This window comes from Salibaculum griseiflavum (assembly GCF_003129565.1).
Taxonomy (GTDB): domain Bacteria; phylum Pseudomonadota; class Alphaproteobacteria; order Rhodobacterales; family Rhodobacteraceae; genus Salibaculum; species Salibaculum griseiflavum.
In genome coordinates this window covers 112,353-166,195 of the sequence record NZ_QETF01000006.1, presented here as the reverse complement: position 1 = coordinate 166,195, position 53,843 = coordinate 112,353, and the positions used below count along the sequence as shown (strand labels likewise).

General features: G+C 66.6%; 60 protein-coding genes, 1 tRNA gene and 1 riboswitch (2 of these 62 cut by a window edge). Of the genes, 23 read left to right on the top strand and 38 right to left on the bottom strand.

What is annotated here, in order from left to right; translation table 11 throughout:
• The 17 genes from recN to ftsW form a co-directional block, all read right to left on the bottom strand.
• Positions 1-265, bottom strand: partial view of a DNA repair protein RecN gene (gene recN / locus DFK10_RS07885; protein ID WP_109388364.1) — the start only. It extends 1,388 nt beyond the left edge of the window; only the first 265 of its 1,653 coding nucleotides appear in the window; its start codon is at positions 263-265; its stop codon lies beyond the left edge, outside the window.
• A 9-nt stretch (positions 266-274) separates the two neighbouring features.
• Positions 275-1,129, bottom strand: a complete 855-nt coding sequence (locus DFK10_RS07880; RefSeq protein ID WP_109388362.1) for an outer membrane protein assembly factor BamD — start codon at positions 1,127-1,129, stop codon at positions 275-277.
• A 95-nt stretch (positions 1,130-1,224) separates the two neighbouring features.
• Positions 1,225-2,142 (bottom strand): UDP-3-O-acyl-N-acetylglucosamine deacetylase, encoded by a 918-nt coding sequence (gene lpxC, locus DFK10_RS07875; RefSeq protein WP_109388360.1) that lies wholly within the window; start codon positions 2,140-2,142, stop codon positions 1,225-1,227.
• Between the two features lie 214 nt (positions 2,143-2,356).
• The gene (ftsZ, locus tag DFK10_RS07870) at positions 2,357-3,976 is read right to left on the bottom strand and encodes a cell division protein FtsZ (RefSeq protein WP_109388357.1); all 1,620 of its coding nucleotides are present in this window, start codon (positions 3,974-3,976) and stop codon (positions 2,357-2,359) included.
• A 50-nt stretch (positions 3,977-4,026) separates the two neighbouring features.
• A complete protein-coding gene (locus DFK10_RS16685) occupies positions 4,027-4,158 on the bottom strand; it encodes a hypothetical protein (RefSeq protein WP_268952212.1) in 132 nt (43 codons plus the stop codon).
• Entirely contained in the window at positions 4,155-5,489 is a 1,335-nt protein-coding gene (gene ftsA / locus DFK10_RS07865) for a cell division protein FtsA (protein WP_109388355.1), read from the bottom strand. Before ftsA ends, DFK10_RS16685 begins: the two co-directional genes overlap by 4 nt.
• On the bottom strand, positions 5,486-6,382 hold the full coding sequence (locus DFK10_RS07860; protein ID WP_109388353.1) for a cell division protein FtsQ/DivIB: 897 nt from the start codon (positions 6,380-6,382) through the stop codon (positions 5,486-5,488). The genes ftsA and DFK10_RS07860 overlap by 4 nt, the downstream gene beginning before the upstream one ends.
• Complete coding sequence (locus tag DFK10_RS07855) at positions 6,370-7,248, bottom strand: D-alanine--D-alanine ligase (RefSeq protein WP_235866797.1); 879 nt, start codon at positions 7,246-7,248, stop codon at positions 6,370-6,372. Before DFK10_RS07855 ends, DFK10_RS07860 begins: the two co-directional genes overlap by 13 nt.
• Positions 7,249-7,376: 128 nt before the next feature.
• Entirely contained in the window at positions 7,377-8,315 is a 939-nt protein-coding gene (murB, locus tag DFK10_RS07850) for a UDP-N-acetylmuramate dehydrogenase (protein ID WP_109388351.1), read from the bottom strand.
• A 9-nt stretch (positions 8,316-8,324) separates the two neighbouring features.
• Positions 8,325-8,624, bottom strand: a complete 300-nt coding sequence (locus DFK10_RS07845) for a hypothetical protein (RefSeq protein ID WP_109388349.1) — start codon at positions 8,622-8,624, stop codon at positions 8,325-8,327.
• Positions 8,617-8,874: a DUF2484 family protein gene (locus tag DFK10_RS07840; protein WP_109388347.1), complete on the bottom strand. Its 258-nt coding sequence runs from the start codon at positions 8,872-8,874 to the stop codon at positions 8,617-8,619. The genes DFK10_RS07845 and DFK10_RS07840 overlap by 8 nt, the downstream gene beginning before the upstream one ends.
• The gene (locus tag DFK10_RS07835) at positions 8,871-9,125 is read right to left on the bottom strand and encodes a DUF2484 family protein (protein WP_109388345.1); all 255 of its coding nucleotides are present in this window, start codon (positions 9,123-9,125) and stop codon (positions 8,871-8,873) included. Before DFK10_RS07835 ends, DFK10_RS07840 begins: the two co-directional genes overlap by 4 nt.
• On the bottom strand, positions 9,122-10,315 hold the full coding sequence (locus tag DFK10_RS07830) for an APC family permease (RefSeq protein ID WP_328589354.1): 1,194 nt from the start codon (positions 10,313-10,315) through the stop codon (positions 9,122-9,124). Before DFK10_RS07830 ends, DFK10_RS07835 begins: the two co-directional genes overlap by 4 nt.
• On the bottom strand, positions 10,306-10,533 hold the full coding sequence (locus DFK10_RS07825; protein ID WP_109388343.1) for a hypothetical protein: 228 nt from the start codon (positions 10,531-10,533) through the stop codon (positions 10,306-10,308). The genes DFK10_RS07830 and DFK10_RS07825 overlap by 10 nt, the downstream gene beginning before the upstream one ends.
• A complete protein-coding gene (murC, locus tag DFK10_RS07820) occupies positions 10,533-11,927 on the bottom strand; it encodes a UDP-N-acetylmuramate--L-alanine ligase (RefSeq protein WP_109388445.1) in 1,395 nt (464 codons plus the stop codon). The genes DFK10_RS07825 and murC overlap by 1 nt, the downstream gene beginning before the upstream one ends.
• Positions 11,928-11,944: 17 nt before the next feature.
• On the bottom strand, positions 11,945-13,045 hold the full coding sequence (locus DFK10_RS07815; RefSeq protein WP_109388340.1) for a UDP-N-acetylglucosamine--N-acetylmuramyl-(pentapeptide) pyrophosphoryl-undecaprenol N-acetylglucosamine transferase: 1,101 nt from the start codon (positions 13,043-13,045) through the stop codon (positions 11,945-11,947).
• Positions 13,046-13,047: 2 nt separating this feature from the next.
• Entirely contained in the window at positions 13,048-14,214 is a 1,167-nt protein-coding gene (gene ftsW, locus DFK10_RS07810) for a putative lipid II flippase FtsW (protein ID WP_109388338.1), read from the bottom strand.
• Between the two features lie 164 nt (positions 14,215-14,378).
• On the opposite strand from ftsW, the gene DFK10_RS07805 reads away from it, so the two are divergent.
• Both DFK10_RS07805 and DFK10_RS07800 read left to right on the top strand, forming a co-directional pair.
• Positions 14,379-15,560, top strand: a complete 1,182-nt coding sequence (locus DFK10_RS07805; RefSeq protein ID WP_109388336.1) for a BaiN/RdsA family NAD(P)/FAD-dependent oxidoreductase — start codon at positions 14,379-14,381, stop codon at positions 15,558-15,560.
• A 120-nt stretch (positions 15,561-15,680) separates the two neighbouring features.
• Entirely contained in the window at positions 15,681-15,956 is a 276-nt protein-coding gene (locus DFK10_RS07800; RefSeq protein ID WP_109388334.1) for a hypothetical protein, read from the top strand.
• 1 nt (position 15,957) lies between these two features.
• Here the strand turns inward: DFK10_RS07800 and murD are convergent, their stop codons facing one another.
• The 8 genes from murD to mraZ all read right to left on the bottom strand — a co-directional run bounded on the left by murD (position 15,958) and on the right by mraZ (position 25,225).
• Positions 15,958-17,355: a UDP-N-acetylmuramoyl-L-alanine--D-glutamate ligase gene (murD, locus tag DFK10_RS07795; RefSeq protein ID WP_109388332.1), complete on the bottom strand. Its 1,398-nt coding sequence runs from the start codon at positions 17,353-17,355 to the stop codon at positions 15,958-15,960.
• Positions 17,356-17,551: 196 nt separating this feature from the next.
• The gene (mraY, locus tag DFK10_RS07790; protein WP_109388330.1) at positions 17,552-18,634 is read right to left on the bottom strand and encodes a phospho-N-acetylmuramoyl-pentapeptide-transferase; all 1,083 of its coding nucleotides are present in this window, start codon (positions 18,632-18,634) and stop codon (positions 17,552-17,554) included.
• Positions 18,635-18,661: 27 nt separating this feature from the next.
• Positions 18,662-20,095 carry a UDP-N-acetylmuramoyl-tripeptide--D-alanyl-D-alanine ligase gene (locus tag DFK10_RS07785; RefSeq protein WP_109388328.1) on the bottom strand — a complete coding sequence of 478 codons (1,434 nt, stop codon included), beginning with the start codon at positions 20,093-20,095 and terminating at the stop codon, positions 18,662-18,664.
• On the bottom strand, positions 20,095-21,585 hold the full coding sequence (locus DFK10_RS07780; protein ID WP_109388326.1) for a UDP-N-acetylmuramoyl-L-alanyl-D-glutamate--2,6-diaminopimelate ligase: 1,491 nt from the start codon (positions 21,583-21,585) through the stop codon (positions 20,095-20,097). Before DFK10_RS07780 ends, DFK10_RS07785 begins: the two co-directional genes overlap by 1 nt.
• 15 nt (positions 21,586-21,600) lie before the next feature.
• Positions 21,601-23,382: a peptidoglycan D,D-transpeptidase FtsI family protein gene (locus tag DFK10_RS07775; RefSeq protein WP_109388324.1), complete on the bottom strand. Its 1,782-nt coding sequence runs from the start codon at positions 23,380-23,382 to the stop codon at positions 21,601-21,603.
• Complete coding sequence (gene ftsL / locus DFK10_RS07770) at positions 23,379-23,738, bottom strand: cell division protein FtsL (protein ID WP_109388322.1); 360 nt, start codon at positions 23,736-23,738, stop codon at positions 23,379-23,381. The genes DFK10_RS07775 and ftsL overlap by 4 nt, the downstream gene beginning before the upstream one ends.
• Positions 23,738-24,715 carry a 16S rRNA (cytosine(1402)-N(4))-methyltransferase RsmH gene (rsmH, locus tag DFK10_RS07765; RefSeq protein ID WP_109388320.1) on the bottom strand — a complete coding sequence of 326 codons (978 nt, stop codon included), beginning with the start codon at positions 24,713-24,715 and terminating at the stop codon, positions 23,738-23,740. The genes ftsL and rsmH overlap by 1 nt, the downstream gene beginning before the upstream one ends.
• Before the next feature lie 3 nt (positions 24,716-24,718).
• Positions 24,719-25,225 carry a division/cell wall cluster transcriptional repressor MraZ gene (gene mraZ, locus DFK10_RS07760; RefSeq protein ID WP_109388318.1) on the bottom strand — a complete coding sequence of 169 codons (507 nt, stop codon included), beginning with the start codon at positions 25,223-25,225 and terminating at the stop codon, positions 24,719-24,721.
• Positions 25,226-25,535: 310 nt separating this feature from the next.
• Between mraZ and DFK10_RS16225 the strand changes: the two genes are divergently transcribed.
• Positions 25,536-25,766, top strand: a complete 231-nt coding sequence (locus tag DFK10_RS16225; protein ID WP_146193245.1) for a hypothetical protein — start codon at positions 25,536-25,538, stop codon at positions 25,764-25,766.
• 37 nt (positions 25,767-25,803) lie between these two features.
• Here DFK10_RS16225 and DFK10_RS07755 read toward each other — a convergent pair whose 3' ends face one another.
• Together DFK10_RS07755 and DFK10_RS07750 are read right to left on the bottom strand one after the other, a co-directional pair.
• Entirely contained in the window at positions 25,804-26,283 is a 480-nt protein-coding gene (locus tag DFK10_RS07755) for a GNAT family N-acetyltransferase (RefSeq protein WP_109388316.1), read from the bottom strand.
• A complete protein-coding gene (locus DFK10_RS07750; protein WP_109388314.1) occupies positions 26,280-27,368 on the bottom strand; it encodes an Mrp/NBP35 family ATP-binding protein in 1,089 nt (362 codons plus the stop codon). Before DFK10_RS07750 ends, DFK10_RS07755 begins: the two co-directional genes overlap by 4 nt.
• Positions 27,369-27,632: 264 nt before the next feature.
• On the opposite strand from DFK10_RS07750, the gene DFK10_RS07745 reads away from it, so the two are divergent.
• Complete coding sequence (locus tag DFK10_RS07745) at positions 27,633-27,848, top strand: DUF1127 domain-containing protein (protein WP_109388312.1); 216 nt, start codon at positions 27,633-27,635, stop codon at positions 27,846-27,848.
• A gap of 309 nt (positions 27,849-28,157) precedes the next feature.
• Here DFK10_RS07745 and DFK10_RS07740 read toward each other — a convergent pair whose 3' ends face one another.
• Positions 28,158-28,544, bottom strand: coding sequence for a DUF2147 domain-containing protein (locus tag DFK10_RS07740; protein WP_109388310.1), 387 nt, complete (start codon positions 28,542-28,544; stop codon positions 28,158-28,160).
• A gap of 131 nt (positions 28,545-28,675) precedes the next feature.
• Between DFK10_RS07740 and hisA the strand changes: the two genes are divergently transcribed.
• The 5 genes from hisA to DFK10_RS07715 are packed head-to-tail and all read left to right on the top strand — an operon-like array spanning position 28,676 to position 31,068.
• Complete coding sequence (gene hisA, locus DFK10_RS07735; protein WP_109388308.1) at positions 28,676-29,395, top strand: 1-(5-phosphoribosyl)-5-[(5-phosphoribosylamino)methylideneamino]imidazole-4-carboxamide isomerase; 720 nt, start codon at positions 28,676-28,678, stop codon at positions 29,393-29,395.
• 4 nt (positions 29,396-29,399) lie between these two features.
• Positions 29,400-29,696: a hypothetical protein gene (locus tag DFK10_RS07730; protein WP_109388306.1), complete on the top strand. Its 297-nt coding sequence runs from the start codon at positions 29,400-29,402 to the stop codon at positions 29,694-29,696.
• Between the two features lie 3 nt (positions 29,697-29,699).
• On the top strand, positions 29,700-30,485 hold the full coding sequence (gene hisF, locus DFK10_RS07725) for an imidazole glycerol phosphate synthase subunit HisF (RefSeq protein WP_109388304.1): 786 nt from the start codon (positions 29,700-29,702) through the stop codon (positions 30,483-30,485).
• Entirely contained in the window at positions 30,482-30,784 is a 303-nt protein-coding gene (locus DFK10_RS07720; protein WP_109388302.1) for a phosphoribosyl-ATP diphosphatase, read from the top strand. The genes hisF and DFK10_RS07720 overlap by 4 nt, the downstream gene beginning before the upstream one ends.
• Entirely contained in the window at positions 30,781-31,068 is a 288-nt protein-coding gene (locus tag DFK10_RS07715) for a Dabb family protein (RefSeq protein WP_109388300.1), read from the top strand. Before DFK10_RS07720 ends, DFK10_RS07715 begins: the two co-directional genes overlap by 4 nt.
• Before the next feature lie 64 nt (positions 31,069-31,132).
• Here DFK10_RS07715 and DFK10_RS07710 read toward each other — a convergent pair whose 3' ends face one another.
• The 4 genes from DFK10_RS07710 to rlmB all read right to left on the bottom strand — a co-directional run bounded on the left by DFK10_RS07710 (position 31,133) and on the right by rlmB (position 33,440).
• Positions 31,133-31,600 carry a CoA-binding protein gene (locus DFK10_RS07710; RefSeq protein ID WP_109388298.1) on the bottom strand — a complete coding sequence of 156 codons (468 nt, stop codon included), beginning with the start codon at positions 31,598-31,600 and terminating at the stop codon, positions 31,133-31,135.
• A gap of 173 nt (positions 31,601-31,773) precedes the next feature.
• Positions 31,774-32,229, bottom strand: a complete 456-nt coding sequence (locus DFK10_RS07705; protein ID WP_109388296.1) for a YHS domain-containing (seleno)protein — start codon at positions 32,227-32,229, stop codon at positions 31,774-31,776.
• 104 nt (positions 32,230-32,333) lie between these two features.
• Positions 32,334-32,660 (bottom strand): hypothetical protein, encoded by a 327-nt coding sequence (locus DFK10_RS07700; protein WP_109388294.1) that lies wholly within the window; start codon positions 32,658-32,660, stop codon positions 32,334-32,336.
• Positions 32,661-32,669: 9 nt separating this feature from the next.
• Entirely contained in the window at positions 32,670-33,440 is a 771-nt protein-coding gene (gene rlmB / locus DFK10_RS07695) for a 23S rRNA (guanosine(2251)-2'-O)-methyltransferase RlmB (protein ID WP_109388292.1), read from the bottom strand.
• A 107-nt stretch (positions 33,441-33,547) separates the two neighbouring features.
• Between rlmB and DFK10_RS16460 the strand changes: the two genes are divergently transcribed.
• The 10 genes from DFK10_RS16460 (at position 33,548) to DFK10_RS07650 (ending at position 42,361) form a co-directional block, all read left to right on the top strand.
• Positions 33,548-33,631: transfer RNA gene (locus DFK10_RS16460), tRNA-Tyr, on the top strand.
• Between the two features lie 200 nt (positions 33,632-33,831).
• Positions 33,832-35,097, top strand: a complete 1,266-nt coding sequence (locus tag DFK10_RS07690; RefSeq protein WP_109388443.1) for a glycerate kinase type-2 family protein — start codon at positions 33,832-33,834, stop codon at positions 35,095-35,097.
• Positions 35,098-35,130: 33 nt separating this feature from the next.
• Positions 35,131-35,343, top strand: a riboswitch (cobalamin riboswitch).
• Between the two features lie 135 nt (positions 35,344-35,478).
• Positions 35,479-37,383: a TonB-dependent receptor plug domain-containing protein gene (locus DFK10_RS07685; protein ID WP_109388290.1), complete on the top strand. Its 1,905-nt coding sequence runs from the start codon at positions 35,479-35,481 to the stop codon at positions 37,381-37,383.
• Positions 37,383-38,243, top strand: a complete 861-nt coding sequence (locus DFK10_RS07680; protein WP_109388288.1) for an ABC transporter substrate-binding protein — start codon at positions 37,383-37,385, stop codon at positions 38,241-38,243. The genes DFK10_RS07685 and DFK10_RS07680 overlap by 1 nt, the downstream gene beginning before the upstream one ends.
• Positions 38,240-39,223 (top strand): FecCD family ABC transporter permease, encoded by a 984-nt coding sequence (locus DFK10_RS07675; RefSeq protein WP_109388286.1) that lies wholly within the window; start codon positions 38,240-38,242, stop codon positions 39,221-39,223. Before DFK10_RS07680 ends, DFK10_RS07675 begins: the two co-directional genes overlap by 4 nt.
• Positions 39,220-39,984 carry an ABC transporter ATP-binding protein gene (locus DFK10_RS07670; protein ID WP_109388284.1) on the top strand — a complete coding sequence of 255 codons (765 nt, stop codon included), beginning with the start codon at positions 39,220-39,222 and terminating at the stop codon, positions 39,982-39,984. Before DFK10_RS07675 ends, DFK10_RS07670 begins: the two co-directional genes overlap by 4 nt.
• Before the next feature lie 21 nt (positions 39,985-40,005).
• On the top strand, positions 40,006-40,641 hold the full coding sequence (locus DFK10_RS07665) for a MotA/TolQ/ExbB proton channel family protein (protein WP_109388282.1): 636 nt from the start codon (positions 40,006-40,008) through the stop codon (positions 40,639-40,641).
• Positions 40,641-41,024: an ExbD/TolR family protein gene (locus tag DFK10_RS07660; RefSeq protein WP_109388280.1), complete on the top strand. Its 384-nt coding sequence runs from the start codon at positions 40,641-40,643 to the stop codon at positions 41,022-41,024. Before DFK10_RS07665 ends, DFK10_RS07660 begins: the two co-directional genes overlap by 1 nt.
• 3 nt (positions 41,025-41,027) lie before the next feature.
• On the top strand, positions 41,028-41,399 hold the full coding sequence (locus tag DFK10_RS07655; protein WP_109388278.1) for an ExbD/TolR family protein: 372 nt from the start codon (positions 41,028-41,030) through the stop codon (positions 41,397-41,399).
• Positions 41,396-42,361, top strand: coding sequence for an energy transducer TonB family protein (locus tag DFK10_RS07650; protein WP_109388276.1), 966 nt, complete (start codon positions 41,396-41,398; stop codon positions 42,359-42,361). Before DFK10_RS07655 ends, DFK10_RS07650 begins: the two co-directional genes overlap by 4 nt.
• A gap of 9 nt (positions 42,362-42,370) precedes the next feature.
• Here the strand turns inward: DFK10_RS07650 and DFK10_RS07645 are convergent, their stop codons facing one another.
• On the bottom strand, positions 42,371-42,898 hold the full coding sequence (locus DFK10_RS07645; protein WP_109388274.1) for a hypothetical protein: 528 nt from the start codon (positions 42,896-42,898) through the stop codon (positions 42,371-42,373).
• A gap of 84 nt (positions 42,899-42,982) precedes the next feature.
• Here DFK10_RS07645 and DFK10_RS07640 point away from each other — a divergent pair, with 84 nt between their 5' ends.
• Both DFK10_RS07640 and DFK10_RS07635 read left to right on the top strand, forming a co-directional pair.
• Positions 42,983-43,987, top strand: a complete 1,005-nt coding sequence (locus tag DFK10_RS07640; protein WP_109388272.1) for a hypothetical protein — start codon at positions 42,983-42,985, stop codon at positions 43,985-43,987.
• A gap of 491 nt (positions 43,988-44,478) precedes the next feature.
• Positions 44,479-45,771 carry an O-acetylhomoserine aminocarboxypropyltransferase/cysteine synthase family protein gene (locus DFK10_RS07635; RefSeq protein WP_109388270.1) on the top strand — a complete coding sequence of 431 codons (1,293 nt, stop codon included), beginning with the start codon at positions 44,479-44,481 and terminating at the stop codon, positions 45,769-45,771.
• Between the two features lie 38 nt (positions 45,772-45,809).
• Here the strand turns inward: DFK10_RS07635 and DFK10_RS07630 are convergent, their stop codons facing one another.
• Positions 45,810-46,532: an SIMPL domain-containing protein gene (locus tag DFK10_RS07630; protein ID WP_109388268.1), complete on the bottom strand. Its 723-nt coding sequence runs from the start codon at positions 46,530-46,532 to the stop codon at positions 45,810-45,812.
• Between the two features lie 169 nt (positions 46,533-46,701).
• On the opposite strand from DFK10_RS07630, the gene DFK10_RS07625 reads away from it, so the two are divergent.
• Positions 46,702-49,701 (top strand): hypothetical protein, encoded by a 3,000-nt coding sequence (locus DFK10_RS07625; RefSeq protein ID WP_109388266.1) that lies wholly within the window; start codon positions 46,702-46,704, stop codon positions 49,699-49,701.
• An 8-nt stretch (positions 49,702-49,709) separates the two neighbouring features.
• Here DFK10_RS07625 and DFK10_RS07620 read toward each other — a convergent pair whose 3' ends face one another.
• Together DFK10_RS07620 and DFK10_RS07615 are read right to left on the bottom strand one after the other, a co-directional pair.
• On the bottom strand, positions 49,710-50,402 hold the full coding sequence (locus DFK10_RS07620) for an FG-GAP repeat domain-containing protein (RefSeq protein ID WP_109388264.1): 693 nt from the start codon (positions 50,400-50,402) through the stop codon (positions 49,710-49,712).
• Entirely contained in the window at positions 50,402-50,725 is a 324-nt protein-coding gene (locus tag DFK10_RS07615) for a 2Fe-2S iron-sulfur cluster-binding protein (protein ID WP_109388262.1), read from the bottom strand. Before DFK10_RS07615 ends, DFK10_RS07620 begins: the two co-directional genes overlap by 1 nt.
• A gap of 207 nt (positions 50,726-50,932) precedes the next feature.
• On the opposite strand from DFK10_RS07615, the gene DFK10_RS07610 reads away from it, so the two are divergent.
• Positions 50,933-51,451 (top strand): peptidoglycan-binding domain-containing protein, encoded by a 519-nt coding sequence (locus DFK10_RS07610; RefSeq protein WP_109388260.1) that lies wholly within the window; start codon positions 50,933-50,935, stop codon positions 51,449-51,451.
• Between the two features lie 78 nt (positions 51,452-51,529).
• Here DFK10_RS07610 and DFK10_RS07605 read toward each other — a convergent pair whose 3' ends face one another.
• Complete coding sequence (locus tag DFK10_RS07605) at positions 51,530-52,981, bottom strand: Do family serine endopeptidase (RefSeq protein ID WP_109388258.1); 1,452 nt, start codon at positions 52,979-52,981, stop codon at positions 51,530-51,532.
• A gap of 238 nt (positions 52,982-53,219) precedes the next feature.
• On the bottom strand, positions 53,220-53,843 hold the 3' portion of the coding sequence (hflC, locus tag DFK10_RS07600; RefSeq protein ID WP_109388256.1) for a protease modulator HflC. It continues 267 nt past the right edge of the window; 624 of the gene's 891 nt are visible here — the last part of the coding sequence; its start codon lies beyond the right edge, outside the window; the stop codon is at positions 53,220-53,222.

Genomic DNA, 53,843 nt, shown 5'->3' with positions numbered 1-53,843 from the left:
CTTCATGGGCGATGCCGGCTTCGTCCAGAATCGCCGCGGCCGGATGCCCCGTCGGCAGGTCGAACACCGCCGTGACCTCGCCCTGGCCTGCCCCCTGGCGCACCAGTTCGGCCCGCCCGCGCCAGCCCAGAACGAATCCCAGACTGTCCAACAGGATGGATTTGCCCGCCCCGGTTTCGCCGGTCAGCACGTTCAGACCCGGCTGAAACTCAAGTGCCAGCCGGTCGATGATCAAGATGTCTCGAATATCGAGATGCCGGAGCATGCGTGGCCCCTAGAGCCACTCGCCGCGGATCATCTGGCGGTAGATGGCCGAAAGCCAGTTATTCCCGATCGAGCGCGGTTCCAGGCCCTGCCCGGTCAGCAAGGCGTAACTGTCCTCATACCACTCGGTCGACCGGTAGTTATGGCCCAGGATCGCGCCCGCCGTTTGCGCCTCTTCGGTAAGGCCAAGCGACAGGTAGGATTCGACCAGCCGATGCAGCGCCTCCGGCGTGTGGCTGGTGGTCTGGAAATCCTCGACCACCACGCGGAAGCGGTTGATGGCGGCCGAGAAATGGTCCCGCTTGAGATAATAGCGCCCCACTTCCATCTCCTTGGCGGCCAGATGGTCGAAGGCGAGGTCGAATTTCAGGATGGCCGAGCGCGCGTAGTCACTGTCAGGATAGCGTTCAATCACGACGCGCAACGCCTGCAGGGCCTGAAAGGTCAGGCCCTGATCGCGGCCGATCTCGTCGATCTGGTCGTAATAGCTCAGCGCCAGCAGGTATTGTGCATAGGCCGCGTCCTCATCCGTCGGGTAGAAGTCGAGGAAACGCTGGGCGCTGGCCCGTGCATTGCCGTAATCCTGGTCGCGGTGATAGGCGAAGGCCTGCATGATCAGGCCCCGTTTGGCCCATTCAGAATAGGGGTAAAGGCGCTCGATCTCGCCAAAATAGAAGGCGGCATCATCCTCGCGCCCGCGTTCCAGATCGAACTCGCCGCGCTGGAATATCTCCTCGGCGCTGTATTGTTCCATCGCGCCGGGTGAGCGCAGGTCGGACCCGCTGCAACCGGCAAGCAATCCCAAGGCAAGAAGCCCGGAAAGTAGAACAGAGTTTGTAGTGACAGCTCTGCCGCGGCCCGACATCAGGCGCCCCCGCTCACGTTTCTTTTTCACGGCCTCTCGGCCCGTTGACCAGAGGTCTAGCACATAAAAACCGGGGGCAAAACGGCAATTTGGCCTCAGGCCACAGCGGGCAGGTCGGCCAGTGTCAAACCGACACCGGGAAGGCGGGCGGCAGTCGCCGGATCACAGGTTTTCCAGGCCCAGGCATCGGGGCGCGCGAACAGTGCCCGCAGAAGCGCATTGGTCACCGCATGACCGGCGCGCAGGCCGCTGTAAGCCCCCAGAATCGGGGCGCCTGCGGTATAGAGATCCCCCAGCGCATCCAGCATCTTGTGACGCACGGCTTCATCGGCGCGGCGCAGCCCGCCCGGGGTGAGGATCGTGTCACCATCCACCACGACGGCATTGTCATACGTGCCGCCAAGGGCCAGGCCCTTTTCTCGCATCGCGGCCACGTCCGACGCCCGACAGAAGGTGCGGCAATCACACAGCTCCCGCCCGAAGGCCCCGTTGGCCAAGCTCAGCGTCTTTCGCTGATGGCCGATCGCGGCATCTTCGAAGGCGATCTCGAAGGAAATGCTCAATCCGTCCGCAGGGTCCAGCCGCGCCGTGGCCGTGCCGACTTCAACAGTGACAGGTTTCTTGACCTCGATCACCCGCAGCGGCGCATCCAGGCGGCGCAGACCGGTCTGGAGGAAGCCGCTGACGAATGCGGCCGAGGACCCGTCAAGGATCGGCACTTCGGGGCCGTCCACGTCGATCAGGGCGTTGTGAATACCGCAGCCAGCCAATGCGGCCATCAGATGTTCGATGGTCGAGACACTGATCCCATCCGCGGTTTCGATGCGGGTATTCAGCGGGGCGACGATGACCCGATCCCAGAGCGCAGGAATGCAAGGCCGACCGGGCAGGTCCACGCGGCGAAAGACAATTCCGTGATCCGCCGGGGCGGGCTGCACAACAAGGCGCGCGGCCTCACCCAGGTGAAGGCCGGTTCCGTCGAATTGCACATCTGATCGCAGGGTCGTCTGCACGGGGCACCCGTCGCCAATTTAACTTGCCCATGGGGTATGCGCTGGAGCTCTCGGGCTCAACTCACTCTTTACGACCAACTGAAACACAATGACACAAAACCCTCTCGGGCAGATCGACGCCGCAAGAGCACGCCGCAATATCCTGTTTTAAAAAGAAAAGGGCCGCCCATTGGCGACCCTTTCCGACGTGTTGTGACCTTGCGTCGGGTCTGTCTCAGTTGGCCTGGCGACGCAGGAATGCGGGGATCTCGATACGCTCCTCATCGGGGTCGATGTCGGAATCAGCCGGCTCGGCGGCCTGCTGGCTCGGCATCGAGGTCACCTGCGGCTGGGGCCGTTCCCTGGGTTCCTCGGAATGGCCGGTCATCCGGCTGATCAGGCCATTGAGACCGCTCAGGCGCGGCTTGGCCTCTTCCTCGGTTTCGGCGCGCGGATCAGGCTGCGACGCGGCAGGTTTGGGCGCGTTGGCCCGCGATGCGGCAGCGCGCAGACGGTCGAGCGTCTCGGGCGACGGGGTGCCCGGCGCCGGGCGCTGCGGCGCAACGAAGCCCTGCGGGTCAGCGTCGATCTGCGGATCGGGCGCCTGTGCACGGGGCTGGTAGGCCGGCTGCGGCAGGTCGGCCTCGGCGGCCGCGGCGGCGGCGGGCGCATCGAAGATGTCTTCGGCCTGTTCCTGCGCGGTCTCGTCGGGGCTGTCGAACAGGGTCGGCTCGGGCGCGGCCTCGGCAACCTCGGCCGCGGCAGGCTGCTGCGGCTCGGGCTGCGGCGCCGGTGCTGCCGGTTCGGGCCGTGCCGCCTCGGCCTCGACATGCTGCGTCAACGGTGCGGCCATGGAGCGGCGCGGCAGCGGGATGTCGCTGGTCTTTTCGGCGGCGTCGATGCCGGTGGCAACGACCGAAACGCGCATCTGGCCTTCCATCGCCGTGTCGAGGGTGGACCCGACGATGATATTGGCGTCCGGATCGACCTTTTCGCGGATCTTGTTCGCGGCTTCGTCAAGCTCGAAGAGAGTCAGGTCGTAACCGCCCGTGATGTTGATCAGCACGCCCTTGGCGCCTTCGAGGCTGATTTCGTCCAGCAGCGGGTTGGCGATGGCCTTTTCGGCGGCCTGAACGGCGCGGTCTTCGCCATCGGCCTCACCGGTGCCCATCATGGCCTTGCCCATCTCGTCCATCACCGCGCGGACGTCGGCGAAGTCGAGGTTGATCAGGCCGGGCCGCACCATCAGGTCCGTCACGCCCTTGACGCCCTGGTAGAGCACGTCGTCGGCCATGGCGAAGGCTTCGGTAAAGGTGGTGTTCTCGTTCGCCAGCCGGAACAGGTTCTGGTTGGGAATGATGATCAGCGTATCGACGACCTTCTGCAGCGCCTCGACGCCTTCTTCGGCCTGGCGCATGCGCTTGCCGCCCTCGAACTGGAACGGCTTGGTCACGACGCCCACGGTCAGCACGCCCAGCTCACGCGCCGCCTGCGCGATGATCGGCGCGGCACCGGTGCCGGTGCCGCCGCCCATACCAGCAGTAATAAAGCACATATGCGCGCCGGCCAGATGATCGACGATCTGTTCGATGCTTTCCTCGGCGGCGGCGGCGCCGACCGTGGCCCGGGCACCCGCGCCCAGCCCCTCGGTCACCTTGATGCCCATCTGCACCTTCTGGTCCGCGCGGGACTGCTGCAAGGCCTGCGCGTCGGTGTTGGCCACGACGAATTCAACGCCCTGAAGCTGTTGTTCGATCATGTTGTTCACAGCGTTTCCGCCAGCACCGCCTACACCGAAAACACTGATGCGCGGCTTGAGTTCTTCATGTCCGGGCATGGAGAGGTTCAAGGTCATGATATCTGTCCGCCTGTTCTGCTACGCCCGTCCCACCGGGCAATTCTTGCCTAATTGTCGGCGATCCTAGCCGGATTGCCGGTGATGGTCACGGAAAAACTGGCCAAAAACCGCAAAATATGGGCTTTTTCGCCCCCCTGAACCGCCGCATGTCGACGAATAGGCAAAATCTTGCGTATCACCAGTTCTCCTTGAACCATCGCACGGCCCGTCGCAGCGATCGGGCCGGGTATTTTTCGGCCGGGATATCGAAGTCCCACCATTCGTCCTGAGGGTGCGCGGCAAAGAGCGAAAGGCCCACCGCCGCGGAAAACGCCGAGCCGGTCGCGGCCTGCGGCAGGCCCTGAACGCGCAAGGGTCGTCCAAGGCGCACCTGATGCCCGAGGATGCGGCTGGCCAACCCGTCAAGGCCCGGGATCTGGCTGGCGCCGCCGGTCAGCACGATCTGCTGGCTGGGCAGGTGCTCGAATCCGGCTGCATCCAGCCGCATGCGCACCTCTTCGAGGATCTCTTCAACGCGTGGACGGATGATGCCGATCAGTTCGGCCCGGCTGACCGACCGCCGGTCGCGCTCCCAGTCGCCGGTCTCGCCGCCCACGTCGATCATCTCGCGGTCATCCATCCCCGTGGCGATCACGCCGCCGTAGAAGGTCTTGATCCGCTCCGCCTGTGCCAGCGGCACCTGCAACCCCATGGAAATGTCGCCGGTCACATGGTCGCCGCCCATGCGAACGGTATCGGCGAAGATCATATGCTTGCGCATGAAGATCGAGATCGAGGTCGTCCCGCCGCCCATGTCGATACAAGCGGCACCCAGTTCCTGTTCGTCCTCGACCAGCGCGGAAATCCCGCTGGCATAGGCCGACGAGGCAAGCCCGGCCAGTTCCAGGTCACAGCGATTGATGCAGTGCAGGAGGTTGCGGATCGTCGCCGCCTCGACCGTCAGCATGTGCATGTCGCAAGACAATTCGTTGCCGATCTGGCCGCGCGGATCGGCCATGCCGGTGCGGTGATCGAGCGAGAAATTGATCGGCTGGGCATGCAGCACTTCGCGCCCCTCGCCGTAGTCGGGCACGTCGCAGGCCGACAGGACGCGGCCGATATCGGCCTCGGTGACGACCGTGCCCTCGACGCCGGTCTGTCCGTCCAGCCCGTAGGACCGGGGCATGCCCCCGCCAAGGCAGGCGATCACGTGATCGACGCGCACATTGGCCATCTTCTGGGCGGCCTGCACGGCGGTGCGAATGGCCCGTTCGGTTTCGGCCATGGCCTCGACCTCACCGAAGCGCACCCCGCGCGACCGGGTCGTGGCCGCGCCGATGACACGGAAGGCCGACTGACCAGCCATGGATCCGACGCCGTCGCTGTCGCGGAACCGTTCCGGCCCGTCGAAGCGCAGGATCAGGCAGGCGATCTTGGACGTGCCCACATCGAGGATGGCGATCACGCCACGCTGCATGGCGGCCTGGCGCATGTTCCGCATAGCGCGCTGGCTTTGGTAAAGGTCTTTCATTCGTCACCTGCCTCTGGCTCTTCGCCGTTTACGCGGCGCAATTCCGCGACGGCTTGTTCATTGAGTCTGATTGTTGGCCGGGCCGCGTTGCGCATGTCGATGACCGACACGTCACGCCCCAGCAGATCCTGGGCCTGTTCCAGGGCGATCACGCGCTCGAACGCACGGATCGGGGTTTCGGTGGGCAGAAGGATGCGCTGCCCGCGGTCAAGCACAACGTCCCAGCGGCGTTCGCCCATGCGCACCACAGCGCGCATGCGGTGGCGGATCGGGCCAGCCACGTCGTATAGGGTCAGCCCCTCGGCCAAGGTTCCACGCGCGCCGTCGCCCGTGATCAGCGGCAGGTCGGAGCGATCCGCCCGCGCCGGGATCGGCGCGATCAGCACCCCCTCGGCATCGACCAACCGCAGCCCGTCAGCACCCCGGAACACCGCGACCGGCTGGCGCTGCTCGACGGTGACCTGCAACACCCCGCCGGGGCGCACCCGCAGCGCGGCATCGGCCACGGCGGGCAAGGCGGCAACCGTCTGGCGCATCTCTTCCAGGTCCAGATCGAAAGAAGACGTCGGAAACTCCACGGGCAGCACGGTGCGGATATCCTGCACAAGCGCGTCATCGGCCCCGTCCACGGCCATGACGCGCACCATGAATTCCTCGCGGCTCTGGAATTCCATGCGTGCTTCGGAGATGGCGTCGGCGACCATCTGGCGGTTGGCGTCCTTGGCATACCAGGCGGCAAGGGCCCCGCCCACGGCGAGGACCGGAAGCCCAACGAGGATCAGACGGCGCAGCGCCGGGGTCAGCATCCAGCGCTGGAACCGATAGCCCCAGCGCGAGGGCGCCGGATCGCGGCGCGGCGTGGGTGCGGGGCGGCGGGCAGTCAGCGGTTGCATGACGCATCCTCCACCATCCAGGTCATCAGGGCCGGGAATCCGATGCCGACATGGGCCGCCTGTTCCGGCGACAGAGAGGTCGGCGTCATGCCCGGCTGGGTGTTGGTTTCCAGCAGAACCAGCCCGTCCAGTCCGCGCGCCTCGTCCCAGCGGAAATCCGTGCGGCTGAGGCCCCGGCAGCCCAAAGCCTCATGCGCGCGCAACGCGTAGTCGAGGCAGGCGTCGAAAATGTCTGCCGGGACATCGGCGGGCAGCACGTGACGCGACCCGCCTTCCGCATATTTGGCGTGATAATCATACCAGCCATCGGTCAGGATATCGGTCACGGTCAACGCCCGGTCGCCCAGTACCGACGCCGTCAGTTCGCGGCCCGGCGCATAGGTTTCCACCATCAGCACCTCGGGCAGGTCGGGGGCAAGGGCCGGCGGGCCGTTCGCGGCCTCGGTCACGATATAGACGCCGACGCTGGAGCCTTCGTTATAGGGCTTCACGACATAAGGCGGCGGCATAACGTGACGGGATTCAATCGCCGCGCGGTCGGCCAGCACGCTGTCGATGGTCGGCAGCCCGGCGGCACGATAGACATCCTTGGTCTTCTGCTTGTCCATGGCCAGCGCCGAGGACAGCACCCCCGAATGAGTATAGGGAATGCGCAGCCATTCCAGCAGGCCCTGCACGCAGCCATCCTCGCCCCAGCGGCCATGCAACGCGTTGAAGACCACGTGGGGCGCCTCGGCTTTCAGGCGTTCGGCCAGGTCGGGGCCCGCGTCGATCTCGACCACGGCATAGCCCGCGGCCCGCAACGCGGCCGCGCATTCCTTGCCCGAGCTCAGGGACACGTCCCGCTCGGCCGAAGGCCCGCCCATAAGAACGGCAATGGTTTGTGGTGCCCTGCTCGACACGCTCACCGCCTCGATTTCCGACCGCTTGGATGCGGCCTTTTGCTTATCGTTCTGTCCGGCCCCTGCCTGTCGGGCCGACCCGTTTTCCGGGCTTATTCATCAGCGGCCGGTTCACCCACCCGCATGATTTCCCATTCTAGCGTGATGCCACTGTTTTCGTAAACCTTTTTTCGGACATCCTCGCCCAGCCCTTCAAGGTCCGCCGCCGTCGCGCCACCTGCATTGGTCAGGAAATTGGAATGCATCGTGTTCATCACCGCCCCGCCGCGCGTCGCTCCGCGCATGCCGGCCTCGTCGATCACCTTCCATGCCTTCAGGTCATGGGTATCGTCGGCCCGGCCCGTGCTGGAATAGCCCGCCGGATTGCGGAAGGTCGATCCGGCTGTCCGATCCTTGGTGGGCTGGGTTTCGTCGCGCTTGGCCAGTTGCGCGGCCATGCGCTCTGCCAGCACCTCGGGATCGCCCTCGGGCGCCTCGAACACCGCCTCGACGATCACGCACCCCAAGGGCAGCTGGCTGCTGCGATAGGCCATGTGCAGATCCGCCACGGGCAGCGTCTTCGCCTCGCCCGTCCGCAGGATCACCCGCACCTCGCGCAGAACATCGGCGGTGTAATCGCCGTAACAGCCCGCATTCATCGTCACCGCGCCGCCGATAGCACCCGGAATGGTGCGCAGGAAGGTCAGATCGCAGCCCGCCTCGGCGGCCTTGCGCGCCACATGCGCATCCAGCGCCGCAGCCCCCGCACGCACGGTCTGGCCATCAATCTCGATCCCATTGAAGCCACGGCCCAGCCGGATCACCACGCCGCGAATGCCGCCATCGCGCACGATCAGGTTGGACCCGACGCCCATGGGAAAGACCGGCACCTCGGGCGGCACGGACGCCAGAAAATCGGCAAGGTCGGCCTCGTCCGCGGGTTGAAAGAACAGGTCCGCCGGGCCGCCCACGCGTAGCCATGTCAGGCCGGACAGGTCCCGGTCATGGGTCAGCGTTCCGCGCAGCGGGGGCAGGTCGAATTCCGGGCTCATGGCGCGCTCTTAGCGGGACGGGCCGGTGCGCTCAACCCTCCTTCGCCTCAACCAACCGACAAGCATGCCCGCCCACAACCCCAATGCCGGTGGCGCGCAGAACAGAACCGCCCCGAGAAACAAGCCAAGCGCATCCCAGCCTTGCGCTTCCGACGACCGGAACAGCAGCACTCCGGCGATCGCGGTGGGCACCGCCGCCAGGCCCGTGGCCAGCTTCCCGCGACCCCGCCGCATCAGCCAATGGCCCAGCCAGCCGAACACAAGACCGACCACGACCATGACAATCAGGATGATCCATCCCCTATCCATCGGTCCGCCGTCCGATCGCCCGCAGCCAGCGCATCAGGTAGATGACCGGCCAGCGCAACAGCGACATGCCCGCGACCATGACCACAAGGCCGATCCACGGTCCGTTTTCATAAACCACCCAGCCCAAAAGGGGGATGCCGAAGGCGATCAGGATATAAGCGCGGGTCCAGTGGTTGTCGCGGCTGGGGATCAAGGCCAGCACATTGGCCGCGACGGCCCAAAGGAAGGCGGCCACAAGCGACGGGGTCATTTCGGCACCTGTGGGTTCTGGCCGCGCGCCCGTGCCCACAGATACCGCAGCGGGTTACGGAACATCGACGCGAATGCGGCCAGGGCCAGCACCGTCCAGCCCCAGCCATGCACAACGCCCAGCCAGCCTATCAGGATCGGGGCCGCGATCAGCAGGGCGATCCCCGGCACGTATTGCCGCCGCATCGGCAGCAGCGCCGTTATCGTGGCGGCAAAGACCCAGAGGATGGACAACAGGACAGGCAGACTCATGCGGACCCTCCCAGTGAAAACGCCAGCGCCGCGAGCGCCGCCAGCAACCCGAACCACGGCACGAACGGCGGCACCCGGAACGGCGCCGCGTGAATCCGCCGTTTCAGCCGGATCAGCGACAGGTTCACGACGACGAAGACCGCCAGAAGAATCAGCGAAGTGGCCTCGGCCAGGTCAGCCACCGGCAGGACCAGCGCCGCTCCCACCATCGCCGCGCCGATCAAGACGGTCGCAAGGACCGGGGTGCCCAGACGGGCATGCGCCCGGTGGAAGACCGCAAGCGAGGGCGTCCTGCGCCCGAGTCCGAACAGCACCCGTGCCGCCATGACGATCTGGGCCAATGCCCCGTTCAGCGCCGCCAGAACGGCGATCAGTGACAGGAAGGTCGCCGGGCTGCCGTGTCCGGCCTCCCAGACCAGCGCCAGCGGGCGTTCGGTTCCGGCCAGCGCCTCGATGGGCACGGCCCGAACGGCGGCGAAGGTCACGGCCATGTAAAGCGCCGTGGTGATGACGAGGCTCAGAAGGATGGCGCGCGGCAGCGTGCGCGACGGGTTGCGCACCTCTTCGGCCATGTTGACGATATCCTCGAAGCCGATGAAGGCGAAGAAGGCCAGCGTCGCGCCGATCCCGATCCCGGCCCAGGCGGGCGGCGGCGGGGCGCTCCAGGCCTGAACGGGTTCGGCCCCTGCCCCGGCCCAGACCACGAGACCCAGCCCAACCACCTCGATCACGGTCAAAAGGCCCGCCACGGCCAGGCTTTCCAGCACACCGGCTACCGCGATCAGTGTCAAAACCGTGCCCAGGCCGATGACCACCCAGAAGAAGGGCAGATCGACAAGACCCAGCAAGTACCCCGTGCCGCCGCGCAGCACGGCGGCCGAACTGACAGTGCCCGCCGCGACGATGCCAAGCCCGATCAGCACGGCCAGCCAATGCAGGCCCAGCCCCTCTTCGACATAGGCGCTTTCACCGGCGGCTTCGGGGATGCGGGTGGACAGCTCGGCATAGGACAGGGCCGTGGGCGCCGCCACGATCCCGGCGATGGCGAAGGACAGCGGGGCCCATATCCCAGCGGCACCACCGACTGCGCCGACCAGAACATAGATGCCGGCCCCCACCATGACGCCCACGCCATAGGTGGTCAGCAAGCCCAGCCCTATCCTGCGCTTGAGCACCTCGGTCACAACCACCCCCCTGTCACGAAACGCCTGAGAGGCCCGGCCAATACCACGCCGCCGCCCATCGCAGCCAGTGCCGCCCCGGCCTCGGCCGGATTGGTTTGAAAATGCAGCAGGAGAAGGCCGGCCGCCGCGAAAACAAAGGCAAAAAGAAACCGCCGCAGAATGCGCGTCACGCTCACCAGCGCGAACAGGACCACCGCACCGACGATGATCCAGATGGCGGTCATCAGGCCAGCCGCTCCGGCAGCGCGTTGGCCCAGGCGCTGATCGTGCCGGCGCCGAGGCAGACGACCATGTCGCCGGGGCCGGTTTCGGCACGCACCAGCGCGGCAAGGTCGTCGAGCGTGTCGATGGCCCTCGCATCACGGTGGCCGGCGCGGGTCAGCCCCGCGACCAGATCCTCGCGCGACGCCCCGGCGATGGGGTCCTCGCCTGCCGCGAAGACCTCGGCGATGGCGACCACGTCAGCCTCGTTGAAGCAGGAACAGAAATCGTCGAAATGATGGTGCAGGCGGGTATAGCGGTGCGGCTGGTGCACGGCGATCACGCGCCCCTCGCAGGCATGGCGCGCGGCCTTGAGCACGGCGGAGATCTCGGTCGGGTGATGGCCGTAATCGTCGATCACGGTAACGCCGCCGACCTCGCCCACGCGGGTGAACCGGCGGCCGACCCCTTTGAAACTGGCAAGGGCCTCGCGGATTTCAGCCCGCTTCATGCCCAGATGGCGGGCAACGGCCACGGCGGCCAGCGCGTTGGACACGTTGTGGTCGCCCGGCATGGGCAAGGAACATCCCTCGATCATCCCGCCTTCGGCCTGAAGTGCGATGTCGAAATGCGCCACACCCTTTTCATAGCGCAGGTTCACCGCGCGGATATCAGCCTGCGTGTTGAACCCGTAGGTCAGCACCCGGCGGTCGGTGATCTTGCCCACAAGGGCCTGCACATCCGGATCGTCGGTGCAGCAGACGGCCAGCCCGTAGAACGGGATATTCGAGACGAAATCGTAGAAGCCCCGGTGCAGGTTCTCCTCGGTGCCCCAGTGTTCCATATGCTCGGGGTCGATATTGGTGACCACCGCGATGGTTGCCGGCAGGCGGTTGAAGGTGCCGTCGCTTTCATCGGCCTCGACGACCATCCATTCGCCCTCCCCCACCCGGGCATTCGAACCATAGGCGTGGATGATGCCGCCGTTGATCACCGTGGGGTCGAAATTTCCGCCATCCAGAAGCGCCGCGACCATCGTGGTCGTCGTCGTCTTGCCGTGCGTTCCGGCAACGGCGATGTTGGATTTGAGGCGCATCAGCTCGGCCAACATCTCGGCGCGGCGCACCACGGGCAGGCCCCGGCGGCGGGCCTCGTCCAGTTCCGGGTTACCCGGCTTGATGGCCGAGGAAATCACCACCACCTCGGCCGCCTGCAGGTTTTCGGCCCGCTGTCCTTCATAGACCAGCGCACCAAGCCCCTTCAGCCGCTCGGTGATCTTCGAGGCTTTCAGGTCCGACCCCTGCACCACGTAGCCGTGGTTCAGCAGCACCTCGGCGATGCCCGACATGCCGATGCCGCCGATCCCCACGAAATGAATGGGGCCGACATCGAGGGGAAGTTTCGTGGCTGCGTTCATCAGGGTCTGTCCATCCATCACTTTCGGCCCGCGTCGGCCAACTCTTCTACCAGGGCCACGAGGGCGTCTGTCGCGTCGGGCTTGCCCACCGACAGGGCGGCCTGCGCCATCTGCGCCGCGCCGTCGGGGTTCGACAGGACCGTTTCGATCTGGGCGTTCAGCGCATCGACCTCGAATTTCGATTCCGGCACCAGGATCGCGGCTCCGGCCTCGGCCAGGGCACGGGCATTCGCCGTCTGGTGGTCGCCGGTGGCAATGGCCAGCGGCACCAGGATCGCGGGCCGCCCGATCACCGAAAGGTCAGCCACGGACGAGGCCCCGGCGCGGCTGATCACCAGCTGCGCTTCGGCCATGCGGGTAGGCACGTCGTTGAAGAACGCCTGCACATCGGCGGAAATGCCTTCGCTGGCGTAGTAATCGGCAACACGCGCGTGATCCTCTTCGCGGGCCTGGTGGCTGACGCGGATATGGCGACGCAAGGCCGTGGGCAGGCCGGCGATGGCAGGCGGGACAACATCCGAAAGGATGCGCGCACCCTGACTGCCGCCCATGACAAGGATCGACATCGGGTAATCGCCGGGCGCGATATAGCCCGCGCCGGCCCGGTCGAGCACCGCGCGGCGCACCGGATTGCCCGTATGCACGCCCTCGACGCCCGCAGGCAAGGCTGTGGGCCATGTCCCGCAGGCGACCTTATGCACGCGCTTGGCGAACACCTGGTTCACGCGGCCCAGCACGCCGTTCTGTTCATGGATCATGCGCGGCTTGCGCAGGATCGTGGCGGCCGCCATGGCCGGGATCGTCGGATAGCCGCCGAAACCCACGACCACGTCGGGCTTGTCGCGCAGCATCTTGAAGACCGCGCCGATCACCCCGCCGACAATGCGAAACGGCACCAGCGCCTTTCCCAGCATGCCGCCGCGCGCAAAGGTGGCGCTGCTGACCTGTTCGATCTCGACCACATGGGGAAAGCCGCCCGTGTAGCGCGCGCCGCGCGCATCGGTCGACAGCTTGACCCGCCAGCCCTTGCGCAGCATCGCTTCGGCCAGGGCCTGGGCCGGGAACATGTGGCCCCCGGTGCCGCCGGCGGCAATGGTAAGAAGCGGCGCGCGCGCCATCTCTAGCGCCCTCGTCTGAGCAGGATATCACCGATTTCGCCCTGCGGACGGGTCCGGGTCAGGGCCAGCAACATGCCCACGGCGATCCCGCTGGCAATGACCGAAGAGCCACCATAGCTAACGAAGGGCAGCGTCATGCCCTTGGCCGGCAAGAGCCGCACCGCCACACCCATGTTGATCATCGCCTGCACCCCGACCATCGCGGCCAGGCCGCATCCGGCGAGGCGAATAAACGGGTCGCGCTCTTTCATCAACCGCATAAGCGACCGCAACACGATCGCCATGTAAAGCACGATGATCGCCAACACGCAGATCAGGCCGTATTCCTCGGCCGCGACGGCGATGATGAAATCCGTATGCGCATCCGGTAGCGACCATTTCACCTGCCCCTCACCGACGCCGACACCGAAGAACCCCCCTTCGCGAATGGCATTGGTGGCATAGCCAAGCTGCGTGCGCGGGTCGAGTTCGGGGGACAGGAAGCCGTCGATGCGGCGCGCGAAATGCTCGGAATTGGAATAGGCGACCGTGCCGCCGAAGATGACCATCCCGGCGACGCCGATCAGCAGAAGCAGCGGCGCGCCGGCGACGAAATACATCACGCCCCAGCCGAACAGGATCAGGGCCGCCTGGCCGAAATCGGGCTGCATGGCCAGCAGCATGACGATGATCAGCGTCAGGCCGAAGGAATAGGATTTGCCCGGCGGCCCGCCCAGTTGCTGGCTGGCGGCCATGAACCAGGCCGCGACCACGACAAAGCCGGGCTTGAGAAATTCCGAGGGCTGGAAAGAGCCGAAGCCTAGCGAATACCAGCGCACTGCGCCCTTGCCGAAATCGGTCCCGAAGAACGGCAGGCCGAGCATGGCGACGAAGGCCGCCAGGAACCCCAGCACCGCCAGCCGCCGCACCAGTGTCGGTGACAGCATCGAGGTGACGAACATCACCGCGATGGCGACCGAACCGAAAAAGGCCTGCCGCTGGACATAGTGAAAAGGCGCCAGCCCGTTGCGCTCGGCCAGTGGCGGCGAGGCGGCCAGGCCCAGCAGCAAGCCGATGCCGAACAGGGCCAGCACGCAGGACAGGGTCCACCTGTCCACCGTGCGCCACCACCGGGGGAGAACCGGGTCGCCGGAGGATACCGGCACGGACCCATAGACCATCTCTGTCATGGCATTACCGCTCAACTGCCTCGTTTGTCGCCCAGGTTGGCCCGGGTCTATGGGGTAACCGTAACCCACGGCTGCCGGAATTTCCAGAAAAATAAGGCTGCGAGGGCGGATTATCGCGCGTGTTGCCGCTTGCGCCGGGCGGCAATTGCGGGCAGTCAGCCCCCATGCAGGTAGACACGCTCATCCTTGGGGCCGGAGCCGCCGGCCTGCACTGTGCGGCCCATGCGGGGCCCGGCACGCTGGTCGTGGACCATGCCAAGGCGCCGGGCGAGAAGATCCGCATTTCCGGGGGCGGGCGCTGCAATTTCACCAACCTCTATGCCGGACCGGACAATTTCCTGTCGGCCAACCCGCATTTCTGCAAGTCGGCACTGGCGCGCTACACCCAGTGGGATTTCATCGACCTTGTGGGCCGTCACGGCATCGCCTGGCACGAAAAGACGCTGGGGCAACTTTTTTGCGACAGCGCCGCCAAGGACATCATCCGCATGCTGCTCGATGAAATGACAACGGCGGGGGCGGATCTGTGGCTGCGCACCGAGATCGGCGAGATCACCCATGACGGGGCGCGGTTTCACGTGACCCTCGACCGCGAGGGGCGACGCCAGAACGTGACGGCCCGCAATCTGGTCGTGGCGACCGGGGGCAAGTCGATTCCCAAGATGGGCGCGACGGGGCTGGCTTATGACATCGCCCGCCAGTTCGACGTGCCGGTCACGCCGACCCGCGCCGGGTTGGTGCCCTTCACGTTTTCCGACAATCCCTTTGCGGGCCTGTCCGGGGTCTCGGCCCCGGTGCGCGTGGCCGCCGAGGACGGCACCAGCTTCGACGAGGCGCTGCTGTTTACCCATCGCGGGTTGTCCGGCCCGGCCATGCTGCAAATCTCGAATTACTGGCACGAGGGCGAGGCCCTGTCGCTGAACCTGGCCCCTGCCGAAGACCTGTTCGAGACCCTGCGCACCGCGCGCCAGAGGGCCGGCCGCAAGGGCCTGTCGGGTCTGCTGCCCCTGCCCGGCCGGCTGGTCGATCACCTGGCGGGACTGCATGACCTGTCGGGGAATATCGCCGATTGGTCCGATGCCCGTCTGCGCGGGCTGTGCGATGCGCTGACCGATTGGCAGGTCCGGCCCTCGGGCACCGAAGGCTACCGCACCGCCGAGGTCACGCTGGGCGGGATCGACACGGATGCACTGTCCTCGCGAACCATGGCGGTGAAGGCCCTGCCTGCGCTGCATTTCATCGGCGAGGCGGTGGATGTCACCGGCTGGCTGGGCGGCTACAACTTCCAATGGGCCTGGTCCTCGGCCCATGCCGCCGGGCGGGCGATTGCCGAAAACCGCGCATGATCCTGCGCATTCGTCGCGGATTGTCGCCCATGCGCCCATGTTTGCCACATTTGCGCCTTTCTCCTGCCGCGGAGGTTGAACAGGCTGAGTCCTATCTCATAGCCGCATTGAGGAGCCGTCATGAAACCGAATTTCGTCGTCACAGCCCTGGCCGCGCTCGGCCTTTCCGCCACAATGGCCATGGCCGATAGCCCCGTGCGTTATGCCTCTGCCTCGGGCGGGCAGGTCGTGGTCACGGGTGGGCTGGAATGGCTGGTCGCCGCGAATGGCTGCAGCTATTCCAAGGTGCTTGCCTCGGGGGGCGAGACCCGCTGGCAGATCGTCGTGAATGGCGAACGTCTGGGCCTGACCAACGCCCGGCCCGGCTGTCCCGCCACCATCGTCACGGGCAGCTGACCTACGCCTCCAGCTTGGCGACCTGCGCGGCGAAATCCTCGCCGCGCTTTTCGAAACTGTCATACTGGTCGAAAGAGGCGGCCGCCGGCGCCAGCAAGACGGTCTCTCCCGGCTGGGCCTCTTCGGCCGCGCGGGCCACGGCGGTGCCCATCTCGGTACAGACCTCGACCTCCACGCCCTTCAGCTGCATGGCGAAATCCGCCGCCTCGCGCCCGATCACATAGGCCTTGACCACCGATCCGGTGGCCGGCAGCAGCGCCCCCAGCCCGCCATCCTTTTCCAGCCCGCCGCAGATCCAGCGAATCCTGTCGAAGGCCGCCAGCGCCTTGGCCGCGCTGTCCACGTTGGTCGCCTTGCTGTCATTGACGTAACGCACGCCACCGATCTCGGCGATCAGCTGGCTGCGATGGGGCAACCCGGCAAAGGAATGCAGCGCCTGTTCGATCAGGCGCGGGGCCAGACCCAGCGTCCGGCAGGCCGCATAGGCGGCGCAGGCGTTCTGGTGATTGTGCTGCCCCGGAAGGCCGGGAATGGCACGCAGGTCGATCGAGGCCACCTGCCGCCCCTTGCGCCATTCCGCGAGGAACCCCTTGCGCGCGAAGACGAACCAGCCCTCGCCGGTCAGTTTGCCGGTGGACACCCGGATCACCCGGTCATCCGCCGGCCCGGTTGCCAGCTGGTTGGCCATGTAGCGTCCTTCGGGTTCATCAACACCGACCACCGCGCGATCCGGCCCGCCCTCGGCAAAGAGCCGACGCTTGGCCGCGAAGTAGCCCCCCGGCCCGCCGTGGCGGTCCAGGTGATCGGGGGTCAGGTTGGTGAAGACCGCCACGTCCGGTGTCAGGGCGCGGGCAAGGTCGGTCTGGTAGCTGCTCAGCTCCAGCACGATCACCTCGCCATCATGGGGCGGCTCGATATCCAGCACCCCGCGCCCGATATTGCCCGCCAGTTGGCAGGGCCGCCCGGCATGATCGAGGATGTGGTGGATCAGCGCGCTGGTCGTGGATTTTCCGTTCGAGCCAGTCACGGCGACGACGCGCGGCGGCTGGTCGAACTCATCCCATTCACCGCCCGCAAGCGACCGGAAGAACAGCCCGATATCGTTGTCCACCGGGCAGCCCTCGTCCCAGGCCCGCGCAATGGCCGGATGCGGCGCCGGGTAAAGATGCGGAATACCGGGCGAGGTTATCAGCATCGCCACCCCCTCATAGGCGCCCGGTTTCGTCAGATCGCGCAGGGCGACGCCCAGCTCGGCGGCGCGGTTCTCGGCCTCGGGGCCATCATCCCAGGCCACCACCTCGGCCCCGCCGGCCTGCAAGGCGATCACCGCCGCCCGGCCCGACCGGCCCAGCCCCAGAACGGCAATCCTCTGGCCCGCGACACCGCGCACTGGAATCATGGTAAATGGCCCCCTCGACCCGTTTCGGACATGGCCGCCAACCTGCCCAAAGCGCAGTCGACTGGCAAGATGGGTTGGACGCGCGGCACACGCGTTGGCGCCGCAGGGCCAGCGCCCGGACTGACGGGGGTGTGAGGCCGCAATCGGCTTTGCCGGTCGCTTTCCCGCACCCGGTCAAACCAGCCGGGTTGACCGATCACCGCACCTTCAGCGTCGCGAGGCCAATCAAGGCGAGGATCAGCGAGATGATCCAGAATCGGATGACGATCTGCGGCTCGGCCCAGCCTTTCTTTTCGTAATGGTGGTGGATCGGTGCCATGAGGAAGACGCGTTTGCCGGTGCGCTTGAAATAGACCACCTGGATGATGACGCTCAGCGCCTCCAGCACGAAAAGCCCGCCGACGATGGCCAGCACGATCTCGTGCTTGGTGGCCACGGCGATGGCGCCCAGCGCGCCGCCCAGGGCCAGCGACCCGGTATCGCCCATGAAAACGGCGGCCGGCGGCGCGTTATACCACAGAAAGCCCAGCCCGCCGCCGATCAGCCCGGCCGTGAAGATCAGCAATTCCCCGGTATCGGGCACGTAATGGACGTCAAGATATTCGGTAAAGTCGGTGCGGCCCACCGCATAGGCGATGATCCCGAAGGTGCCCGCGGCGATCATCACCGGCATGACCGCCAGCCCGTCCAGCCCGTCGGTCAGGTTCACCGCATTGGCTGCCCCGACGATGACGATGATCGCGAAGGGGATGAACAGCACGCCCAGATTGACCAGCAGGTCCTTGAAGAAGGGCAACGCCAGTTGGTTGGTCAGTTCGGCCGGGTGGTATTGCGCCGCCCACCAGCCCGCGATCCCGGCGATCAGGAAACCCAGCAGCAGCCGCACCTTGCCCGGCACCCCGGCCGTGTTCTGCTTGCTGACCTTGGCGTAATCGTCGGCAAAGCCGATCGCGCCATAGGCCATGGTCACGAACAGCACCATCCAGACGAAGGGATTGTCCAGCCGCGCCCAAAGCAGCGTGGCCGTCAGCAGCGCGCCCACGATCAGCAGCCCGCCCATGGTGGGCGTGCCCGCCTTTGCCACATGGCCCTCGGGGCCATCGTCGCGAATGGGCTGGCCCTTTCCCTGCCGCTTGCGCAGCACGTTGATCAGCGGTTTGCCGAAAACGAAGCCGAAGATCAGAGCCGTGAAGAACGCGCCCCCCGCCCGGAAGGTGATGTAGCGGAAGAGGTTATAGAAATCCCCTCCATCGGACAGGGCGGTCAACCAATACAACATGTGCGCGTTCCTCTGCTCTTGCAGGCGTTACAGGGCGTCCCGATGCCCCAGTTTGCGTATGGCGTCAACGACGCGAGAGACGAGCGACCCCTTGGAGCCCTTGACCAGCACGACATCGCCGGCATCGACCAGCCGGCTGGGGTTGGCGGTCAGATCATCCGCCGTTTCGGCCCACTGCCCGCGTTTTTCATCGGGCAGGGCATCGTAGAGCGCCCGCATCCGGGGTCCGGCGCAATGGACAAGATGAATATCCGCCATGAACGGATCGTCGGCCACCGCCGCATGCAGGTCCATTTCGTCGCTTCCCAGTTCCAGCATGTCCCCAAGGATCGCCACCCGACGGCCCTTGACGGTGCGCCCCACCCCATCGGTGGGCGTGTAAGAGGCCAGAACCTCCAGCGCGGCGGCAAGCGAGGCGGGATTGGCGTTGAACGCATCATCGAGAAGCGACAGCGCCTCGCCGCGGTTGGCCGGATCGAGGACCACCGTTTCCAACGTGCCGCGCCCGGCCGGTGGTTCCCAGCGGGACAGGTCCATCGCCGCACGCACCAGGTCACCACCCAAGGCCTCAACGGCGGCGAGGACGCCAAGGCTGTTCATGGCAAAATGCCGTCCCGCCGTATCCAGCTTGTAGGTCAACGGCCCGGCGGGCGTATCGGCCTGGGCAATCGTGCGCCCTTCGGCCAGGCGCACGTCACGCAAGCGGAAATGGCAGCTCGCATCCGTTCCGAACCGCAGGACGGGTCCGCCGGCCGTCCCGGCCGGCCCTTCGATCCGCTGCAACTGCGAGACCGGAAGGTCGCCGTCGAAAATCGCCGTGCCGCCCTCTTCCAGCCCTTCGAAGATCGAGGCCTTCTCCGTCGCGATGCCTTCGAGGCTGCCGAAGGCCTCCAGGTGGGCGGCGGCGATGGTGGTAATCAGGCCGACATGCGGGCGGGCCATTTTTGCCAGCGGCTCGATCTCGCCCGGGGCGTTCATGCCGATCTCGATCACCGCGAATTCGGCATCGGCGGGCATCCGGGCTAGCGTGAGCGGGACGCCCCAGTGGTTGTTGTAGCTGGCCTCGGCGGCATGGGTGCGGCCCTGCGCAGACAGCACCGTTCGGGCCATTTCCTTGGCGCTGGTCTTGCCCACCGATCCGGTGATGCCCAGAACGCGGGCCCGGGTCCGGGCGCGGGCCGCGCGGCCCAGCGCCTCAAGCGCCTGCAACACATCGGGCACGATCACGAGTGGCGCCGTGGCGGGCACATCGTCAGGGCGATGGGTTACAAGGGCCGCGGCAGCCCCGGCCTCGAAGGCCTTGGCCACGAAATCGTGCCCGTCCCGCTCGGCCTTCAGCGCGACGAACAGGTCACCGGGCTGCAAGGTCCGCGTGTCGATGCTGACGCCGGTGGCGGTGAAATCGGCAGAGGCGTCGCCCCCCGTGGCCGTTGCGGCCTCGCCTGCGGTCCAGAGCGACATCAGAGCCGCCCATCCAGCGCAGCCACCGCGACACTGGCCTGTTCGGCATCGTCGAAGGGCAGCACATCATCGCCCACGATCTGGCCGGTCTCGTGCCCCTTGCCACAAATCAGCAGCGCGTCGCCCGGGCCCAGCGCATCGACCCCGCGCAGGATCGCTTCGGCCCGGTCACCGACCTCGATCGCCTCGGGACAGCCCTGCATCACCGCGGCCCGGATCACCGCGGGATCCTCGCTGCGGGGGTTGTCATCGGTCACGAAAACAAGGTCCGCGTTCTCTGCCGCTGCCTGCCCCATCAACGGGCGCTTGCCCGGGTCGCGGTCGCCGCCGGCGCCGATGATGGCCACGAGGCGGCCCATCACATGCGGGCGCATGGCCTGAAGCGCGGTGGCCACCGCATCGGGCGTATGGGCATAATCCACGAAGACACTGGCGCCATTCTCGCGCGTCGCGGCCAGCTGCATCCGGCCACGCACCGTGCGCAGATGCGGCAGGGTCTGGAACACCTCGTCCGCATCGGCCCCGGCGGCGATGCACAAACCCGCCGCCAGCAGAACGTTTTCAGCCTGAAAACCGCCGATCAGCGACAACCGCGCCATGTGGCTGCGGCCCTGCCAGTCGAAGCGCAGCTCCTGCCCCGTGGCATCGAAGCGCTGGCCGAGAAGACGCAGCCGCGCATCCTCGTGGCGGCCAACACCGATGACCTCTTGGCCGCGATGCTCGGCCACCTGCGCGGCCTCGCGCAGCTTGGGGTCGTCAAGGTTGATCACCGCCACCCCATCATCGGGCAGGACACGGGTGAACAGGCCCATCTTGGCCTCGAAATAAGCCTCGAAAGTTTCATGGTAATCCAGGTGATCCTGGGTGAAATTCGAAAATCCCGCCGCGGACAGCAGGATGCCGTCCAACCGCCGCTGGTCCAGCCCGTGGCTGGACGCCTCCATCGCCACATGGGTGATGCCGTTGGCGCGCGCCTCGGCCAGAACGCGGTGCAGGGTGATCGGTTCGGGCGTGGTATGGCGGAGCGGATGGGTCCAGGCCCCTTCGACGCCCGTGGTGCCGAGGTTGACAGCGGGGAGGTCCATCTCGATCCAGATCTGGCGGCAAAAACTGCTGATCGAGGTCTTGCCGTTGGTGCCGGTGACCGCGACCACGGTTTCCGGATGGGCCCCGAACCAGAGCGAGGCGGTTTGCGCCAAGGCCTGCCGGGGGTCCTCACTGATGATCAGCGCGGCTTTGGAGCCAGCCAATTCATCGGCGGCGATCCGCTCGCCCTCGGCATCGGTCAGAACCGCCGTTGCCCCCATCCGCAGGGCGTATTGAATGAATTCGCCGCCATGCACGCGGTTGCCCGGCAAGGCGAAGAACAGCGTGCCATCGGTCACCTCGCGGCTGTCGACGGCCAGGCCTGTCACGACGGCCTCGGCCCCGCCGCGCGCGGTCAGGCCCAGGGCCGTCAGGTTCATGGTTTTCTGGCCCGTGCTGCCCATGCGCTCGCCCCCGCCTCAGTTCGAGGTGAGTGTTACACCCACCGGGGTCAGGGTTTCAACGTCCGGCCGCATGTCCAGAAGCGGCGCGACGCGGCGGATCATCTCGGCGGCGACCGGCACGGCGGTCCAGCCAGCGGTGCGGCGGGTTTCGCCCAGCGCCTCGATCTGTGGCTCGTCCAGCGTGACGATCAGCACATATTCCGGATCATCGGCGGGAAAGACGCTGGCGAAGGTCGCGATTGTCTTGTCCTCGTAGTAGCCACCTGTGGGGCGCGGCTTGTCGGCGGTGCCGGTCTTGCCGCCCACCGCGTAACCCTCGACATCGCCGAAGGACGCGGTGCCCTCGGACACGACCTGGCGCAGCATCAGACGGGCGGCGGCGGAGACCTCTTCGCTGACCACGCGCGGGCCGCGCTGCGGCCGGTCCCGGCGCAGCAGGGTCGGCTCTACCCGCGTTCCACCATTGAGCAGGCTGGCATAGCCCGCCGCCAGGTGCAGCGGAGACGAGGACAGCCCGTGGCCATAGGAAATCGTCATCGTCGATATTTCGGACCAGTTGGGCGGCAGAAGCGGCACACCCGTGGGGGCCTCGACCATCTCCGCCGGGGTCGGTTCGAGGAATCCCAGCTGCCCGAGGAAATCGCGCTGACGTTCCGCGCCGATCGTCTGGGCGATACGCGCCGTGCCGATATTGGAGGATTTGACGATCACCTCGCTGACACTCAATTCGTCGCCGTAGTCGCGGAAATCGCGGATGCGGAACCGGCCCCAGGTCAGCGGCCCGCTGGTGTCGATCACCGTATCGGGATTGACGAGGCCAAGCTCCATCGCCTGCGCCACGGTGAAGATCTTGAAGACCGAGCCCAGCTCATAGACGCCCTGCACCGCGCGGTTGAACAGCGGGCTGTCGCCCTGGTCGCCCTCGGTCAGCACGCGCGGCCGGTCATTGGGGTCGAAATCGGGCAGCGACAACATCGAGATGACCTCGCCCGTATGAACGTCCATCAACACGCTGCTGGCGCCCTTGGCATTCATCAGCATCATGCCGCCCTGCAACACCCGTTCCGAGGCCGCCTGAACCGTCAGGTCCAGGGAAAGGTGTAGCGGCGCGCCCTCGTTGGCCGGGTCGCGCAACTGGTCATCGAAGAATTTCTCGACCCCGGCCACGCCGATCACCTCGGCGCTGCTGACGCCCTCGCGCCCGTAGGAAGCGCCGCCAAGGATATGCGCGGCCAGTGCCCCATTGGGATAAAGCCGCATCTCGCGCGGGCCGAAGAGCAGGCCCGGATCGCCGATATCATGCACCGCCTGCATCTGTTCGGGGCTGATCTCGCGGCGAATCCAAAGGAAGCGGCGCTCGCCGGTGAAGTCCTCCAGCAGTTCTTCGGCATCCAGTTCCGGGAAGATCGCGGCGAGTTCGGTCGCAGCCTTTTCGGGATCCACCATCTGGGGCGGCTGGGCATAGAGGCTATGGGTCTGCAGGTTGGTGGCCAGGATGCGCCCGTTTCGGTCCAGGATATCGGCGCGCTGGCCGATGATCGGATTGCCCCTCGCCTGGGCGGTGGGTTCCTCGGGCACGGTGCCGGCCAGCACGCCCATACGCAGTCCGATCGTGCAGAAGGCGAGGAAAAACATCCCCGCCAGCACCAGCAAGCGCCCCTCGGCGCGCTGACGGGCGCGGTCCTGCATCTGCTCATGCCGCAGACGGCGGTTCTCGGCTTCGATCCGGTCCGGATTCTCGCCCTGGTCGCGGGCCTTGAGGATACGTGCCAGCGGGCGCAGCGGCGTGCGGATCATGGCTGGTCCTCCTCGGCGGGGTCGTTGTCACTCGAGACTTCGATGGGGTTGGTGATCGGAAAGAGTGGCGCCGCCGGATAAGCGATCTGGGCGACCTTGCCGAAGGCGTCCGGCATCAACGGCAGCAGGCGCAGCCGCTCGAAATTCAGCTCCGCGAGGTCCCGCAGCCGGTCGGGACGGTTCAGATAGGCCCATTCGGCACGCAACACCTGCAGCCGTTCATGCGCCGTGCCGATCTCGCGATGCAGGTCGCGCACCTCGCGCATGGCTTCTTGCGTCGTGTAATTCTCGCGATAGGCCCAAAAGCCCAGCGCGACCACGGCAAGTGCAGAAAAGATATAAAGAAAAGAACGCATTACCTGTCCCTTTTCAACTGCGGCATCCCCAGCTTGCCGCGATCGACCGGCGCGGCGGGCGCGTCGGTGCGCCGCGCGACGCGCAGCTTGGCACTGCGGGCACGGGGATTGGCGGCCAGTTCGGACTCGTCCGGGCCAACCGCCTTCTTTGTCACGATCTCGAAGGCCGGCTTTTCTTGCTCGATATCAGGGGCATAGCGATTGACGCTCGCGCGTTTTCCGGCGCGTTCCTGGAAGAAACGCTTGACCATGCGATCCTCGACCGAATGGAAAGTTACGACGGCGAGGTGCCCGCCCGGCTTCAGCGCGCGTTCAGCGGCCATCAGGCCGTCGGCCAACTGCCCGTATTCGTCGTTCACCGCGATGCGGATCGCCTGGAAGGACCGCGTCGCCGGGTGGCTTTGCCCCGGCTTCGGGCGCGGCAGGCAGGACTCGATAACCCGGGCCAGCTGCAACGTTGTCTCGATGGGCGCGTCAGCGCGATGGGCCACGATTTTCCTGGCGATCCGTCGGCTCGCGCGTTCTTCGCCATAGGTGAACAGGACGTCGGCAATCTCCTGTTCGTCGGCGGTGTTGACGATATCGGCAGCGCTGGGGCCATCAGCCCCCATACGCATATCCAGCGGCCCGTCCTTCATGAAAGAGAAACCACGCTCGGCCTGGTCCAGCTGCATCGAGGAGACACCAAGGTCCAACACGATCCCGTCCAGATCACGGCCATAATCATCAAGATCGGAAAATGTGCCTTCGACCAGCTCAATACGCGGGTCGTCCTTGGCCCATTGTGCCATTTTGAAAACCGATGGATCTCGATCCACACCGATGACCCTGTCCGCACCGGCCGCCAGCAGTTCCCGCGTATAGCCGCCCGCGCCAAAGGTGCCATCCAGCCAGGTGCCCGAAATCGGCGCGCAAGCCGCGATCAGCGGCCCGATCAGAACGGGAATATGCGGGGTATCGTTGGCAGCGGCCCCCATCGTCTAGCCCTCGTCACCGAGTGGATCGATCAGGGTAAGGGGATCGAAGTCCTCGGGCAGACCATCCAGCCATTCCTCGGTCTCGGCGGCCTCGACCTCGTCATAGGTGGCGGCATTCCAGATCTCGAAATAATCCCCCATGGCGACCATCACGGCCTCGCCCTCCAGCCCGATCTGCTGGCGCAAGCGCTGGGGCAGGACGATGCGGCCATCCTTGTCGACCTCGGTATCCCAGGATTTGCCAAGGATCATGCGGCTGGCGCGCTTGCGCTCGACCGAGCCACGGGGAAGCTTGCGGATGCCCTCCTCGATCTCAGCCATGGCTTCGATCGTGTAGGCATGAAGACAGTTTTTAAGGTGCGGTCCGTGCAGCACGACCATGCGCGGCAGGGGGTTTTCCGGACAGCGCGGGTCGCCATCAACGAGCACAGCGCGAAAATCAGCCGGGACCGACATGCGGCCCTTGCTGTCAACCTTCTGGTTGAATTCGCCTCTGAAACTCAGAACCACTGCCCCGCGGTCCCCTCTCGCTGCCTCTCCCCCGCAGGTGGCTGAAACCGAAAACGGCGGATCGGACTGCTGCCACTGTCCGATCCGCCGCCCTCGTCCCGTTTCCGGGATGTCCGACTGCGCGCGCCACCTGGGGGGATGTCTGCTCGCTCGCGCGCCGGATCTCTTTGTTCAAGGAAAGCGGGTGCCTGTATGAAACCTGACTTTGTGTCGGTGGGGTCGTTTGGGTGCCCCGAAATGTCTTCCCGTCTTCCTTGTCCAAGTTTGTGCCATGGGAAAACATGGGAAGCAAAGGATTTTTTGGGAATGCATGGCACAACATGCTGATTTTCGCACTGCCTTAGAACAAGATGAAGTGGTGAAAATAGGATTTTCTTGGCATATAGAGTGGATTTATCTGCTCAAGACACCATATATAGGGCATTCGCAAAGGTTCCATGAAGTGCCGAAAAAATTGCACGACAACCTCACTAACCGGGTATTCCGGCAGGTTTCAAGGCAGATTCATGGGGTTCAGCCCCTCTTTCCCAGCTGGAAGTGATTCGAAATTCGGGCCTGTCCCAGGGTTTCCCACCCTGTCAGAGCGCCTTCCACATCACGTAGGCATCGACCGGCCCGAGCGCGGGGTGGTCGAAGGCCTCCGGCAAGGTGCCGACGATCCCGAAGCCCAGGGTTTCCCAGAGCCGCACCGCCCCTGTGTTCGAGGCCAGCACAAGGTTGAACTGCATGGCGCGATAACCCATCGCCCGCGCGCGCTCCTGCGAGTGCAGGCACATGGCCCGCGCCACGCCCCTGCCTCGGGCCGCCGTATCGGTGACATACCCGCAGTTGCAGACATGGGAGGCACCGCCGCCATGGTTCGTCTTTATGTAATATGTGCCCAGCAAACCGGCCTCTTCGGCCACGAAGGTCGCCGCGGGGCCATCGAGCCACATCGCCCGCGCCGCGCCCTCGGAAATGTCGCGGTCCACGGCATAGGTCTCTCCCGCCCGGAAGACCGGCTCCAGCATTGCCCAGATTGCGGGCCAGTCTGAGGCCACCGCCGGGCGGATGATCACCCCATTCCCCCGTCAACGAAGCGCCGGGCCAGTTCACCATAGGCCTTGCCCATGGCGCTGTCGGTCGCTGCGATGGGCACGCCGTTGTCGCCGGCCAGCCGCGTGTCCAGGTCGACCGGCAGGCTGGCCAGGAATGGCACGCCAAGTTTCTCGGCCTCTTTCGCGACACCGCCATGGCCGAACAGGTGCGCCTCGTGCCCGCAATTGGGGCAGATATAGGTGGACATGTTTTCGACCAGCCCGAGGATCGGCGTTTTCAGCGTGTTGAACATGTCGATCGCCTTGCGCGCATCCAGCAGCGCCACATCCTGTGGCGTGGACACGACCACCGCGCCGGTCAGATGGGTCTTCTGGCACAGGGTCAGTTGCACATCGCCGGTGCCCGGCGGCAGATCGACGATCAGCACATCCAGATCACCCCATTCCACTTGGGTCAGCATTTGTTGCAGCGCCCCCATCAACATGGGGCCGCGCCAGACCACGGCCGTATCCGGGTCGACCATCAGCCCGATGGACATGACCGTGACGCCATGCGCCTGAAGCGGGATGATCGTTTTGCCGTCGGGGCTGGCCGGGCGTTTGCTGACGCCCATCATGCGTGGCAGGCTGGGGCCGTAGATATCGGCGTCCAGAAGGCCGACCTTGCGCCCCTCGCGGGCAAGCGCAACGGCAAGGTTCGAGGCGACGGTGGATTTCCCCACCCCGCCCTTGCCGGATCCCACGGCGATGATCCGATCCACACCCGGCACGCCCTGCGGTCCCGACTGCGGCGTCGGGTGCCGCCCGATCTTGAGGCTTGGCGGCTCGCCGGCAGGGGCCTTCTTCGGGGCGGCGGCGGGGCCATGGGCGGTCAGCAGCGCCGAAACGCTTTCCACACCGTGCACCTGTTTCACCGCCGCTTCGGCGGCCTGCCGCACGGGCTCCATGCCCTGCGCCGCTTCGGGCGACGGCGCCTCGATCACGAAACGCACCGCAGCGCCGTCCACGGTAACCGCGCGCACCAGGTCCCGCGAAACCAGATCGCCGCCATCAGGCAGGGTCAGACGTGACAGGACATCCAGTACCGATTCCTTGGTGACAGACATGAAAGCCCCCTTTTGCTGTATCCCGGATACATAATTCGCCTCAAAGCCCTGCAACAGATGTCACGAATTGAGCGGAGAGCAAAGCTTCCCCTACGTTATCCTGCCCAATGTGCACAGGTGCCTGAATTTCAAGCACATCCCCATGCACTTTCTGCATAGCAGCATTGACCAATCGGAGGATTGTGCAATTGCAGCATTCGCCTATCTTCAGTCTCGAACGACGCAGAACGCTCCGAAACGAAAACCGAAACGAAAGAGGCCACCATGGCACACATTACCGATATCCGCGTTCACGGCCCCTCCCTCTCGGAGCGGTTTGCCAGACTGCGCGAAGCCCTCGCCCTGCGCGCCGCAAAGCGCAAGGTCTACCGCACCACTTACGATGAACTGTCCCGCGTCAGCGACCGCGATCTCGCGGATATGGGCATTCACCGTTCGATGATCCCCGGCATCGCCCAACAGGCTGCCGAAGAACTGTAATTCAAGAATCGGGGCTTCTCTCCTCCTCCCTGAAGCCCTGAAACAGGTGTTCCGCTCTCTCCTCCTCCCTGAGCGGCGCACCGAACAGAAGACGCGGCGGTGCCTCTCCTCCTCCCTGGCATCGCCGCACCTTCACCCAAGTTAGGATCGTTCGGCCTCTCCTCCTCCCTGGTCGGACGTGACACGAAGAAGCGGTGGCGCCCCTCCTCCTCCCTGGCGTCACCGCTTTTTTCGTTTTCAGCCGCCAGAAAGCCGAAACGGGCAACCTCAGTGCCCCGGAGACACCCGCTGCGAAATTCGGCCCCAGCCTTACTGGATGCGCGCCCAGGTCTGATTTGCGCAGATCAATCCGCCGAGGACGCAGCCCCTCAGGCTCAGCCGATCACCGTTCAGGTCCATCTTGCCGATATAGATCTTGTCGTTCGAGGGGCGCCACACGCTGCCCTCGTAGGACCCGCCGCCTTGCGGCACCATGTCGATGACGATCTGGCGGCCGATATTCTCGGACTGGTATTCGCCATCGGAGTTGAAGGTCCGGCTGATCGTCCCGCAAACCGCGCTGCCACAGGTCGACATGGTCACGTAGGCATAGGCGCGATCGTCCACCTGGGTCTGCCAGATCCCCTCGGCAGGGTCGGCTGCGGCAAGCGATGCGAACCCCGCAAGGGCTGCGGCAAGGGTCAGTGTCTTTTTCATCTTTCTTTCCTCCCAGAAACTGGGCCACAGCCTGTGCCGAGGACCGTGGTCCGATCAAGGCTGACGTGGGGTCGCGTTGCATCCGCGCCCGCGTCGTGCATAAGGGCCGAAAACCCGCCGGAGACTCCGCCATGATCCTGTATCCAGCCATCGACCTCAAGGACGGCCACGCCGTGCGCCTGCTGCGCGGCGACATGGAGAAATCCACCACCTTCAACGAGGACCCCGCCGCCCAGGCCCGCGATTTCGTCAAGGCCGGGTGCGAATGGCTGCACCTTGTGGACCTCAACGGCGCCTTTGCCGGCAGCCCCGTCAATGCCGCCCCGGTCGAGGCGATCCTGCGCGAGTGCAATGTGCCGGCCCAGCTTGGTGGCGGTATCCGCGACATGGCCACGATCGAGATGTGGCTGTCCAAGGGGCTTGAACGGGTGATCCTGGGCACCGTGGCCGTGGAAAACCCCGACCTGGTGCGCGAAGCCGCCCGCGCCTTCCCCGGCCATGTCGCCGTGGGCATCGACGCGCGCCAGGGCCGCGTCGCCACCAAGGGCTGGGCCGAGGAAACCGACGTGGACGCCACCGACCTTGCCAAATCCTTCGAAGATGCGGGCGTGGCGGCCATCATCTACACCGACATCGACCGCGACGGGGCCATGGGCGGCCCCAATATCCCGGCGACCGAGGCGCTGGCCCGCGCCGTCAGCATTCCCGTCATCGCATCGGGCGGTGTTTCGTCGCTCGACGATCTGGCAGCGCTCAAGGCTACGGGGGCAATCTCCGGCGCCATTTCGGGCCGCGCGCTCTATGACGGGGCGATCGACCTGGGCGCGGCGCTCGATCTGCTGCGGGGCTGACGCCTTGGGCCGCACCCTGCGCCTGCTCGGGCTGGCCACCCTGCTTGTCGGTCTCGTCCCCGTGGTCCTGCCGCTTTCGGCCAGCACGTTGGCCAGCGTCCTTGAGGGATGCTCCGTGAACGAGGCCGGCAGCACCGGCTGCATCCTGTTCGGCCGGTCCATCAACGGCCCGATGGCGGCCAGTTACCGCCTGCTCTGGGCGATACCGCCCGGTCTCCTGCTGGCGCTGATCGGGTTCTTCCTTCTGCTGGCAGGCTGGGGCATAAGACGCACCGAGACCCGTCGCGCAAAACACCGGTAGCCCATGCTCAAGACCCGCATCATCCCCTGCCTCGACGTGGCCGATGGCCGCGTGGTCAAGGGCGTTAACTTCGTCGACCTGATCGACGCGGGCGACCCCGTGGATGCCGCTCGCGCCTATGACGCGGCCGGCGCCGACGAGTTGTGTTTCCTCGACATTCACGCCACCCATGAAAACCGTGGCACCATGTATGACCTCGCCACCCGTACGGCCGAACAGGTCTTCATGCCGCTGACCATCGGCGGCGGCGTGCGCAGCCACGAGGACGTGCGCAAACTGCTTCTGGCCGGCGCCGACAAGGTCAGCTTCAACTCCGCCGCCGTGGCCAACCCCGATGTATTGACCGAGGCCGCCCTGCGGTTCGGCTCGCAATGCATCGTCTGCGCCATCGACGCCAAGACAGTGGAACCGGGGGACCCACGAAACGGGCGTCCGGCCCGATGGGAAATCTTCACCCATGGCGGGCGCAAGCCCACCGGGATCGACGCCGTCGAATTCGCCGTCACCGCCGCCGAGAAAGGCGCCGGGGAAATCCTGCTGACCTCGATGGACCGGGACGGAACCAAGGCGGGTTTCAACCTGCCGCTGACCCGCGCGATCGCGGACGCGGTCAATATCCCCGTCATCGCCTCGGGCGGCGTCGGCACGCTGGATCACCTTGTCGAGGGCGTCACCGAGGGCCATGCCAGCGCCGTTCTCGCCGCCTCGATCTTCCATTTCGGCACCTACACCATCGCCGAGGCCAAGGCCCATATGGCCGCCGCCGGCATCCCCATGAGAATGACATGAGCCTGACAGATCTTGCCGCCACCATCGCCGCCCGCAAGGGGGCCGACCCCGACACCAGCTGGACCGCCAGGCTGCTGTCCAACCCCGACAAGGCCGCCGAGAAATTCGGCGAGGAATCGGTCGAGGCGATCATCGAAGCGGTCAGAAACGACCGCGAGCGGCTGACCGCCGAAGCCGCGGACGCGCTCTATCACCTGCTGGTCATGTGCGCCGCGCGGGGTGTGACACTTTCGGACATTGAAGCGGAACTTGCCAGTCGCCAGAAGCAAAGCGGTATCGAAGAGAAGGCCAACCGATGATCCGCCATATCGTGTTCTTTTCCGCCAGGGATCCGGCGGATGTGCAGAAGATCGAGGACGGGCTGAACATGCTTGCCACGATCCCCGAACATGACACGTTCGAAGTGCGCCGGTCCCTCAATGCGGACCAACTGACAGGCAACGCGGTCGACGTGGTGGTCTATGCCGAATTCGCCGATGACGCGGCCCTCGCGCGATACAAGGCGCACCCCACCTACCAGGCCTGCATCGACGTGGTGCGCCCCATGCGCGAATTGCGCCTGGCGGCCGACATCGAATCCTGACCCTTTCTCTGGACCGGTAAATATCCCGGGGTGAATTGGCCGCAGGCCAAGAGGGGCAGCGCCCCTAGAGCATGGACGAGATGCGCCCGGTATTGATCCCGCCGCGCGACAGCTCGCCGCACAGGCGCTGGTATTCCATCTTGGGGCACAGATCCATGACCACGTCGACGCCGCGCGCCTCGGCCTTGGTCGCCGCGCCCTCATGGACGACACCGATCTGCATCCAGATCGTCTGCAGGTCCGGCCACCGCGCCAGCGCCTCGTCCACGATGGGTGGCACCGCGTCGGAGCGGCGGAAGATATCGACCATGTCCACGTCATCGGGCACGTCCGACAGGCTGGCATGGACCGTCTCGCCCAGCACTTCCTGGCCCGCCAGGCCCGGATTGACCGGGATCACCCGATAGCCCTTCAGCCCCAGGTAGCGGGCCACGAAATAGGACGGGCGCACCGGGTTCGCGCTGACCCCGACGATGGCGATGGTATGGGCACGGTCGAGAATCCGGCGCAGATGCGAGTCGCTGTATGTCATGGCCGCAGGCTAGCCCGCACGGGGCGAAGAAAAAAGCGCCCAAGGTGGGAACCTTGGGCGCACAGGTACGGAACGAGGGACAGTGAGAGAAGCAAGGCGTTCCGCGCTCTTGCTTCATTGCCTTACATAAGTAGGCGCCATGCCGGAAAAAGGCCGCTCAGGAAAATGTGAACTCAGCCCAGGATGCCCGGCCAGTTCTCCTGCCCCTTTGCGATATTGCCCTCGACATCCTGCAACCAGAGCGCACGCGCCCGCAGGTTGGCGTTCAGGTAGAGGCGGTCTTGATGCAGCGTCCAGGCCTCGGGGATCGTCGGCGCGAGATAGCCGCGCGAGGCCGCGAAGGCGCAATAACCGCCGAATACCGGGGCGAAGCGCTCCGGGTCGCGTTCGAAAGCCCGGCGGTTGGCGTCATCGGCGAAATACCACATGGCCCCGCGCCACATCAGCCGATGCGCGGCCAGGCCTCCGACCGGCCCGGCACCCTCGAAATAGGCGACCGGATCGGCGCCGTTGATCGCCATGTCGTCGGTGCTGAAAATCTCGGGCTCGCGCGCCAGCGCCCGGCTTCCCAGGGTCAGGGAGAGCGGGGCACAAAGCGCTCCAGCCAAAAGTGTGCGGCGTGTCGGCATGATGGATCGGGTCCCGTTGTCTAGCATCTCGGTCAATCTGAGCGCCCCGGCCGCCCGGGGAAAGACCTGTGACAGCCTGCTCGCCGGGACGTGATGCGGGGTGATCAGTCGAAGATGTCTTCGACCACGTCCCAGATCTCTTCGAATATCTTCTTCGCGCGCTTGCCGCCCTTGCGTTTCTTCTTGCGCTTCGGCCGTTCCGGGCGCCCCCAGTCCGCCTTGGGGTGGGTCGGCCTCGGGGCCGGGCGGGCGGGCGTCGCCCGTGGCGCGGTTGCCCCGGCCGGCCCTGATCCAGACATCGGCATCTGCTTGAGATCATGCAGCGGCGCCCCGCAGCTGGAACAGGCCAGCTCGTGCCGGTCGCGCCCTTTCAGGACCAGCGCAGCACGGGTGCCGCAGTAACAGCAGGTGGCGATCTTTCGGGCGGGCATGGGCTCTCCTCAGCGCTGCTGACTTGCATATAGGGCAACCGCCGCCGCGTTGGAGACATTGAGCGACCCGAACGGCCCCGCGAAGTCGATTTTCACCAGTTTGTCGCAGGTGGCCCGGGTTTTCTCGCGCAATCCCGGCCCCTCCGCGCCCAGGACCAGCGCCACCGGGCGGTCCGTCTGCCCCGCCAGGGCCGTTTCGATACTGTCCCCGGCCTCGCCGGCCAGGCCCAGCACGAGGTAACCTATGGCTTTCAGCTCTTCCATGGCGGCGGCGAGGTTCTTCACCCGCAGGTAGGGCTGACGTTCCAGTGCGCCCGAGGCCGTCTTGGCCAGGGCCCCGGTCTCGGGGGCCGAATGACGCTGCACCGCGATCACCGCCTTTGCGCCGAACACCTCGGCCGAGCGCAGGATCGCGCCCACGTTATGCGGGTCGGTCACCCGGTCCAGCAGAACCACCCGCGCAGCACCGTCCGGATAGCAGGCATCGGCCAGCTTGCCCCAATCGAGCGGCCTGACCTCCAGTGCCGCGCCCTGATGCACCGATTGCGGGTCGATGGGGGCCGCGAACCTGCGCGCATCACTGATTTCGGGGGCGGGGCCATGGGCCACCGCCTCGCCCAGCCGGTCCAGCGCGTTCTTGGTCACGACGAGCCGCAATTTTTCGCGGGCCGGGTTCATCAGCGCATCGCGCACCGCGTGAATGCCGAACAGCCAGACGGTTTCTGCCGCGGCCTTGCGCCGGGCCTGTTCCTTCTCGACGACCCATTTGGGTTTCTTCATGGCGCTCTCCTTTTCCCCGTCATGGGGCGGTCTGTGAAAAACCGCAAGGGCGCGGGGCAAAATGGTGTTGACGGCCCAAAGCCCCAAGGCTATCCACCCCCAGCGTCGGGCGACGAGCTGCAAGGTGCGGCAGCGGACTGTAACTCCGCCGGGGAGACCCATGCCTGGTTCGATTCCAGGGTCGCCCACCATTTCCCCCCATCAGATCCCCTTCCGCCTCGGTGCGGGACTGCCCGTTCTGCGACTACTCAGGGCCGGCGCCTTGGCGGATGGCGGCGGCGAGGGGGCGCTGCCCCCGTCGGCCATGGGCCGACTCACCCGCGGTATCCATGCCCCAAGGAAACCGGGTTTGGGGCTTTATGCGCGAAACGCTTTGGGCAATATCGCTGATATGGATGACAGAGAGACCGACACCGCCCTTCTGCGACGGTTGTTCGACCGCGCGGTCGAAGTGGCCGACCCGATGCGCAGCCTGGCCGCGCATCTGCCGCCGAAACCCGGCGGGCGGGTCGTGGTCATCGGCGCGGGCAAGGCCAGCGCCCGCATGGCCGAGGCGGTCGAGGCCGCGTGGGGCCCGTGCGAGGGGCTGGTCATCACCCGCTATGGCCACGCCCGCCCCTGCCAGGGCATCGAGGTCGTCGAGGCCGCTCATCCGGTACCCGATGCAGCCGGGGTGGCGGCGACGCGGCGGATGCTGGCGCTTGTTGCAGGGCTGGGTGCAGATGATTTCGTCCTGGCGCTGATCTCCGGGGGCGGGTCGGCCCTGCTTTGTGCCCCGGCCAAGGGGCTGACCCTGAGCGACAAGCAGGCCGTGGCCCGCGACCTGCTGGCCAGCGGTGCCCCGATTTCCGAGATCAACGGCGTGCGCAAGCAACTTTCGGCGGTCAAGGGCGGGCGGCTGGCGGCTGCGGCCTACCCGGCGCGGATGCTGGCGCTGATGGTTTCGGATGTCCCTGGCGACGATCCCGCTCATATCGCGAGCGGCCCCACGGTCGGCGATGCCGGCGATGTTGTCCGGGCCGCAGAGGTTCTGGCGGACTGGGGCGTGACGCCACCACCGGCGGTCGCGGCACATCTGGCCAAAGGTGGCGCACCGGTGCGGCCGGATGATCCGCGCTTGTCGCGGGTGGAGAATGTCGTTTACGCCGCCCCTTCGCAATCGCTGGAGGCCGCGGCGGTTCTGGCCCGCTCCGAGGGGATTGAAGTGATGCTTCTGGGCGCCGATATCGAAGGCGAGGCGCGCGATGTGGCCGACCAGCACGCCACGCTGGCCCTGGGCCTGCAGCGCAGCCGGGGCGGCGGGACGGCCCCGCCCCTGCTGATCCTCTCGGGCGGCGAGTTGACCGTGACCCGGCGCGGCGACGGCAGCGGCGGGCCAAACGCGGAATACTGCCTCGCGCTGGCGCTGGCACTGGCCGGCGCGCCGGGCATCCACGCCCTCGCCTGCGACACCGACGGGGTCGATGGCATCGCCGAGGTGGCCGGTGCCACGATCACCCCCGACACAGTTGCGCGGGCCCGCGCCATGAAACTGGACCCGGACAGTGCCCTGGCCCGCAACGACGCGCATGGGTTCTTCGGCGCACTGGGCGACCAGGTCGTGACCGGCCCCACCCTGACCAACGTGAACGACTTCCGCGCCATCCTGATCCGTTAGCGCTTAACCCTTTACAGACTCGGATTCGCGCTATATCGCCGGGGTTGCTTCGGTCTCGGGCGGTGTGCCGTCCGGGTAATAGGGAACTGCGGTGCGGCCATGAAGATGGCCAAATCCGCGACTGCCCCCGCAACTGTGAGCGGAGAGCGATGCCGGCATATGCCACTTCGGGCCACACGCCCGAGGGAAGGCCCGGCAAAGCGATGACCCGCAAGTCAGGAGACCTGCCGAAGTGATCACCCTATCCGGGCGCGGGGCGCGCCATGGATAACGGACCTTCCGTCGTGGTGGCATTTCAAGCCGTGCGCGGGAGGAGTGCGTTCTCCCCCGATCACAAGACAAGAATGGGCCGAAACCGGCCCGAGAACGATTGGGACGACCATGACCAGACAAATCCTTTGGGCCACCACCGCCCTTGTTGCATTCGCATCCCCGCTGGCCGCGCAGGACGCGTTCGAATTGGACGAGATCTTCGTGTCCGGCGCGCTGACGCCAACCGACACGACCCGCCTTGGCCGCGCCGTCACGGTTGTGACCGCCGAAGAGATCGCCACCCGTGGCCTGACCTCGGTGCAGGAGGTGCTGCGCGCCCTGCCCGGCGTCTCGGTCAGCAGCGCCGGGTCCAGCCTGACGCAGGTCCGCATGCGCGGCGGCGAAGCCAATCACGTCCTGGTCCTGATCGACGGCGTCCAGGCCGCGGGCGGCGACGGTGAATACACCTTCTCGGCGCTGGAGACCGCCAATATCGAGCGGGTCGAGGTGCTGCGCGGGCCGCAATCGGTGGCTTTCGGCTCGGGCGCCTCGGCCGGGGTCATCAACATCATCACCCGCAACAGCACCGGCGGCAGCCGCGCCGAAGTGGCGGCGAGGGTGGGCAACGGCTACGAGGTGTCGATCTTCGCGGCCGAGCGCGGTGAGCAGGGCGGGCTGTCCTTCGGCGCGGTCCGCTCGGTCGACAACGGGTATGATTATTCCGGTGACGGTGGGGAGAAGGACTACACCAACCGACTGACCTATACCTTTGACGCCGACTACCAGGTGACCGACAGTCTGACGCTCGAATTCAGCTTGCGCAACTCGGCCGAAGACTACGCGTTGGACGGATCGAACGGTTCGGCAACCTCGGCTGAGGAATATGTCGTCGACGACCCCGACACCACCGCACGCCGGACCGAGCTTCTGGCCCGGCTGGCCGCGCGGCTGGACATGATGGACGGCCGGATGACCCACGAACTGGCCTATGAATATACCGAAAACGAACGCGACCTCGGTTTCTTCGCGACCCTGACCGAGGCGACCGTTCTGGATTACCAGATGGACTTCGCGCTGGACGGGTTGGATACCGACAGCGCCGATCAGCTGGCGACGCTCTATATCAGCGCGGAATCCGACCGCAGTTCCTCCAACCCTGATTACGGCCGCGACACGGTTTCCTACGCCGTCGAATACAAGGGCAGCTATGCCAACGGGCTGGACGTTCAGGCCGGTATGCGGTTCGACGACAACACGCAATTCGCCGACAGCACCGTTTGGAATACGGCCCTGTCCTATACCTTTGCCTCGGGCATCCGCCTGCATGGCTCGGCCGGAACCGGCGTGGTCTATCCCAGCTATTTCGAGCTTTACGACAACTACTTCCCGTCCTTCACGCCGGGCACTTCGAATTCGCAGTATAATGGAAACCCGGACCTGACGCCGGAACGCAACCGGTCTTTCGATATCGGGATCGAGATCCCGGTGATGGGCGGGGCAGGATTGGTCGATATCACCTATTTCAACGAGGTGCTTCAGGACGAGATCCAGACCGAGTTCGTCTCCTATGACGGCGGCACCGATACCCAGATCTACACCTTCTCGAACCAGGAGGGCGAAAGCACCCGCGAGGGGGTCGAGATCGCCGGGGAACTGGCCGCAAGCGACCGTCTGGACCTGCGCCTGTCCTATACCTACCTCGATGCGCGCAATCCTGATGGATCGGTCGAAATCCGCCGCCCGAAACACGAACTCAGCCTCGGGGCGACGCTCGACACGTTTGGCGGGCGCGGCGATGTCAGCGCCGACCTGCGGCACGTGTCCGGCAATTTCGATACGCAGTTCTGGGGCAGCTATGAAACCCTCGAACTGCCCGCGATCACCACGGTGGATATCGCGGCCCGCTATGACCTGACCGACACGGTCAGCCTCGACGCGCAAATCACGAACCTGTTCGACAACACCAACAGCGACACCTGGGGCTACGCCAATCGCGGGCGCGAGGTGTCAGTCGGCCTGAAGGCCCGGTTCTGATGAACCGGCGCGGGTCGCATATCGTGACCCTTTTTGCCGGGGCGGTGCTGGTCGCCGCCCCGGTCCTGGCGCAGGACGAGGCGCCGCAGCGTGTCGTTTCCATGAACCTGTGCACCGACCAGCTGGCGATGATGCTGGCGGACGAGGGGCAGCTCTATTCCGTCTCCTACCTGTCCCAGCAGGACCGTGGCTCGGCCATGGTCGAGGAGGCCCGCAAATACGTGCCCAACCGGGCGCTGGCCGAGGAAATCTACCTCATGGATCCGGACCTGGTGATCGCGGGCTCATTCTCGGCCCGGGTCACGCTGGACATGTTGCGGCGGCTGGACGTGCCCGTAGTCGTGTTTGACCCGTCGAGCAGCCTGTCGGACATTCCCGACCGGATCACGCAGATGGGCGCGGTGCTGCACCAACAGGACAAGGCCGCCCGCATGGTCGATGAGTTCAATGCCGCGCTGGCCGACCTGGCCGCAATGGCCCCGCACGAGGGCGCGCGTCCCAGCGCCGCGCTCTATTCCGCGAATGGCTGGTCCTCGGGCAGCGCGACCCTGCCCGGCCAGATCGTCGCCGCTGCCGGGTTCGACCTGGTGGCGGACGAATATGGCATGGCCTGGGGCGGGTTCCTGCCCCTGGAATTGCTGGCCATGTCCGACCCCAATGCGGTGATCACCGGCCAGCCCTACCCTGCCGCGTCCCGGGCCGAGGAAATCCTCGACCATCCCGTTGTCACCGACCTCAAAGAGGGCCGCATGCAGGGGATCGTCAGCGACCAGGACTGGTCCTGCGGGACACCCTTCGTGCTGGGTGCGATCGAACGGCTGTCAACGGCACGCCAGACCGCAACAGAGGCCCCACAATGACCCGGCTGATGCTGATCCTGGCGGGCCTCGTGCTTGCGCTGTTCGCCGGGGCGCTGGTGATCGGGCCGGCCAATGCGCCCTATTGGGACAGCCTGTCGGCGCTATTCGTCGATGACGGAACGCCGCTGACGCTGGTCATGCGCGAAATCCGCCTGCCCCGCGCGATCCTGGCGCTGGCCATCGGCGCCAGCCTTGGCATGGCGGGGGCGGCGATGCAGGGCTACCTGCGCAACCCGCTGGCCGATCCCGGGCTGATCGGCGTGTCATCCTCTGCCGCGCTGGGCGCGGTGATCGCGCTTCAGACGGGCCTGGCCGCGGCCTATGCCTTCGGCCTGCCGCTGGCCGCGCTGGTCGGGGCGGTGCTTGGCGTGCTGCTGGTCCTGGCGCTGGCCGGGCCGCGCGGCGCCTCGATCACGCTGATCCTGGCGGGGATCGTGGTTTCGGCGCTGGCCGGCGCGCTGACCTCGCTTGTGCTGAACCTCTCGCCCAATCCCTTCGCCGCCTCGGAAATCGTGTTCTGGATGATGGGGTCGCTGGCTGACCGGTCGATGGACCATGTCTGGCTGGCCCTGCCCCTGATCGGGCTGGGGTTGGCCCTGCTGGCCACACTGGCCCGCGGGCTGGACGCTCTGACCCTGGGCGAAGACGCGGCCCAAGCGCTGGGGATCAACCTGACCCGTCTGCGGCTGGCGCTGGTGGTGGGCACGGCGGCCGTTGTAGGCGCCTCGACCGCCGTGGCGGGCACCATCGGCTTCGTCGGCCTTGTCGTGCCGCACCTGTTGCGCCCCTTCGTGGGCGCGCGGCCCGGCGCCCTGCTCTGGGCTTCGGCCCTGGGCGGCGCCGCGATGCTGCTGGCCGCCGATATTCTCGTCCGCGTGGTGCTGCCGACCAAGGACCTGAAGCTCGGCGTCGTCACGGCCCTGGTCGGTGCACCGCTCTTCCTGCACCTGATCTACAAGACCCGGAGGCAGATGGCATGACCCTGCTGAGTGTCTCGGGCCTGACGATCCAGCGCCGCAAGCGCACGATCCTGCGCGATGTGAGTTTTTCCGTCGGCCCCGGCGAGCTGGTCGGCCTGATCGGCGCCAACGGGGCGGGCAAGACCACCCTGATGCGGGCCGTGTTGGGCCTTTTGCCGGCCGAAGGCGACAGCAGCCTTGCCGCGCTGCCTCAAAAGGCGCGCGCGCAACAGGCCGCCTGGATGCCCCAGGCCCGCGAGGTCGCCTGGCCGGTCAGCGTGGAACGCCTGATCTCGCTTGGCCGGCTGCCGCATCTGGCGGCGGGTCAGGCCATCGGCGCGGCGGATCGCGCGGCCATCGACGGCGCCATCGCCGATATGGGGCTGGAGCCTTTTCGGCACCGGACCGCCACCAACCTGTCCGGGGGCGAGCTGGCCCGCGTGCTGATCGCCCGGACGCTGGCGCAGGACACGCCGCTGGTCCTCGCGGATGAACCCATCGCCGGCCTGGACCCGGCCCACCAGATCCAGACCATGCGCCTTTTCGCTGGGCTGGCCCAGGCCGGGCGTTCGGCGATTGTGTCGATCCACGATCTTGGCCTTGCGGCGCGCCACTGCACCCGGCTGATCCTGCTGGGCGAAGGCCGACTTGTCGCCGATGGCGCCCCCGGCGACGTTCTGACGCCAGACAACCTGACAGACCATTTCAACATTACCGCGCATTTCGCCCGGAGCGAGGCCGGGCTGATCTTTCAACCGCTCGACGTCGTGGGGATGGACTGAACCGATGAAAGGGGACCGCAGATGACCGATCTGACCAGCTTTGCCGGCCTTCTGGCGCGCGGCGGCCCGGCCCTGTGGCTGATCGCGCTCCTGTCTGTCCTGACACTGGCGCTGGTCCTCTGGAAGGTCTGGCGGCTGTCGCTGGTCGGGGCATGGGCCGGGGGCCGCGCCGAAGCGCTGGTCAGCCGCATCTGCGCAGACGAGGCCCCGGCCCTGCCCGAGCGGCCCCGCACCGTGCGCCTGCGTTTCGTCACAGACAGCTGGCATGTGCTGCAAAGCGGGGCTTTCGCGCCCGACGCCGCGCGAGAAGAAATCACCCGGCTGGCGCAACGGGCGCTGGCCGAACTGCGCGGTGGGCTGCGCCCGCTGGAGTTGATCGCGACCATTGCACCGCTGATCGGGCTGCTGGGCACGGTGCTGGGCATGATCGAGGCCTTCCAGGCGCTTCAGGACAGCGGCGCGCAGACCGACGCGGGCGTTCTCGCCGGTGGCATCTGGGAAGCGCTCTTGACCACAGCGGCGGGGATGGCGGTCGCGATCCCGGCCACGATTGCCCTGTCCTGGTTCGAAAGCGTGGCCGACACCGTGCGCCATGACATGGAAGACCACGCCACGCGACTGGCGATCCATGCCCACAAGGGGACAGGGGCCGCTTGATGTTTTCCTTCGCCGCCGACCGGGCGCCACGCCGCCCCAGCCTGACACCGATGATCGACGTGGTGTTCCTGCTGCTGATCTTCTTCATGCTGACGGCGCAATTCACCCGCGACCATGCCCTGACCCTGCGCCCCGGCGGCGGCGCGGCGGCCGATTACAGCGGGCCGCCCCGGCTGGTGGCGATCGCACCCGAAACCCTGCGCCTGAACGGCCGCCCCATGACGTTGGAGGCCCTGCCCGCGGCCCTTTTCGAGCTGACCGAAGCGCCCTCCGACCTGGTCGTTCTGCGCCCCGATGACACGGCAGACCTGCAACGCCTGGTGCAGGTCATGACTGCTCTGGAGGCCGCCGGGTTCACCCAGCTGGCCCTGGTCGAGGACTGACCCATGCGCATTCCCGCACCAGCACGCCGCCCCCGCTCCGAAGCCATCGTTCCCATGATCAACGTGGTCTTCCTGCTGCTGATCTTCTTCATGATGACATCGCGTATCGCGCCAACACCACCGATAGAGGTCACGCCGCCCAGCGCCACCCAAGAGACCCTGGCCGAGGGCGAGGCAGTGCTCTGGATCGGCCCGGACGGCCTGCTGGCCTTCGGCGAGTTGCGGGGCGATACCGTCTGGCCCGCGCTGGCGGCCTTGCCGACCGACACCGTTTTGACCGTCACCGCGGATGCCACCCTGCCCGCCGCGCAGCTGGCGGCGATCCTGTCCCGCCTCGATGCTCAGCGGAGGATCGAATTGGTGGTGCGCGGATGATGCGGCTGGATTTCCTCCTGTTCCTGGGCGTCGCCACGGCGGCGCACCTGGCGCTCTGGCCCGAGCTGGACTTGTCCGGTCCCGCAGGTGGCGGCGCGGGCGGCGAAAACAGCGTCACGCTGGCCGCAAGCGCGCCGGTCGCCGACCTCGTGGAGCACTGGGAGACCCCACCCGAAACCGCGACATCGATACCGATGTTGGACGCACCCCCGGCCCCGGACGTGCCGCAGCCGCCCCCTGCCGAGAATGCGCCGAAGGCAGCGCCGCGTCCCGAGCTGATCGAACCAGCGCCAATCACGCCCTCCCTGCCGCAGGCAACGCGATCCGTGCCACCCGTGGAGCCACCGGACATGGCAACTGCGACGCTGTCGGTGCCGCGCGTCGACGCCGCCACACCCCGAACCGCGCCGCAGACGATCCGACCGGCCCGGCCGGCCGCGCCCACAGCCTTGCCGCGCCCGGATCAACCGCAGCCACCAGAACTCGACCGCGTGGCAGCCGCGACAGACAGCCCGCTGGCCCCGGCCCGCTCCATCCAGCCCCCGGCACGTCCGGCACAGCGTCAGGAACCCGCAGCGGCCCCAGCCCAACCCGTGCAAACCGCCACCGGCCCCAGCGGCCAGGCCGAGTTGTCCGGCCCCGCCGCCGCCCAACCCAGCCAGGGCGCCGACCGGGCCACGACGCAACGGCTGATGGCGCAATGGGGCAGCGGCGTGCAGCGCGCTATCGAACGGCGCAAGCGCTATCCACGCGGCACCCGGGCAAGTGGCACCGTCCGCCTGCGCCTGACCCTGAACGGCGCCGGGCAGCTGACCGGCATCGGCCTTGCCGCCAGTTCCGGTCATACCGCGCTGGACCAGGCCGCAATGGCCGCCGTGCGCGCCGCCCGCTACCCGGCCGCGCCCGAGCCGCTTGGTCCCGGCCCGCATGCCTTTACGGTGCCGCTGTCCTTCCGTCCCTAGGACCCCTTGCTAGGGAATGAGAACCGCGCCACGCTCGAACCGGGCAAAATCCGTGCTGCCATCATCATAGGTGATCTCGACATAGACGCTTTCGATGCTCTCGGGCGGCAGGGCCACATAGGGCAGGAAGTTCGCCACATCGGTCATGGCGTTTGGCTGGGCGCTGTCCTCGTGACACGGCTCCATTGGAAAGACCGTGTCCGCCGGCGCCCCGTTGAGCCCGTAGCGGATATCCCAGATGCCGCAGCGCCAGCTCAGCAGATGCGTGAAATAAAGCAGATCCTGCCCCTCGTAGAGCCGCACCGCGACCCAGTTCGACTTGGTCATCCCGACAATCGGCTTGATCTCGACGGCAGTTGTGAACTTGCCCGTCGGCACCTGCGGTTCCGGCTCGCGCGTGGCCAGATCATCGCCCGAACCGGGATCGATTTCGACAGCCGACACATCCTCGGTGGCCGACCCCGCGCCCGGTTCGGCCGTCGGCGGCTCGATCCCCAGTGCCAGGCCCAGAAGGTAAGGCAGGAATAAATCCAGCATTGTCAATTCTCCCCGTTGAGGGCCTTTCACGGCCCTGTCCTGCCGCCTATAGTGCCCGCAAACAGGCAATCGGGCAAAACCTCCATGGCCGGCAGGACGAAAAAGACCTCTGATTTCGACATCGTTCTGGTGGGCCAACAGGGCCGCCTGCAATACGAGGCGCTGCTCCTGGTGGCCTCGCTCAGGGTCATGTCGCCGGGCTTCACGGGCACGGTCTACGTGGCCGAACCCCAGCCCGGTCCGCTCTGGCCGAACGACCCAAGGATGACCGGCGACATCCGCGCTGCCCTCACCGATCAGGGGGCAACCATTCTGCCATTCGAAAACACCGCCTTCGGGCACAGCTATCCCCATGGCAACAAGATCGAGGCGCTCTGCGCCATGCCGCAAGGCCGCCCGTTCCTGTTTCTCGACAGCGACACGCTGATCACCGGAGACCTGTCGACCCTCAAGGCCGATTTCACCCGCCCCGCCGCCTCGATGCGCCGCACCGGGACTTGGCCCGAGGAAGAGCTCTACTGGCCCGGCTATACCGCAACCTGGAAATCGCTCTATGACAAGTTTGGCCTCGACGGGTTCGAAAAGACACTCGATACCAGCCAGCCCGACGAATACTGGGAACGCTACCTCTATTTCAACGCGGGCTGGGTTGCCGGCCAGGACGCCCCCGCCTTTGGTGCCCGCTGGCGCGACTGGGCGGTGGAAATCCGCGATGACCGGCCCGAAGAACTGGTGCTGCAATCGCTGGATCCCTGGCTCGACCAGGTGAGCCTGCCGCTCGTGATCCACAGCTTCGGCGGCGGCCGCCCGGGCAAGGACCTGGCCGGGCTCGATGGCGACCTGACCTGCCATTACCGCCTGCTGCCGCTGCTCTTTGCGCGCGAAAGCGATCACGTTGTGCAGGTGCTGGAACAGGTCAGCGCCCCCAACAGGATCAAGAAGCTGCTCAAGCAATACGATCCCTTCAAACGGATGATCTACCAGGGCCGGGGCCAGAAGGTGCGGGCGCTGTTCGACCAGGACAACCTGCCCCGCCCGGAACGCAAATTGCGCAATCGCATCAAGAAAGAAGGCTTCTGGATGCGCTGACCCCGACCCGCGAAAGGGGGCCAGCCCCCCGCCGCGCGTGCCGCGCGCCTCCCCCCGCGGTATTTTCGCCCCAAAGAAGCATTAGGCCGGCATTAACCTTAGCGCGCCATAACCAAGTGGCGGCACAGGCTGCGGAGCCGATGGCCGCCCCCGAAGAAGCCCCTCGTCCAAGGCGCCTGGCGACCCTCTGGGCGAGGGCACCCCGGCTTCTTTGGGGCATAAATACCGCGGGGGAGTCGGCCCATGGCCGACGGGGGCAGCGCCCCCGCCCCCCCTGCCCGATGCACCGGCGTCCGGAACGACGTATCGCCTCTCAATCCTGCAGACTGAGAGCGCGCGGAAGCGCTCCTTTTGGCAGCCGCCCGCCCCGGAACGGATGGCCTGCATCCCGACCTCTCGCGGAACATGTGTCCTCATTGCGCGGCGGCACGTTGAGCCTGCCGGAAAACCGGCCTAGGGTTCGGCAAAATCTCTCAAGGAGGATCCGAGGAATGACCGACCAACCCACCTATGGCTTCGACACGCTGCAGGTTCATGCCGGGGCGCGGCCCGACCCGGCCACCGGCGCACGGCAGGTGCCGATCTACCAGACCACCGCCTATGTCTTCCGCGACGCCGATCACGCCGCGGCCCTCTTCAACCTTCAGGAGGTGGGCTATATCTACTCGCGCCTGACCAACCCGACCGTGGCCGCGCTGCAGGAACGGCTGGCCGCGCTCGAAGGCGGCGCCGGGGCGGTCTGCTGCTCCTCGGGCCACGCCGCGCAGATCATGGCCCTGTTCCCGCTGATGGGTCCGGGCAAGAACGTGGTGGCCTCGACCCGTCTTTACGGTGGCACGGTCACGCAGTTCAGCCAGACCATCAAGCGCTTCGGCTGGTCGGCCAAGTTCGTGGATTTCGACGATGAAGACGCGGTAAGGGCCGCCATCGACGATGACACCCGCGCCATTTTCGGCGAGGCCATTGCCAATCCCGGCGGCTATATCATGGATGTGCGCGCCATCGCCGATATCGCGGATGCCGCCGGCATTCCGCTGATCATCGACAACACGAGCGCCACCCCCTATCTGTGTCGCCCGATCGAGCATGGCGCGACGCTGGTGGTGCATTCCACCACCAAGTTCCTGACCGGCAACGGCACCGTCACCGGCGGGGCGATCATCGATTCGGGGCGCTTCGACTGGGCCGCCTCGGACAAGTTCCCGTCACTCAGCGAACCGGAGCCGGCCTATCACGGGCTCAAGTTCGCCGAAACCTTCGGGCCGCTGGCCTTCACCTTCCACGGCATCGCCGTCGGGTTGCGCGACCTGGGCATGACCATGAACCCGCAGGCGGCCCATTATACGCTCATGGGGATCGAAACGCTGTCGCTGCGCATGGAGCGCCATGTCGCGAATGCCGAGAAGGTCGCCGCCTGGCTGGAACAGGACGACCGGATCGAGGGCGTGACCTATGCCGGGCTGGAAAGCTCGCCCTATTTCGGCCGGGTCGCCAAGGTCTGCCCAAAGGGCGCGGGGGCGCTCTTCACCGTGGCGGTCAAGGGCGGTTACGACGCCTGCATCAAGCTGGTCGATAACCTGGAGATCTTCAGCCACGTGGCCAACCTTGGCGATACCCGTTCGCTGATCATCCACTCGGCGTCGACCACCCATCGCCAGCTGACGCCCGAACAGCAGGAAGCTGCCGGTGCCAGACCGGGCGTGGTGCGCATTTCCATCGGGATCGAGGATGCGGACGACCTGATCGCCGATCTCGACCAGGCGCTGACCAAGGCCACCGCCTGATTGCAGCCGGGCGGTCGGGGCCTTCCCCGGCTGCCCGCCTACCCGGCGTCGTCGATGGCGTAGATGACAACGATGCTGGCCGACAGCATGATTTCGCCGGCCGCGATCGGCACGTCGGCCTGGGCGCGTGACAGGCTGGCCTCCATCACCATGGGTTCTGCCCGGACCGGGGCATATCCGCCGGTGCCTTGCTCGTTCAGGCCGATCATCCGGCCAAGCGTCACTCCGCCCGCCTCGGCATAGAGCGCGGCCCGGCGGCGGGCATCAGCCACGGCTGCACGGCGGGCCGCATCCTCATGCGCCTGTGGGTTCTTGAGGCCGAAACTGACCCCGGACAGGGTATTGGCCCCCTCGTTAACCGCCGCGGTGATCAGGCCGCCCAGCCGGTCGAGCTCGTTTACAGTGACGGAAATGGAATTCAGCGCGGCATAGCCGGTGATCTGGCGCTGACCGGAAATCAGCTGTTGGGAATAGATCGGGTTCAAGCGCAGCGCGCCGGTCTGGATGTCGGACTGTTCGACGCCTTCTTCGGCAAGCATGGTCAGGATGGCCTGCGTTGCCACGCTGGCCTGGTCGAGAGCCTCGGCGGTGGTCTCGGCCTCGGCGCGAACGGCCAGGCGCAGGGTGGCCATGTCGGGCGGCACCTCGACCTCGCCGCGGCCATTGACGGTCACGGTGCGCAGGGTGTCCTGGGCCTGGGCCGCCAAGGCAGGCAGGGTCAGACAGAGTGCCAATAGGCTGAGACGGATGAAACGGACCATGGGGAACCTCGATCAGAGTGAAACGCTACATCCGTCTTATGGCGCAAACCCGCCCGGTCCGCCCCGGTTTTTTCGTCAAGTGCTTGGCGTTGGCGAAAGCTTGCTGTAGCGTCCCGCCAGATGTGGCGCGGGCATTTTCTCTGCGCGCGCGGGATGTTAATCGGCGGACATGAAACCGAACTTCGCTCTTTCCCTTTCCTTCGAAGGCCTGCGCCTGATGCACCGGGCCGAAGGTGGCTGGGCGCTGGTGGGCGAGGTTGCCCTGGACGATCCCGACCTGTCGGGCGCATTGGCCCGTCTGCGCGACGTCGCGGACCGGCTGGCGCCGCAAGGTGTCACCACCAAGCTTTTGCTGCCCGACGAGCAGATCAAATACATCTCGCTCGACGGCACGCAGACCGATGAGAGCGATGTGCGCGCGGCGCTGGACGGAGCGACGCCCTATGCGCTGGAGGATCTGGCCTACGATTTCTCCAAGGGGGGTGGGCGCACGCATATCGCCGCGGTTGCCCGCGAAACCCTGGACGAGGCCGAGAGCTTTGCCATCGAACACGCGTTCAACCCGGTCAGTTTCGTCGCGGTGCCTGATCCCTTCAGCTTTGTCGGTGAGCCGTTCTTCGGCGTGACCAAAGCCGCCGCCGGTCAGGAGGTGGAGCGGGACGCGGAGCCGGTGAATGTGATCGGGCGCGTCGAGGATGTGGCGGTGGAAGAGCTGGCGACGCCAGAGGTCAGTGCCACCACACCGACGGGCGAGGCCGAGTCCGATCATGATCCCGAACTCATAGCGGACACCGAACCGGCTACCGACGCGGCGCAGGAGACGGCAGAAATCGAAGGCCCCACAGAGGCCGTGCCGGATGTGGTCGATGAACCCGCCAGTGCGGCAGATGCCAGCCCGGAAGAGAGCGAGACCGACGAGTCGGCAGATCGCGCCCTCGAAAATGCCGATCCGGACGATTTTGGCACCTCCCCGGCCTTCGGCTCGCGCCGGTCGGATGCGCCGGAGAACCACAAGGCACCGCCGCCCTTCGATCCAGACGCGGCCCCACAGCCTGCCGCCCCGAAACCGACGCAACCGGACGAGACCGACGCGCCGGCACCGCTATTCGGGTCGCGGCGTGAACCGCCACCACTTATAGCCAGCCGGGATGATGACGGAACCGCGCCACCGCTGAGCTTCGCCCCCGGCGCCGTGTCCGATCCGGTCAACCCCGCGCCGGAAGCGCTGGTCGCGGACGACCCGGAACCGGCCGATGACGCGCCCCCGGTGACGGGCCGCGCCCCCGAAACCGTGCCCGCCGAAACCGCGCCGGCGCTGGCCGCGTCGCTGAGCGCGACGCCCGGCCCCTCGGTCGAAACCGCGCCGGAACCGGCACAGGACGCGCCACGTGGCCCCGGCCTGTTCCGCAGCCGCCGCATGGCCCGCCGCGCCGAAGCCGACGCCAAGGCAGCACCCGCCGAGACCGCAACGGTCCAGGACGAACGCAACCGCATGACGGTGTTCGGCGCGCGCAAGCCCGCCAAGCCACCGCGCGAGATTGGGGGCAAGCCCCGTTTCCTCGGGCTGATCCTGACGGCGCTTCTGATCCTTTTCATGCTGGCCGTGGCCGCCCTCGCGGCGTTCAATGAAGAGACCCTGTCGCGTTGGTTCGGCTGGGGCCAAGAGACGGTCCAGACCGCCGCGTTGCCAGCGGACGAACCAACGGCCGAACCCACCGCCCCCGAGAGCCCGGACGACGCGGCCCCGGAGGTGGCCGCCGCCCCGGCGACTGAGGCAACGGACGAGCCGGCCCCGGATACGCTCGGGGCCGATCGAGGAAGCGCGCCGGTGGGATCGGTCCTCTCTCCTGCCGAGGCACAGCGCATCTACGCCGCCACAGGCGTCTGGCAGAGGGCCCCCCGCATACCCGACTTGCCCCAGGGCCAGGCCCTGCAGGAGATCGCCGTTTCGGATGGGTTCGCCACGCCCGACCGTCGGCCGCCCGGCGGCCTTCCGGAAAACGCCGCTCAGGACGCCGTGATCGCGGCCCCGGTGAACCCACCCGCCCCGGATACGGAATTCGATTTCGGCGCCGACGGTTTTGTCGTGGCCACGCCCGAAGGGGCCATCACCCCCGACGGGATCCTGGTTTTCGCCGGCTCGCCTGACCTGACGCCCCCGCCGCGCCCGGGCACGGAAGCCCCCGAACGCACCGTGTTGCAACAACTGGCCTCGGTCATTCCCGACGGGGCCGAGACCCGGTCCGATCCTGAGGCAGGGCTGGTCGTGGTGGCCGCGCAACCCCTGCTGAGCCCACCGGTGCGCCCTGGCACCCAGCCGCCCGCACCGCCAGCATCCGACGCCGAGACGAATGCGCCCGATGTCAACCCCGACACCCCGGTCGGAGAGCCTTCCGAGGCAACCGAGGCCGAGGGACTCGTGGTTGTGGCGGGTGCGCCCCCCCTGCAGCCGCCACCGCGCCCCGGCGATGCCGTGTCAGCCCCTACGGAGCCCACCGGCGAGGCGACGGTCGAGGAAGGGCTGAACCTGATCGAGGGCACGCCGCCGATCCTGCCGCCGGTGCGACCCGCGGGTTTCGCCGCCTTCGCCGCTGCACCCGGCGATCTGACCCGCCAGGAAGCCGCGGCGCTGCGGCCGCGACCGCGCCCGGCGGGGCTGGCCCCTGCCCCGGCAGACGCGGCACCGGCCCCTGAAGAAGAAGCGTCCACGGGCGCCACGGACGACCAGGCGTCGCTTGCGCTTTCCGAGGAAATCGCCGCGGCTGTTCAGGCAGCGGCCGCACGGCCGGATCCTTTTGCAGGCGCCACCGCCCAGGCCCCCGCGGCCAGCCTGCGCCCTGATACGCGACCAAGCAATTTCAGTCGCGTCGTGGCCAATGCCCGCCCCGCCCCGGCGGTCGCCCAGCCTGTGCGACCCTCTGGCCCGACCACCACCAGCGTCGCCCGCGCCGCCACCGAGGAAAATGCCATAAACCTGCGGCGTGTGAACCTGATCGGGGTCTATGGATCCTCCAATGACCGTCGGGCGCTGGTACGCCTGTCGAACGGGCGCTACTCCCGCGTCACCGTTGGCGACCGGCTTGATGGCGGCCAGGTCCAGGCCATCGGCCCCAGCTCCCTGATCTACGTGAAACGGGGGCGGCAGATCACGTTGGAAATCGGCGGCTGAGCCGCGCCCTAACGGCAGGTCAGGCTGTCGGGGTCGGTATAGGGGCCGATATCCCGCCTGATGAGCGCGCGACCCTCCAGCCGCGTGGCCAGAACCCGGGACCAGGCCGCATCCGCCGTGAAGATCTCCGGCCCCGTCCCGCAATCGAACACCCCGCCCTCGATCCGGTCCACGCCGAAGCGGTGATTGCTGTGTCCGGGTGCCGCGGCCTCATCGGCCAGCGTCCAGCCGGGGCCGACCTCGATCACCCGCAGCACGCGGGCCAGGTGGGGCCGGTCTACATAGGCGATCTCGATCCGGCCGTCGCCGTCCAGATCGGCGATTCCGGCAATCGCCAACCAGCGGTTGGGCGTCCCGATATGGTCGGTCTCGACCAATTTTCCGGTGCTGTCGTAGATCGCAATGGCCGCCCCGGCGGCCATGTCGGTTTCAATTACTACAACCTCGGCATCGCCGTCCCCGTCGAGATCGGCAAGGCGCGGGGCGAGATCCTCGAACACATGATCGGAAGGCAGGGTCAGCCGGACGCTGCGGCCGTCTTCAAGCGTCATGGTCAGCCCGCCCCACTCCACCGGGTCGCCGAATACGCCGTGGGGGTAGCGGTCGGTCGGGCCGAAATAGGACGCGCTCACGATTTCGTCGGCCAGCCCCGCCCCGGGCGACAGAAGCGCCGCGATGCAGGCGATGACCGCAGGACGCATCAAATCTGCTTTTCGGGCATCTGCACGACAAGGCCGTCCAGGGCATCCGTAACCTTGAGCTGGCAGGTCAGCCGCGACCGCTCCGGATCGGGCTCATAGGCGAAATCGAGCATATCCTCTTCCATCGGGTCCTTCGCGGGCAGTTTCTCGACCCAATCGGGGGCCACGTAGACATGGCAGGTCGAACAGGCGCAGGCACCGCCGCAATCGGCCTCGATCCCCGGGATCCCGTTGTCGCGTGCGCCTTCCATCACGGTCAGCCCGTTGGCCACGTCCACGATATGCTCGGTGCCGTTATGCTCGATATAGGTGATCTTCGCCATTATCCGCCCTCTGGTTGATCTGCATCGGGGGGGAACTTAGGGTCTGAGCGGGGGCTTCGCCAGCCCATTTCCAGCGAAAAGTGGCGCGGAAACGACACCTTTCGCCCGCAAAAGCCGGTGCGCGGCACCGCGTGGCTTGGCCCGGCCCGGAACGGACCCTAGGGTAGCGATCAAAACGGGCCCAAGACCCCTGGACACGAGCAGATCATGACCCTGATGCCGCGTATTCCCGCACTGACCCTGTGCCTGGGGCTGTCCGCCTGCATGGCGGCGGAGCGGCAGGCGCCGGGTCCGCTGGCCGAGCCGCCCGTCGTCGCCGACGGAGAGGGGCGCTGCCTGTCGCGCGTGACAACCCCGGCCATCATCGAAACAGTGACGGAACAGGTGATCGTGCGGCCGGCCGTGCTGGACAGCGATGGCAGCCTGCGCAGCCCGGCGGCCTATCGCACGGTCACCCGCCAGAGGATCCTGCGCGAACGCCGCGAAGTCGAGTTTGCAACCCCCTGCCCCGAGGTCATGACGGCACAGTTCAACGCCTCGGTCCAGCGGGCCCTGAAGGCACGGGGATACTACGCCGGCCCGATCAATGGTGTTCTTGACAGCCGCACCGGGCGCGCGATCCAGCGTTTCCAGCGCGACCGGGGCGATGTGGATACCCCGGTGCTGAGCCTGCGCAGCGCCCGCGACCTGGGACTGGTCGCCGTGCCGCGAGAGGACGCATCGTAGGCCGTCGACGGGCACTCATCCAAATGACAAAGGGCGCCCGGAGAGGCGCCCTTCGCATTCATGACAGTTGCGGCGTGGTCACTCCAGCGACAGGGCCACGAAGCGTGGCTCGCCCGCCCGGCGGATCAGCATCAGGATGGACTTGCGCCCGGCGTCCTGCGCCTCTTCCACGCGGGCTTCGAACTCGTCGATCGAGGTGACCTTGGACTGGTTGGCCTCGGTGATCACGTCACCGGCCAGAAGGCCCTTGGCAGCCGCTTCGCTGTCGGCCTGAATCTCGGTGATGACGAGGCCCTGCCCGGCGGACACGCCCAGTTCATCGGCCATGTCCTCGGTGATTTCGGACAGGGTCATGCCCAGCATGTTGGTGCTGGCCGGGGCGGTCGGGTCGGTCTCTCCGTCCTGCGGGAAGGCGGCGGCCTCGGCTGTCTCGCGCCGACCAAGGGTGACGGAAAGATCAACCGTTTCACCGTCCCGCAGCACGGCGACATCCACGGTCTTGCCGACCGGGCTGTTGCCGACCACTGTGACCAATTCCCGCGTGTCGGCGACATCGACACCGTCGAAGGTAAGGATGATGTCCCCCGCCTCGACACCGCCATCGCGGGCCGGGCCCTCGGGCACGTCGGTGACCATGGCGCCGCGCGGCTCGTCCAGCCCGTCGATGGCGCCGATCATGTCCGGTGTCACGTCCTGGATGCGCACGCCCAGCCAGCCGCGCCGGGTCTCGCCGTATTCCTTGAGCTGCTCGACCACGTTGGTCACAACAGCCGAGGACATCGCGAAGCCGATCCCGATCGAACCGCCATTGGGCGACAGGATCGCGGTGTTCACACCGATCACGTCGCCGTTCATGTCGAAGAGCGGCCCGCCGGAATTACCTCGGTTGATGGCCGCGTCGGTCTGGATGTAATCGTCATAGGTCCCGGCCAGTTCGCGGTTGCGCGCCGACACGATGCCCGCGCTCACCGAGAAGCCTTGGCCCAGCGGGTTGCCCATGGCCATCACCCAATCGCCCACCTCGGCGGTGTCGCCATCACTGTCGCCGAAGCTGACATAGGACAGCGGGCGGTCCGCCTCGACCTTCAGCAGGGCGATATCGGTGTTCGGATCGGTGCCGACCAGCTCTGCCTCGAGCATCTCGTCGCCGCCGGGGAAGAACTCGATCAGGATCTCGTCCGCGCCTTCGATGACGTGGTTGTTGGTGACGATGAACCCGTCCTCGGAAATCACGAAGCCCGAGCCCAGCGCCGAGGAGCGGCGCGGCTGACCATCGTTGAAATCATTGAAGAAATCTTCGAAGGGCGAGCCTTCGGGCACGATACCCCGCGGGCCGGTATTACCAGCCACCATCGTTGAGGTCGTGATGTTCACCACGGCCGGGCTGACCTTCTCGGCCAGCTCGGCAAAGCTGGCCGGACGGTCCTGGGCGGCGGCCGGCCCGATCTGCACCAACACCATCGCCACACCCACGAGAAACGCCAGAAGCGCCGCTTTGAAGTTGCCGTGATCGGCCTGCCGAATTGCCATTGCTCTGGAGGTCTTCACTTGGACATCTCCCCTTTTTGCATGTCTCGCGGCTCGGTCCGAACCGCTTTCCCCAACGAATGTAGGCTCTGACCCGGTCAGCGCAACGCCTAACACGGATCGGTCATCTGTTTGTGAGCAGATCCGCCCATGCCGCGCCCGGGACCGCGCGGAGGTCGTCTGCAGATGGCAAAAGGGGCGGCCAACAAGCCGCCCCTTTCCATTCGACTTTGCGTTGCGCCTACTGTCCCGCTGCCGCGCCAGAGGGCGACCGCAGATAGTCGAAGAACTCGTGATCGGGGTTCAACACCAGGCGCGTGTTGTCCTCTTGCAGGGCTTTCCGATACGCTTCAAGCGACCGGTAGAACTGGAAGAACTCCTGATCCTGGGTGAACGCTTCGGCGAAGATGTTGTTGCGCCGGGCATCGGCCTCACCTTCGATGATGCGCGCCTCGCGTTCCGCTTCGGAGACCAGTTCGACCACGGTCCGGTCGGCCTGGGCGCGGATCCGCTGCGCGGCCTCGCGGCCTCGGGCGCGTTCGTCCTCGGCCTCGCGTTCACGTTCCGACACCATCCGGCGGAAGGTTTCCGCCAGGTTTTCCGTCGGAAGGTCCGTCCGCTTGAGCCGCACGTCGACAACGGTCAGGCCCAGTTCGCTGGCGTCGCCAACGGCGCCGGAGCGGATGCGCTCCATCAGGGCCGCCCTGTCTGCTGACAGGATCTCGTCCGACCGGACCGAGCCGAGCACCTCGCGGGTCGTGGCCCGGAGGATCTGTTCCAGCCGGTTATCGGCCACCGCGATGGCCTGCACGCCACCTGCGCCCGTCGCCTCGCGGAATTGTTCGACATCCTCGATGCGGTAACG

What these genes read in the sequence shown, in the direction of transcription:
- DFK10_RS07880 (WP_109388362.1), bottom strand. Translation starts at nt 1,129, where the DNA reads ATGTCGGGCCGCGGCAGAGCTGTCACTACAAACTCTGTTCTACTTTCC.
- ftsZ (WP_109388357.1), bottom strand. Translation starts at nt 3,976, where the DNA reads ATGACCTTGAACCTCTCCATGCCCGGACATGAAGAACTCAAGCCGCGC.
- ftsA (WP_109388355.1), bottom strand. Translation starts at nt 5,489, where the DNA reads ATGAAAGACCTTTACCAAAGCCAGCGCGCTATGCGGAACATGCGCCAG.
- DFK10_RS07860 (WP_109388353.1), bottom strand. Translation starts at nt 6,382, where the DNA reads ATGCAACCGCTGACTGCCCGCCGCCCCGCACCCACGCCGCGCCGCGAT.
- DFK10_RS07855 (WP_235866797.1), bottom strand. Translation starts at nt 7,248, where the DNA reads ATGGGCGGGCCTTCGGCCGAGCGGGACGTGTCCCTGAGCTCGGGCAAG.
- murB (WP_109388351.1), bottom strand. Translation starts at nt 8,315, where the DNA reads ATGAGCCCGGAATTCGACCTGCCCCCGCTGCGCGGAACGCTGACCCAT.
- DFK10_RS07845 (WP_109388349.1), bottom strand. Translation starts at nt 8,624, where the DNA reads ATGGATAGGGGATGGATCATCCTGATTGTCATGGTCGTGGTCGGTCTT.
- DFK10_RS07840 (WP_109388347.1), bottom strand. Translation starts at nt 8,874, where the DNA reads ATGACCCCGTCGCTTGTGGCCGCCTTCCTTTGGGCCGTCGCGGCCAAT.
- DFK10_RS07835 (WP_109388345.1), bottom strand. Translation starts at nt 9,125, where the DNA reads ATGAGTCTGCCTGTCCTGTTGTCCATCCTCTGGGTCTTTGCCGCCACG.
- DFK10_RS07825 (WP_109388343.1), bottom strand. Translation starts at nt 10,533, where the DNA reads ATGACCGCCATCTGGATCATCGTCGGTGCGGTGGTCCTGTTCGCGCTG.
- murC (WP_109388445.1), bottom strand. Translation starts at nt 11,927, where the DNA reads ATGAACGCAGCCACGAAACTTCCCCTCGATGTCGGCCCCATTCATTTC.
- DFK10_RS07815 (WP_109388340.1), bottom strand. Translation starts at nt 13,045, where the DNA reads ATGGCGCGCGCGCCGCTTCTTACCATTGCCGCCGGCGGCACCGGGGGC.
- ftsW (WP_109388338.1), bottom strand. Translation starts at nt 14,214, where the DNA reads ATGACAGAGATGGTCTATGGGTCCGTGCCGGTATCCTCCGGCGACCCG.
- DFK10_RS07805 (WP_109388336.1), top strand. Translation starts at nt 14,379, where the DNA reads ATGCAGGTAGACACGCTCATCCTTGGGGCCGGAGCCGCCGGCCTGCAC.
- DFK10_RS07800 (WP_109388334.1), top strand. Translation starts at nt 15,681, where the DNA reads ATGAAACCGAATTTCGTCGTCACAGCCCTGGCCGCGCTCGGCCTTTCC.
- murD (WP_109388332.1), bottom strand. Translation starts at nt 17,355, where the DNA reads ATGATTCCAGTGCGCGGTGTCGCGGGCCAGAGGATTGCCGTTCTGGGG.
- mraY (WP_109388330.1), bottom strand. Translation starts at nt 18,634, where the DNA reads ATGTTGTATTGGTTGACCGCCCTGTCCGATGGAGGGGATTTCTATAAC.
- DFK10_RS07785 (WP_109388328.1), bottom strand. Translation starts at nt 20,095, where the DNA reads ATGTCGCTCTGGACCGCAGGCGAGGCCGCAACGGCCACGGGGGGCGAC.
- DFK10_RS07780 (WP_109388326.1), bottom strand. Translation starts at nt 21,585, where the DNA reads ATGGGCAGCACGGGCCAGAAAACCATGAACCTGACGGCCCTGGGCCTG.
- DFK10_RS07775 (WP_109388324.1), bottom strand. Translation starts at nt 23,382, where the DNA reads ATGATCCGCACGCCGCTGCGCCCGCTGGCACGTATCCTCAAGGCCCGC.
- ftsL (WP_109388322.1), bottom strand. Translation starts at nt 23,738, where the DNA reads ATGCGTTCTTTTCTTTATATCTTTTCTGCACTTGCCGTGGTCGCGCTG.
- rsmH (WP_109388320.1), bottom strand. Translation starts at nt 24,715, where the DNA reads ATGGGGGCCGCTGCCAACGATACCCCGCATATTCCCGTTCTGATCGGG.
- DFK10_RS16225 (WP_146193245.1), top strand. Translation starts at nt 25,536, where the DNA reads ATGGCACAACATGCTGATTTTCGCACTGCCTTAGAACAAGATGAAGTG.
- DFK10_RS07750 (WP_109388314.1), bottom strand. Translation starts at nt 27,368, where the DNA reads ATGTCTGTCACCAAGGAATCGGTACTGGATGTCCTGTCACGTCTGACC.
- DFK10_RS07745 (WP_109388312.1), top strand. Translation starts at nt 27,633, where the DNA reads ATGGCACACATTACCGATATCCGCGTTCACGGCCCCTCCCTCTCGGAG.
- DFK10_RS07740 (WP_109388310.1), bottom strand. Translation starts at nt 28,544, where the DNA reads ATGAAAAAGACACTGACCCTTGCCGCAGCCCTTGCGGGGTTCGCATCG.
- hisA (WP_109388308.1), top strand. Translation starts at nt 28,676, where the DNA reads ATGATCCTGTATCCAGCCATCGACCTCAAGGACGGCCACGCCGTGCGC.
- hisF (WP_109388304.1), top strand. Translation starts at nt 29,700, where the DNA reads ATGCTCAAGACCCGCATCATCCCCTGCCTCGACGTGGCCGATGGCCGC.
- DFK10_RS07720 (WP_109388302.1), top strand. Translation starts at nt 30,482, where the DNA reads ATGAGCCTGACAGATCTTGCCGCCACCATCGCCGCCCGCAAGGGGGCC.
- DFK10_RS07715 (WP_109388300.1), top strand. Translation starts at nt 30,781, where the DNA reads ATGATCCGCCATATCGTGTTCTTTTCCGCCAGGGATCCGGCGGATGTG.
- DFK10_RS07710 (WP_109388298.1), bottom strand. Translation starts at nt 31,600, where the DNA reads ATGACATACAGCGACTCGCATCTGCGCCGGATTCTCGACCGTGCCCAT.
- DFK10_RS07705 (WP_109388296.1), bottom strand. Translation starts at nt 32,229, where the DNA reads ATGCCGACACGCCGCACACTTTTGGCTGGAGCGCTTTGTGCCCCGCTC.
- DFK10_RS07700 (WP_109388294.1), bottom strand. Translation starts at nt 32,660, where the DNA reads ATGCCCGCCCGAAAGATCGCCACCTGCTGTTACTGCGGCACCCGTGCT.
- rlmB (WP_109388292.1), bottom strand. Translation starts at nt 33,440, where the DNA reads ATGAAGAAACCCAAATGGGTCGTCGAGAAGGAACAGGCCCGGCGCAAG.
- DFK10_RS07690 (WP_109388443.1), top strand. Translation starts at nt 33,832, where the DNA reads ATGGATGACAGAGAGACCGACACCGCCCTTCTGCGACGGTTGTTCGAC.
- DFK10_RS07685 (WP_109388290.1), top strand. Translation starts at nt 35,479, where the DNA reads ATGACCAGACAAATCCTTTGGGCCACCACCGCCCTTGTTGCATTCGCA.
- DFK10_RS07680 (WP_109388288.1), top strand. Translation starts at nt 37,383, where the DNA reads ATGAACCGGCGCGGGTCGCATATCGTGACCCTTTTTGCCGGGGCGGTG.
- DFK10_RS07675 (WP_109388286.1), top strand. Translation starts at nt 38,240, where the DNA reads ATGACCCGGCTGATGCTGATCCTGGCGGGCCTCGTGCTTGCGCTGTTC.
- DFK10_RS07670 (WP_109388284.1), top strand. Translation starts at nt 39,220, where the DNA reads ATGACCCTGCTGAGTGTCTCGGGCCTGACGATCCAGCGCCGCAAGCGC.
- DFK10_RS07665 (WP_109388282.1), top strand. Translation starts at nt 40,006, where the DNA reads ATGACCGATCTGACCAGCTTTGCCGGCCTTCTGGCGCGCGGCGGCCCG.
- DFK10_RS07660 (WP_109388280.1), top strand. Translation starts at nt 40,641, where the DNA reads ATGTTTTCCTTCGCCGCCGACCGGGCGCCACGCCGCCCCAGCCTGACA.
- DFK10_RS07655 (WP_109388278.1), top strand. Translation starts at nt 41,028, where the DNA reads ATGCGCATTCCCGCACCAGCACGCCGCCCCCGCTCCGAAGCCATCGTT.
- DFK10_RS07650 (WP_109388276.1), top strand. Translation starts at nt 41,396, where the DNA reads ATGATGCGGCTGGATTTCCTCCTGTTCCTGGGCGTCGCCACGGCGGCG.
- DFK10_RS07645 (WP_109388274.1), bottom strand. Translation starts at nt 42,898, where the DNA reads ATGCTGGATTTATTCCTGCCTTACCTTCTGGGCCTGGCACTGGGGATC.
- DFK10_RS07640 (WP_109388272.1), top strand. Translation starts at nt 42,983, where the DNA reads ATGGCCGGCAGGACGAAAAAGACCTCTGATTTCGACATCGTTCTGGTG.
- DFK10_RS07635 (WP_109388270.1), top strand. Translation starts at nt 44,479, where the DNA reads ATGACCGACCAACCCACCTATGGCTTCGACACGCTGCAGGTTCATGCC.
- DFK10_RS07630 (WP_109388268.1), bottom strand. Translation starts at nt 46,532, where the DNA reads ATGGTCCGTTTCATCCGTCTCAGCCTATTGGCACTCTGTCTGACCCTG.
- DFK10_RS07625 (WP_109388266.1), top strand. Translation starts at nt 46,702, where the DNA reads ATGAAACCGAACTTCGCTCTTTCCCTTTCCTTCGAAGGCCTGCGCCTG.
- DFK10_RS07620 (WP_109388264.1), bottom strand. Translation starts at nt 50,402, where the DNA reads ATGCGTCCTGCGGTCATCGCCTGCATCGCGGCGCTTCTGTCGCCCGGG.
- DFK10_RS07615 (WP_109388262.1), bottom strand. Translation starts at nt 50,725, where the DNA reads ATGGCGAAGATCACCTATATCGAGCATAACGGCACCGAGCATATCGTG.
- DFK10_RS07610 (WP_109388260.1), top strand. Translation starts at nt 50,933, where the DNA reads ATGACCCTGATGCCGCGTATTCCCGCACTGACCCTGTGCCTGGGGCTG.
- DFK10_RS07605 (WP_109388258.1), bottom strand. Translation starts at nt 52,981, where the DNA reads ATGGCAATTCGGCAGGCCGATCACGGCAACTTCAAAGCGGCGCTTCTG.